The 57,671-nt window shown below is 43.0% G+C and carries 49 protein-coding genes and 2 pseudogenes (2 of these 51 running past the window's edge); 28 read left to right on the top strand and 23 right to left on the bottom strand.

Features of this window, described 5'->3' with window-relative positions; translation table 11 throughout:
* The 3 genes from DXA07_RS00760 to DXA07_RS00750 form a co-directional block, all read right to left on the bottom strand.
* Positions 1-458, bottom strand: partial view of a right-handed parallel beta-helix repeat-containing protein gene (locus DXA07_RS00760; protein WP_118482902.1) — the start only. It extends 1,906 nt beyond the left edge of the window; 458 of the gene's 2,364 nt are visible here — the first part of the coding sequence; its start codon is at positions 456-458; the stop codon falls past the left edge of the window.
* 81 nt (positions 459-539) lie between these two features.
* The gene (locus DXA07_RS00755) at positions 540-3,212 is read right to left on the bottom strand and encodes a right-handed parallel beta-helix repeat-containing protein (protein ID WP_117822460.1); all 2,673 of its coding nucleotides are present in this window, start codon (positions 3,210-3,212) and stop codon (positions 540-542) included.
* A 28-nt stretch (positions 3,213-3,240) separates the two neighbouring features.
* The gene (locus tag DXA07_RS00750) at positions 3,241-4,191 is read right to left on the bottom strand and encodes a glycosyltransferase family 2 protein (RefSeq protein WP_021944319.1); all 951 of its coding nucleotides are present in this window, start codon (positions 4,189-4,191) and stop codon (positions 3,241-3,243) included.
* A gap of 190 nt (positions 4,192-4,381) precedes the next feature.
* On the opposite strand from DXA07_RS00750, the gene DXA07_RS00745 reads away from it, so the two are divergent.
* The gene (locus tag DXA07_RS00745; RefSeq protein WP_021944320.1) at positions 4,382-5,626 is read left to right on the top strand and encodes an acyltransferase; all 1,245 of its coding nucleotides are present in this window, start codon (positions 4,382-4,384) and stop codon (positions 5,624-5,626) included.
* A gap of 79 nt (positions 5,627-5,705) precedes the next feature.
* Here DXA07_RS00745 and DXA07_RS00740 read toward each other — a convergent pair.
* Positions 5,706-8,188 (bottom strand): annotated as a pseudogene (locus DXA07_RS00740) (glycosyl transferase).
* A 288-nt stretch (positions 8,189-8,476) separates the two neighbouring features.
* Here DXA07_RS00740 and DXA07_RS00735 point away from each other — a divergent pair.
* The gene (locus DXA07_RS00735; protein WP_118482900.1) at positions 8,477-9,262 is read left to right on the top strand and encodes a hypothetical protein; all 786 of its coding nucleotides are present in this window, start codon (positions 8,477-8,479) and stop codon (positions 9,260-9,262) included.
* Positions 9,263-9,588: 326 nt separating this feature from the next.
* On the opposite strand, the gene DXA07_RS00730 is transcribed toward DXA07_RS00735, so the two are convergent.
* On the bottom strand, positions 9,589-10,590 hold the full coding sequence (locus tag DXA07_RS00730; RefSeq protein WP_118482898.1) for an aldose 1-epimerase: 1,002 nt from the start codon (positions 10,588-10,590) through the stop codon (positions 9,589-9,591).
* Between the two features lie 336 nt (positions 10,591-10,926).
* On the opposite strand from DXA07_RS00730, the gene DXA07_RS00725 reads away from it, so the two are divergent.
* Together DXA07_RS00725 and DXA07_RS00720 are read left to right on the top strand one after the other, a co-directional pair.
* The gene (locus DXA07_RS00725; protein WP_182427497.1) at positions 10,927-11,943 is read left to right on the top strand and encodes a GDSL-type esterase/lipase family protein; all 1,017 of its coding nucleotides are present in this window, start codon (positions 10,927-10,929) and stop codon (positions 11,941-11,943) included.
* Between the two features lie 69 nt (positions 11,944-12,012).
* Positions 12,013-12,501 carry a DUF4358 domain-containing protein gene (locus DXA07_RS00720; RefSeq protein ID WP_117784610.1) on the top strand — a complete coding sequence of 163 codons (489 nt, stop codon included), beginning with the start codon at positions 12,013-12,015 and terminating at the stop codon, positions 12,499-12,501.
* A gap of 93 nt (positions 12,502-12,594) precedes the next feature.
* Here the strand turns inward: DXA07_RS00720 and DXA07_RS00715 are convergent, their stop codons facing one another.
* Positions 12,595-12,936: a helix-turn-helix domain-containing protein gene (locus tag DXA07_RS00715; protein WP_117807874.1), complete on the bottom strand. Its 342-nt coding sequence runs from the start codon at positions 12,934-12,936 to the stop codon at positions 12,595-12,597.
* A gap of 207 nt (positions 12,937-13,143) precedes the next feature.
* Between DXA07_RS00715 and recJ the strand changes: the two genes are divergently transcribed.
* The 13 genes from recJ (at position 13,144) to DXA07_RS00655 (ending at position 27,956) form a co-directional block, all read left to right on the top strand.
* Positions 13,144-15,018 carry a single-stranded-DNA-specific exonuclease RecJ gene (recJ, locus tag DXA07_RS00710; protein ID WP_118482894.1) on the top strand — a complete coding sequence of 625 codons (1,875 nt, stop codon included), beginning with the start codon at positions 13,144-13,146 and terminating at the stop codon, positions 15,016-15,018.
* A 91-nt stretch (positions 15,019-15,109) separates the two neighbouring features.
* Positions 15,110-15,634, top strand: a complete 525-nt coding sequence (locus DXA07_RS00705) for an adenine phosphoribosyltransferase (RefSeq protein ID WP_117807871.1) — start codon at positions 15,110-15,112, stop codon at positions 15,632-15,634.
* Between the two features lie 191 nt (positions 15,635-15,825).
* Complete coding sequence (locus DXA07_RS00700; protein ID WP_334296762.1) at positions 15,826-18,090, top strand: bifunctional (p)ppGpp synthetase/guanosine-3',5'-bis(diphosphate) 3'-pyrophosphohydrolase; 2,265 nt, start codon at positions 15,826-15,828, stop codon at positions 18,088-18,090.
* Between the two features lie 9 nt (positions 18,091-18,099).
* Positions 18,100-18,732 (top strand): MBL fold metallo-hydrolase, encoded by a 633-nt coding sequence (locus DXA07_RS00695; RefSeq protein WP_117807870.1) that lies wholly within the window; start codon positions 18,100-18,102, stop codon positions 18,730-18,732.
* A gap of 24 nt (positions 18,733-18,756) precedes the next feature.
* Entirely contained in the window at positions 18,757-20,310 is a 1,554-nt protein-coding gene (hemZ, locus tag DXA07_RS00690; protein ID WP_117807868.1) for a coproporphyrinogen dehydrogenase HemZ, read from the top strand.
* Complete coding sequence (locus DXA07_RS13215; RefSeq protein ID WP_243015392.1) at positions 20,307-20,477, top strand: hypothetical protein; 171 nt, start codon at positions 20,307-20,309, stop codon at positions 20,475-20,477. The genes hemZ and DXA07_RS13215 overlap by 4 nt, the downstream gene beginning before the upstream one ends.
* Entirely contained in the window at positions 20,474-20,926 is a 453-nt protein-coding gene (locus tag DXA07_RS00685; protein WP_243015391.1) for an HD domain-containing phosphohydrolase, read from the top strand. Before DXA07_RS13215 ends, DXA07_RS00685 begins: the two co-directional genes overlap by 4 nt.
* Positions 20,927-20,967: 41 nt before the next feature.
* Positions 20,968-22,218: a histidine--tRNA ligase gene (gene hisS, locus DXA07_RS00680; protein WP_117807864.1), complete on the top strand. Its 1,251-nt coding sequence runs from the start codon at positions 20,968-20,970 to the stop codon at positions 22,216-22,218.
* Positions 22,219-22,241: 23 nt separating this feature from the next.
* Positions 22,242-24,047 (top strand): aspartate--tRNA ligase, encoded by a 1,806-nt coding sequence (gene aspS, locus DXA07_RS00675; protein ID WP_117807862.1) that lies wholly within the window; start codon positions 22,242-22,244, stop codon positions 24,045-24,047.
* 188 nt (positions 24,048-24,235) lie between these two features.
* On the top strand, positions 24,236-25,048 hold the full coding sequence (locus DXA07_RS00670) for a hypothetical protein (protein ID WP_117807860.1): 813 nt from the start codon (positions 24,236-24,238) through the stop codon (positions 25,046-25,048).
* 110 nt (positions 25,049-25,158) lie between these two features.
* The gene (locus DXA07_RS00665; RefSeq protein ID WP_117807858.1) at positions 25,159-25,698 is read left to right on the top strand and encodes a DUF4342 domain-containing protein; all 540 of its coding nucleotides are present in this window, start codon (positions 25,159-25,161) and stop codon (positions 25,696-25,698) included.
* 95 nt (positions 25,699-25,793) lie between these two features.
* Positions 25,794-26,477 carry a response regulator transcription factor gene (locus DXA07_RS00660; protein WP_117807856.1) on the top strand — a complete coding sequence of 228 codons (684 nt, stop codon included), beginning with the start codon at positions 25,794-25,796 and terminating at the stop codon, positions 26,475-26,477.
* Positions 26,478-26,588: 111 nt separating this feature from the next.
* Positions 26,589-27,956 carry a HAMP domain-containing sensor histidine kinase gene (locus DXA07_RS00655; protein WP_243015390.1) on the top strand — a complete coding sequence of 456 codons (1,368 nt, stop codon included), beginning with the start codon at positions 26,589-26,591 and terminating at the stop codon, positions 27,954-27,956.
* A 133-nt stretch (positions 27,957-28,089) separates the two neighbouring features.
* On the opposite strand, the gene DXA07_RS13835 is transcribed toward DXA07_RS00655, so the two are convergent.
* The 8 genes and pseudogenes from DXA07_RS13835 to DXA07_RS00620 form a co-directional block, all read right to left on the bottom strand.
* The gene (locus tag DXA07_RS13835) at positions 28,090-28,695 is read right to left on the bottom strand and encodes an MATE family efflux transporter (protein WP_348980711.1); all 606 of its coding nucleotides are present in this window, start codon (positions 28,693-28,695) and stop codon (positions 28,090-28,092) included.
* A gap of 89 nt (positions 28,696-28,784) precedes the next feature.
* A complete protein-coding gene (locus tag DXA07_RS13830) occupies positions 28,785-29,456 on the bottom strand; it encodes an MATE family efflux transporter (protein ID WP_348980710.1) in 672 nt (223 codons plus the stop codon).
* Positions 29,457-29,471: 15 nt separating this feature from the next.
* Positions 29,472-29,948 carry a dihydrofolate reductase gene (locus DXA07_RS00645; RefSeq protein WP_118482892.1) on the bottom strand — a complete coding sequence of 159 codons (477 nt, stop codon included), beginning with the start codon at positions 29,946-29,948 and terminating at the stop codon, positions 29,472-29,474.
* A gap of 60 nt (positions 29,949-30,008) precedes the next feature.
* Entirely contained in the window at positions 30,009-30,455 is a 447-nt protein-coding gene (locus DXA07_RS00640) for a hypothetical protein (protein WP_118482890.1), read from the bottom strand.
* Positions 30,456-30,524: 69 nt separating this feature from the next.
* Positions 30,525-31,076 carry a histidine phosphatase family protein gene (locus DXA07_RS00635; RefSeq protein ID WP_118482889.1) on the bottom strand — a complete coding sequence of 184 codons (552 nt, stop codon included), beginning with the start codon at positions 31,074-31,076 and terminating at the stop codon, positions 30,525-30,527.
* 34 nt (positions 31,077-31,110) lie between these two features.
* A pseudogene (locus DXA07_RS00630) lies at positions 31,111-31,251 on the bottom strand (flavodoxin family protein); the annotation flags it as partial.
* 71 nt (positions 31,252-31,322) lie between these two features.
* Positions 31,323-31,820 (bottom strand): hypothetical protein, encoded by a 498-nt coding sequence (locus DXA07_RS00625; protein WP_118482887.1) that lies wholly within the window; start codon positions 31,818-31,820, stop codon positions 31,323-31,325.
* Positions 31,821-31,827: 7 nt separating this feature from the next.
* Positions 31,828-32,046, bottom strand: coding sequence for a helix-turn-helix domain-containing protein (locus tag DXA07_RS00620; RefSeq protein WP_118482885.1), 219 nt, complete (start codon positions 32,044-32,046; stop codon positions 31,828-31,830).
* 87 nt (positions 32,047-32,133) lie between these two features.
* On the opposite strand from DXA07_RS00620, the gene DXA07_RS12905 reads away from it, so the two are divergent.
* Complete coding sequence (locus DXA07_RS12905) at positions 32,134-32,391, top strand: hypothetical protein (protein WP_147352424.1); 258 nt, start codon at positions 32,134-32,136, stop codon at positions 32,389-32,391.
* On the opposite strand, the gene rlmD is transcribed toward DXA07_RS12905, so the two are convergent.
* The 5 genes from rlmD to DXA07_RS00595 all read right to left on the bottom strand — a co-directional run bounded on the left by rlmD (position 32,355) and on the right by DXA07_RS00595 (position 37,488).
* Positions 32,355-33,806, bottom strand: a complete 1,452-nt coding sequence (rlmD, locus tag DXA07_RS00615; RefSeq protein ID WP_118482883.1) for a 23S rRNA (uracil(1939)-C(5))-methyltransferase RlmD — start codon at positions 33,804-33,806, stop codon at positions 32,355-32,357. The genes DXA07_RS12905 and rlmD overlap by 37 nt on opposite strands.
* Before the next feature lie 19 nt (positions 33,807-33,825).
* A complete protein-coding gene (locus tag DXA07_RS00610) occupies positions 33,826-34,767 on the bottom strand; it encodes an HD domain-containing protein (RefSeq protein ID WP_021944344.1) in 942 nt (313 codons plus the stop codon).
* Between the two features lie 16 nt (positions 34,768-34,783).
* The gene (gene upp / locus DXA07_RS00605) at positions 34,784-35,413 is read right to left on the bottom strand and encodes a uracil phosphoribosyltransferase (RefSeq protein ID WP_118482881.1); all 630 of its coding nucleotides are present in this window, start codon (positions 35,411-35,413) and stop codon (positions 34,784-34,786) included.
* 206 nt (positions 35,414-35,619) lie between these two features.
* Positions 35,620-36,225, bottom strand: coding sequence for a transglutaminase family protein (locus DXA07_RS00600; RefSeq protein WP_008401776.1), 606 nt, complete (start codon positions 36,223-36,225; stop codon positions 35,620-35,622).
* Positions 36,226-36,288: 63 nt separating this feature from the next.
* Positions 36,289-37,488, bottom strand: coding sequence for a class I SAM-dependent rRNA methyltransferase (locus DXA07_RS00595; RefSeq protein ID WP_021944346.1), 1,200 nt, complete (start codon positions 37,486-37,488; stop codon positions 36,289-36,291).
* Positions 37,489-37,709: 221 nt separating this feature from the next.
* Here DXA07_RS00595 and uvrB point away from each other — a divergent pair, with 221 nt between their 5' ends.
* From uvrB to DXA07_RS00580, 3 genes are all read left to right on the top strand, one after another.
* A complete protein-coding gene (gene uvrB / locus DXA07_RS00590) occupies positions 37,710-39,698 on the top strand; it encodes an excinuclease ABC subunit UvrB (protein WP_117807834.1) in 1,989 nt (662 codons plus the stop codon).
* A gap of 318 nt (positions 39,699-40,016) precedes the next feature.
* Positions 40,017-42,854, top strand: coding sequence for an excinuclease ABC subunit UvrA (uvrA, locus tag DXA07_RS00585; RefSeq protein WP_118482879.1), 2,838 nt, complete (start codon positions 40,017-40,019; stop codon positions 42,852-42,854).
* A gap of 86 nt (positions 42,855-42,940) precedes the next feature.
* A complete protein-coding gene (locus tag DXA07_RS00580; RefSeq protein ID WP_118482877.1) occupies positions 42,941-43,369 on the top strand; it encodes a hypothetical protein in 429 nt (142 codons plus the stop codon).
* A gap of 47 nt (positions 43,370-43,416) precedes the next feature.
* Here DXA07_RS00580 and DXA07_RS00575 read toward each other — a convergent pair whose 3' ends face one another.
* Entirely contained in the window at positions 43,417-44,724 is a 1,308-nt protein-coding gene (locus DXA07_RS00575) for an MATE family efflux transporter (RefSeq protein WP_118482875.1), read from the bottom strand.
* A 250-nt stretch (positions 44,725-44,974) separates the two neighbouring features.
* Here DXA07_RS00575 and DXA07_RS00570 point away from each other — a divergent pair, with 250 nt between their 5' ends.
* A complete protein-coding gene (locus DXA07_RS00570) occupies positions 44,975-46,012 on the top strand; it encodes a YeiH family protein (RefSeq protein ID WP_117784623.1) in 1,038 nt (345 codons plus the stop codon).
* A gap of 461 nt (positions 46,013-46,473) precedes the next feature.
* On the opposite strand, the gene fba is transcribed toward DXA07_RS00570, so the two are convergent.
* On the bottom strand, positions 46,474-47,343 hold the full coding sequence (fba, locus tag DXA07_RS00565; protein WP_021944348.1) for a class II fructose-1,6-bisphosphate aldolase: 870 nt from the start codon (positions 47,341-47,343) through the stop codon (positions 46,474-46,476).
* A 305-nt stretch (positions 47,344-47,648) separates the two neighbouring features.
* Here fba and DXA07_RS00560 point away from each other — a divergent pair, with 305 nt between their 5' ends.
* From DXA07_RS00560 to DXA07_RS00540, 6 genes are all read left to right on the top strand, one after another.
* On the top strand, positions 47,649-50,282 hold the full coding sequence (locus DXA07_RS00560) for an ABC transporter ATP-binding protein/permease (protein ID WP_118482873.1): 2,634 nt from the start codon (positions 47,649-47,651) through the stop codon (positions 50,280-50,282).
* 19 nt (positions 50,283-50,301) lie between these two features.
* Positions 50,302-51,006, top strand: a complete 705-nt coding sequence (locus tag DXA07_RS00555; RefSeq protein WP_008401792.1) for an ABC transporter ATP-binding protein — start codon at positions 50,302-50,304, stop codon at positions 51,004-51,006.
* 9 nt (positions 51,007-51,015) lie between these two features.
* Entirely contained in the window at positions 51,016-53,346 is a 2,331-nt protein-coding gene (locus DXA07_RS00550) for an ABC transporter permease (RefSeq protein WP_243015389.1), read from the top strand.
* Entirely contained in the window at positions 53,322-53,570 is a 249-nt protein-coding gene (locus DXA07_RS13210) for an FtsX-like permease family protein (protein ID WP_243015388.1), read from the top strand. The genes DXA07_RS00550 and DXA07_RS13210 overlap by 25 nt, the downstream gene beginning before the upstream one ends.
* A 136-nt stretch (positions 53,571-53,706) precedes the next feature.
* Positions 53,707-54,861: an FprA family A-type flavoprotein gene (locus DXA07_RS00545; protein WP_117807821.1), complete on the top strand. Its 1,155-nt coding sequence runs from the start codon at positions 53,707-53,709 to the stop codon at positions 54,859-54,861.
* A 76-nt stretch (positions 54,862-54,937) separates the two neighbouring features.
* Positions 54,938-55,546, top strand: a complete 609-nt coding sequence (locus DXA07_RS00540; RefSeq protein WP_118482871.1) for a phosphoribosylanthranilate isomerase — start codon at positions 54,938-54,940, stop codon at positions 55,544-55,546.
* 105 nt (positions 55,547-55,651) lie between these two features.
* On the opposite strand, the gene DXA07_RS00535 is transcribed toward DXA07_RS00540, so the two are convergent.
* Positions 55,652-56,380: a LytTR family DNA-binding domain-containing protein gene (locus DXA07_RS00535; protein ID WP_117807817.1), complete on the bottom strand. Its 729-nt coding sequence runs from the start codon at positions 56,378-56,380 to the stop codon at positions 55,652-55,654.
* A 17-nt stretch (positions 56,381-56,397) separates the two neighbouring features.
* Positions 56,398-57,671, bottom strand: the 3' portion of a protein-coding gene (locus tag DXA07_RS00530) for an ATP-binding protein (protein ID WP_118482869.1). It continues 49 nt past the right edge of the window; the window shows 1,274 of its 1,323 coding nt (coding positions 50-1,323); its start codon lies beyond the right edge, outside the window — the gene reads right to left on this strand; its stop codon occupies positions 56,398-56,400.

Below are 57,671 nucleotides of genomic sequence, written 5' to 3'. Positions count from 1 at the left end.
TCATATCCGGTGCAGAGATCACTTTTGTTGTAGTTTGTCTGGTCTTTGTAGGAGCCGGGAGTACCAGATATGATCATGTTGAATTTACCATTGTCTGCACAGGTCAGTGTAACACCTTTCAGATTTAATGTGGTGTTGCTGAAAATACGGGCTGTCGATGACAGGGTATAAGAACCGGAAGGAACGGTTACAGTAATGATACTGTCCGTCTGATCTGCCATATCTCTGGCAGTTTTTAAAGCTGTGTTTAATTCTGTTGTAATGTCAGTTCCGTTTTTAACAGTCAGTGTGATCACACTGTCAGAGATAAGCATGTCGTCATTCGATGCGGCGGCAAAGACCGGCGCTGTTGTAAAACCGGAAGCCGGCATTGCAGCATTTGAGCGAAATGCAGTTCCGAAGATAAGACCGGATGCAAGGACTGCTCCCGCCATACATGAGATAAGATGTTTTTTCATAAAACTTCCCCTTTCAAAAATATCAGATGTTCTGGTTGACTGTTAAAAAAACAGATGCCACTAAGTATCTGCCTGACAGGATCAGGCGGTAAAGTTTCCGCTTGTATAGGAACCATAGATGCTGAGATTTCCAAAGGAACGATAGGCACGAACACGATAGTAGATTGTTTTGCCCTTTGGAAGATCCTGTAAAGCATAGGATGTCTGTCCCTTGCCAAGCTGTTTTGTCGATTTGCCGGAAAAATGATCGGTTGTACTGTATTGTACTTCATAGCCACTGATTCCTTTGACCTTCTTCCATGATAAGGTTGCCTGATTGCGTGCTGTATTCATAGAACAGGTGAGATCCGTTACCGTACCGCATATTTTCTGGTCAGTGTCATTAATCGACAGATCTTTATTTGCTATATCGTTATATATATTATTGCTGATCGCACCGGATACGGATGAGGAAGCAGCAATACCATATTTGAAATCAGTAATATCGTTGTCAGAAATAGCTACATTACATTTGGATAGTTGCATACCATTTAATGATGCAGATCCACATAAGGTATTTTTGACAACTGTCAGCAGGTAATTGCTGTGTGCAGCAATGTTGATTGGGGCATTGCCTTTTGCGGAAATATAGTTATACGAGATAGTTGTATCGTTATTGATGCTCTGGACATTGATGCCGTAATTGCTGCACTCACTGATTGTATTATTGTTGATGCCGCCACAGACCGTTGCTTCTTTTTCCAGAAGGATACCGTTGGTTCCACTTCCATTGATAGAGTTTCCCTCAATGTTCTGACCGATGCTGCTGGCTCCATTTACTGCGATCGCACTTTTGCCAATGGAAGAGAGCACATTTTCACTGACCAGCTCTGCAACCTTGGAATGATTGGCAATAGATACGGCATACAGGGCTACATCCGAGATCGTGTTGTTTTTTACGGAACCTGCAATTTTGGAGGCCTTATCAACCAGAATTCCCATTCCGGAGGAGACGTCCGTTTTTGATGCATAGATCCGGTTGGATGAAATCTCTTTTGCAAAAGAGCGTCCGGTAATCTCAATTGCATTTGCAACGGTTGCTTTTGTTTTATCACCCATGTCACGTACCCGGTTTGTCGAGATCAGCCCGGTACGGCTGTTGCTGTATACTTTGATCGCCGGATTGCCACTGACAGCACCAAAGGCATTTCCTGTTATGTTCGTGACACGGCTGTTGTTCCCAACCAGAATACCGCCGGCTTTGCAGTTTTTTACAATGTTGTTTGCAATATCATAGATACATGCACTGGAGTCTGTCAGAAAGATTCCGGTTCCGGTACAGTTTTTAAAGGTGTTATTTTCAATCGCAGAGGCGGTACTGTTGTCCGTAATATACAGACCATAACGCGGCATGTTCTTGATCTCATTTCCGGTTACGGAGATATTCTTACTGGACTGATCAATACGGATGCCATCTCTGGAAGTTCGTAATTTGTCATCCGGCGAGAAATTATATCCATTGATCGTATTACCGGATACCTCGCAATCTCTTGCATCGGATAAGGTGATACCGTCTCCCGGTGTGATGATCGTATTGTTTCGTATAATAACGGAGCTGATATAGAAATCTTCATCCGGCAGAGGAAATCCATCTCCTCCTGTGATGTTGCTGTTCAGCTTTCTTCCATAAACGAAGATTCCGGCAGTTTTTAATGTTGTCGGATGGTAGGTCAGCTTCAAGGTGTTGCCGCTGACTTCTGTTACTGCATTGTTGATAACAGCGTTGTCGATCTTCTTTGCGCCATTTAAAACCGTTGTGTTCATGGATACTTCGTATTCCTTGGCATTCTGAACCAGAATACCGCCGCCGCAGTTGGTGATCGTGTTGTTCTTTACTTCACAGTTTACATAGTTTAAGCAGACAACACATTCTTCCAGCACATTGATAAATGTGTTATTGTTGATCTTGATATTTTCGTGATATGCACCGCAGAGCATGGTGTGTGTTCCGACACCACGGGCAATATTCTGGAATGTATTGTGTGTGATCTCCACATTCTTCATAGGGGTTCCGTCCGGATAAGTGCCGGGATATACCAGTTCACTGTATGGCATATCGAGCTGTATGGCTTCTTCTTTTTCAAAGTTTTTGGTATCGTCAGCACGTTTGCCGTGGTTTTTAAATGTGCAGTTTCTGACATAAAAGCCGTCGATCGCAGCAACCTCTAGCTGATGTACGCATCCGCCGCCCGTGAAAGTAAGACCGTCAAGGGTAATATTAGTAGCATGAAAGATACGAACGATACAACTCAGATTGGCTTCGGTGCTTTCCCAGATTCCGCCCAGAACCGTGATATTCTTATAGGCATCATAGCCGGAGCAGGCTTCACTGTTGTTGTAATCGTCATAGTCTTTGTAATTTTCTGTTGATGATGGACCGGTGATCAGCATATTGAACCGATGGGAACCGGCAAATGTAAAGTGAACATCCGTGACATCCAGCGTTGTATTGCTGTAAATATGCAGCGCAGCGGAAAGAAGATAACTACCTTTTTGAACCCTGACTGTAACAATCTGCCCGGAGCTTTCGGCAAGATCTCTGGCATTGATCAGCGCTTCGTTCAGCTTTTGGGATATGTCGCTGCCGTCTTCCGCAGTAACCTGTATAACAGTGTCTTCGGAACTGGTTTCTTCCGCAGATACAGAAAAAGAAAATCCGTAGAGGAGCAATGGAAGAATCAGCAGATGCAAAATAATATATGTAAGTTTCTTCATTATATATACGCCTTCTTTGTTTTTATTCCTAATGGATCGGATCTACATGATCCTTATTTGTTTCCGATACGATGTAATGTGGCCGGTTTTTTACTTCCAGATATGTCTTGGCAATGTATTTACCCATAATACCCATGCACAGGAACTGAAGTCCAGCAATAAAGATGATGATACAGGCAAGAGATGGCCAGCCGGCAACCGGATCTCCGAATATTTCTTTTCTTATAATAATGAAAATAACCATAAGAAAGGAAAAGATCGTCAGAAAAATGCCAAGCCCGGATGCAAGGGACATCGGGGTTTCGGAAAAATTGATGATTCCATCGACCGCATATTTGAATAAGCCCCAGAAACTCCATTTTGTTTCTCCGGCAATGCGGTTTACATTTTCATATTCCAGCCATTTGGTCTTAAAACCGATCCAGCCAAAGATACCCTTTGAGAATCGGTTGTATTCGCACATGGCGACGATACTGTCTACCATTTCACGCTTCATCAGACGAAAATCCCTGGCACCATCGACAACATCTGCGTCCGAGATCTTGTTGATAAGCTTATAAAAATTCCTTGCAAAGAAGGAACGGATCTTTGGTTCTCCGATCCTCGATACCCGCCGGGTGGCAACGCTGTCATAATCCTCGGTTTCCAGACAGTGGAGCATATCAGGCAGTAGGGCAGGGGGATCCTGCATATCTGCATCCATGATGGCGGCATAGTCACCATCTGAATTACAGAAGCCGGCATACATGGCAGCTTCTTTTCCAAAGTTTCTTGAAAATGATATGTATTTGTAATGAGAATCCGTATCACAGATTTCTTTCATGACGGAAAGGGTTGTATCTGTAGAACCATCATTGATCAGAAGTATCTCAAATGTATATTGATCCAGAGTCTGGATTACTTTGTTTAGTTCGTCCTTAAATAAAGGAAGTGCTTCCGCTTCATTGTAACAGGGAACGATCAGATTCACTTTTTTCATATAACTTCTCCTTGTGCCGCTGCCATATGAACTGGCAAAACGGTATTCTTTAATTTTAGTTCAGGGAGAATGGAGTGTCAAGGAATCTGCCAGTGCTTTTGAAAATATAAGATTTGCATATGTATGTTGTTAGATGCTATAATAAATCCAAATGAGCAAAAAAAGTTTTATTGCACAGGAGAGAAGGAATATGAAGGTAAAAGCAAAATCATTTGAGGCATGGAAGGTTATCATGATTACCCTTGTCTTTTTATCATATTGTGTGGGGATGATGCCAGGAGAAAAAGCGCAGGCAGTTTATGACAAATATCTGGATAATGGGATATTTGGAATGGCATTTTTCTTTGTTCTGGTAGGATTTGGAATCGGTATTCATTATCATAAGAAGTTTATCAATCTGAACAAGAAGAATTATCTGGAATTTCTTGGAAAGAAGCTGGGGATTCTGTATCCGCTTTATATGATCATGCAGACAGTATTCCTGATCCTCGCATTGTGCAGCCATCCCGGTTCACAGGAAATTAAAACACTGATCGTGAAGTATATCATCAGTATACCGATGCTTCAGGCAATGATACCGAAGGCTGGATATTATATGGCACTGAATCCGGTCAGTTGGTTTGTATCAGCAATCTTTCTGATCTATCTTCTGGCTCCGGTGATCGGTATGCTGGCGGCAAGAATGAAGCGGGATCTGAAAAGAAGCGGATTGGTGATAGTCGGGCTGATCGTTGTATATATAATTGTTGCAGGACCACTTGCTGATGCAATGGTATTGAAGCAGGATATGCCATATCTGTTTCTGATGAATCTTATTTTATTCTGTATTGGTGTCTGGCTTGCAAATTTCAGACTGAATATTCGGATCGAGACAGATCGTTCCGCTGGAAGAAATCTTCTGACCGGAGCAGAGCTGGTAGTGCTTGTGGCAGCGGTTCTCATTTATCTGGGAACAGTTGGGAAATATGGAATTCCTGCAGCACTTCTGAGATTGCTGTTGTATGTGCTGATCGTGATGGTATTTTCTTATGACGGTGGAATGATTTCTCATATATTTACATTATCACCATTTGGAATCTTAAGCTCTATGGTATTTGATTTTTACCTGACCCAGTATTTTGTGATCCGTTATATTGGAACTCCGATCCAGAAGAGATTTGGAGACAGTGGTAAGGATATAGTTATCAGTATCATTCTGGCTTATATCATTAACTGGTGCATCGTATTAGTGATCAAGGTAATTAAAAAGATATATCGAAAGATTCGCTACAGGGTATCTTCCTTTGCCGGAGATCTTGGAACAGATGGGGTTGTAGATGATTATCTGGATGATGGATATGAAGAGATCGATCAGACCAATATCAATACGGAAGCTTATGACCGAAGCCGGTTGGATCCAATGGCAGTTGAGATTACAGAAACGGAAGATGAATAGAAATAAAAATGAGACACATATGATCTGCAATATACAGTCATATGTGTCTCGTTTTTTATATCAATATCTGATATATGGATTACCCCATTACTACTTCTACAGTATGAGTCTTGCCATCACCAAATACTGGAAGAACATTGCTCTCGATAGCATTGCCATCTACAGTAACACTCTTGATACCCTTATTTACATGATTCGGATTTGTAACCTTGATATCATATGTAGCACCACGGAACTGACGTGTAGCATTCAGACCATCCCATGCAGCAGGAATAGATGGATCGATCTTAAGACCATCGAAGTCTGCTGAGATACCTAAGATGTACTGTGAAATAGCGACCATGTTCCAGGCTGCTGTACCTGTAAGCCATGAGTTCTTACCCTGACCAAAGTGGTTACCCGGCTTTCCAATATCGGAACCGGCATCCTTACCACCGATCATCTGACCATATACATATGGTTCAGTCTTGTGAATATCGGATGTCTCCTCAGTGAAAGCAGGAGCGATCTCTGAGTAATATTTGAATGCCTGATCGCCGGCGCCTGCGTAAGCAGCAGCACAGATGATCCATGCATTGTTATGTGTGAAGATACCGGCATTCTCTTTGTATCCGCCTGGGTATGTTGAGATCTCACCATACTGGATGTAATACTTTGTGAATGCAGGATTGTTAAGTACAAGTCCGTACTGTGTATTCAGACGCTCATCAATAGCAGCAAGTGTCTTCTTGTCGCAGCCCTGATCTTTACCAATGTCTGACATAATAGCGAAGCCCTGTGGCTCGATGAAGATCTGTCCTTCTTCACATTCCTTAGATCCCATCTTCTCACCATTTGCATCGTATGCTCTTAAGAACCAGTCACCATCCAAGCGGATTCCATGATGTTAGCTTTCATCTTATCGATCTCAGCCTGAGCAGCTTCTGCTTCAGCGTCCATTCCAAGGTGCTTAAGAATAGCAACATAGTTAGGACCTGCATATGTAAAGAGTGTAGCAACCATAACTGACTCAGCAACCTTTGAGTATCCGCCTTCAGCAGCGAACTTAGGGTTGGTGTATGTCTGGAAGCTTTCACCCGGTGTATCGGAGAAGCATGAAAGGTTGATACAGTCGTTCCAGTCAGCTCTCATTGCAAGTGGAAGTCCGTGTGGTCCAAGGTTGTTTACGATCTTGTAGAAGGAAACCTTTAAGTGGTCAAGCATTGGCTTAGCGATGGACATATCGTTGTCATATGGAACCATCTCATCAAGAATACCCCAGTCGCCTGTCTCCTTGATGTATGCAGATACAGAAAGGATCAGCCATAATGGATCGTCTGAGAAGTCACCACCGATATCTGCATTACCCTTCTTTGTAAGTGGCTGATACTGATGATAGCATCCACCATCCGGGAACTGTGTAGAAGCGATATCAATAATTCTTTCTCTTGCACGATCAGGAATCTGATGAACAAATCCAAGTACATCCTGGTTGGAATCACGGAATCCCATACCACGGCCGATACCGGATTCGAAGTATGATGCTGAACGTGAAAGGTTGAATGTAACCATACACTGATACTGATTCCAGATATTAACCATACGGTTAACCTTATCATCAGGAGTATTAACATTTAAGATGCTTAAGAGGTTGTTCCAGTGCTCTTTGAGTTCTGCAAGACCTGCTGCAACCTTCTCAGGAGTGTTGTATTTCTCCATCATCTCAAGAGCCTTAACCTTGTTGATCGTCTTGCCATCAGCTTCGAACTTCTGGTCAACAGGCATCTCAACATATCCAAGAATAAATACAAGAGTCTTTGCCTCGCCCGGAGCAAGAGTGATCTTCTTGTAGTGTGAAGCGATTGGTGACCATCCATCTGCAAATGAATCATTTGACTTGCCGGCTTCAACAGCCTGTGGGTTGTGGAACCCATTGTAAAGTCCGATGAATGAATCTCTGTCTGTATCGTAACCGTCGATCTCGTCATTTACTGTGTAGAATGCGAAATGATCACGTCTGTCTCTGTACTCTGTCTTGTGGTAGATTGTTGAACCAACAACCTCTACACGACCTGTACTGAAGTTTCTCTGGAAGTTTGTGCAGTCATCCTGTGCATCCCAGAGACACCACTCTTCAAATGAGAAGAATGAGAAAGTCTTCTCTTCTGAGCTTTCATTTGTAAGAACAACCTGCTGAACTTCTCCGGCATAATTCTGAGGTACGAAGAAAGTAACCTCTGCCTTTAAGTTGTTCTTCTTACCGGTGATCACTGTGTAACCCATACCATGACGGCATTCATATTCGTCAAGCTCTGTCTTAACCGGTGACCAGCCCGGATTCCAGATTGTACCATTCTCGTTAATATAGAAATAACGACCACCCATATCGATAGGTACATTGTTATAACGGTATCTTGTAATTCTACGAAGACGAGCATCTTTGTAGAAGCTGTAACCTCCCGCTGTATTTGAAATCAGTGAGAAGAAATCCTGTGTTCCAAGGTAGTTGATCCAAGGATAAGGAGTTCTAGGAGATGTGATGACATACTCCTTGTTGGCATCATCAAAATAACCAAACTTCATGTAATATATACCTTCCTTTCATGTGTATTAAGATAAGTAGTGTCTGCCGTTATCAGGCAGTATCCACTGCTCCATGATCTCTCCCTTACAAAGGACATAACACGCCCTTTATAAAAACAGCCATATAGACATATTATATAATAAAATAGGATATTTGACAACAAAACCCATGATAAAATGTGGAAAAATAATCATTGTAAAAAGAAGCCTCATCTGATACACTCAAAATGTGAGCAGACATAAAATGTTCACATATATATTATTTTTTACGTTTTAGGAGGAGAGATTATGAATTGTCCAAATTGCGGAGCAGAGACAAATGGTTCAGTTTGTCCTGTATGTGGAGCAGAAGTAGGTACAAGTGGTGGGTTTACACTTGCTGGGAATGATCAGCCACAGCAGCCGGAAAATGCAGCATATGGTGCGCAACCACAGCAGGGAATGGGGATGGATCCACAGTATGGTGGATCACAGTATCAGGGAGATCCAATGCAGAATGGTTATGCAGGAAATGCATATGGTACACCGGGATTTGATACTGGCGCAGGTTATCAGCAGCCACCAAAAAAGAAGAAATCCGGTGCAGGAGCAGTTATTGGAATCATTGTTGCACTTGCAGTAATTGCAGCAGCAGTTATATTCCTGTTTTCAGGTTCGCTTGGGGGAGCCAAGAAGAGCAAGAAATTAGTAGATCAGTTTATGACCGGAATTGAAGAAGCAGATACAGATAAGATCGTATCACTTGTTGATGAAGACTGTGTTGCTGACAATGATGTAGAAACATTATCCAGCAGCTTTGAGCTTCTGACCTCTATGGGGGTTGAGTATTCTATTGATTACAAGATCACATCAACAGAGAAGGCAAACAGAGCAACTATCAAGAATATGTGCGAAGGTCTGTATGGTGATACGTCTGTAGCAAGCAAAGTAAGATGTGCTTATATCTGTGATGTTGATTATACCATGACAATAAACTACCTTGGAGAGACAGAGACAGAGGATGACAAGATGTCACTGATCTGTTACAAGAAGGGCGGTAAATGGTATATCGGCGGAACGGTAGAGTCCGAATAAGACCGGGCCTTATATGAAAACATGGCATATGCTATTCCTTACACAGAATACATATGCCGTGTTTTTTAGCTAAGGCCCTGTTTGCATGACGGTCTGACAATAAAAAGAGACATATATCATTCCTTTCGCAGAACACTTTCGTTCTATTTTCATGTAACGGTTCTAAATTCACCGCTTTTGCGGTTCATTAAGTACCGACGTGAAAAGAGGTCTGCTACAGGAATATATATGTCTTTTTTTACTGTCAAACCTGTGTATGATGATAGATATAAAGTTAATGCTTTATTATAAACTATTTTCTTCTGTTATGTAACTTCAGCTATTTTCTACCGGACAAAGATTCGCTCGGTTACGGTTTTGGATTCGCCGGGAGCCAGTTCGGTGTAGCCGGTTACGGCAGGATCACCGGAAAGGTTTGGAGCATCAATGTTCCAGCTCATAGGTTCCGGACAGAAGAATTCTTTCATGCCGTGATCATTCCACATGATCCAGTATTTCATGACATCACATACTTCGTAGCAGATACGGACGCCTGTAACTTTATCGGTTACGATGACGCCATAGAATGGCTTGCCGTCTAATTCATTTATCTCCGCGGTATAGAGGTCGTTGTCGATGTCCTGAAGAACAGGAACCATGTCACCCTCTTTGTACATCATATCATATCTGGTAAGCGGCAGTGTTTTCTCGGTTGGAATACAGGTGTCGCTGAGTTCCCATTTGTCACCGATCGGAACCTGCAGACGCACATTTGCGCCGCTTCCGCCATTTGTAAACGGTGCTTTGAATGCGATATGGTTACATACACCATAAGGCATCTGAACCTTGGAAAGGTTAGTCAGTGTAAAGGAATAATCCAGTCCGTCTGCTGTCAGTGTAAAGACAAATTCTGCCTTGAAGCTGACAGGAAAAGTTTCGAAAAATTCATCATTTTCATCATATACATAAGAAGTCTTTGCAACAGCACTTTCACCCTCTACATACATGTCATCAATTGTATGGTAGCGTTTGTGAAGAAAACCATGCAGATGGTTGCCCAGCGGATCGTTGCAAGGGAAATGATACATGGCATCTGAGGTTTTCAGATCTCCATGAGATAATCTGTTTGGAAGATATAAAGTAGGCATACCGTATACCTCGGCAGCAGCCTTCAGTTCTTCCGGTGAAAGTGACAGATCATTTCTTAAGATATCAATATTAAGAGCTGTGTTTTCCAGCTTCATTACATTACTTCCGTTAAAAGGTGCGATCAATGCACGAAAATCTCCTGCGATAAGTTCGATACAGGTTTCGCCTTTAAAATCATAGTTTTTTGCGCTAAAACTCATAGTAGCCTCCCATATAAAGTGATAAGTATTTGTATTTAAGATACATAAAACGGAAAAAGTCTGCAAGATAATATTATGTATGTGTAAGTGCGAAAACAGACCCATCTCAAAAATCTAATAGAATAGTAACACTTAAGTTAAAAAGTGTCCATAAAAATGAAACAAGATTTGTTAATTTCAACAATCAGAAAAGTCGAAAAACGACTAAAACTGCGAATTATGTAGAAATTTCAAAATCTGTACACTTATGTAAAGTGGTATGTTATAATCGAAGCTAACGGGATAAGACCCTTTCCTTTTATAAAATGTAATGCAAAAAGAGGAATGAACAAGAGAATGGACAATGAGAAAAGATATAGCACCAGGATAAAAAGTGAGCGGTGCGATAAGATAAAGATCAGCAGTGTGGCTGCCGTATTTCTGGTATGTTCAATAGTGATATTTGCGACAAGATACAGACAGGATATATGGAACTTTGACAGAGAAAATGGAAATGACCATCAGATAGAAAATGTTGCGACCGGATCGGATGCATCGGAGGAGGCTTCCGAGGAAAAAACGACGGAGAAGATAACAACGGAAGCAGCGACAACAGAGAAACCGACTACGGAAAAGGTAACAACGGAAGCATCGGAAACGGAAGAAACAACGACTGCCGCATCATCCGAAGAAGGTGGTTCAACAGTAAAATATGTGAATATCAAGGACCCGGATACATCATCTAAGGGAAATGACTGGTACGATAAGAAACTGTATACGCCGGGAAATGTAACGGATGATGCTTATTTTGATACAGCGGTACTGATCGGTGATTCAAGAACCGAGGGACTTAGTCTTTATACCGGAATGTCGAATCTGGACGCGTTCTGCTCCAAGGGGCTGAATATCGAAAAGGTCATGACAGAGCCGATCGTTTCTACAAGTGACGGAATGTTGACGGCACTGGAAGCGCTGAAGCAGAAGGATTATGAGAATATATACATTTCATTTGGTGTTAACGAGCTTGGATGGATCTATGAGGATGTATTCATTGAAGACTATAAAGCATTTATTGATGCAATAAGAGAGATACAGCCAAATGCAACGATCTATGTTGAGAATATTCTTCCGGTATCCAAGGCTTTATCAGATGAAGATGAGATTTATAATAACTCCAACATTAAGGCATTCAACAAGCTGTTGAAACGGATGTGTAAGGATTATGGCGATATCATTTATCTGGATGTTGCAAGCAGTGTGACGGTAGACGGAGTTCTCCCGGCAGATGCCAGTACCGATGGACGACATTGCAATCAGGAATATTGCGAGAAATGGCTGGATTACATCCGACAGAATGTATATATAAAGAAGTAAATGTCCGGATAGAGATATTCGGATCATCATAACAGTATCAGACAGAAGTAACAGGAGAGAATAAACAAGATGAAGAAATTAGTAAAGTTATGTGCAATTTTTAGCCTGGCAGGAATGCTTGCAGGCTGTGGAACAACGGTTGGTGGAGCAGGTGGTTCAAAGGAAGACCTGAATATAAATGTTAAGGACATGGCAAATGAACTGAAGAGCGGGCTGACATTTGAAGATACGCTTTCAGAGCTTGATACAGGCATGGCACTCACATATTACGGAATTGATGCAGACAGCGTAAAAGACAGCGTGATAATCGTATCGACCGGAGCAACTGCTGAGGAGATTGCAGTATTCGAGGCAGCAGATTCAGATGCGGCTGACAAGGTAAAAACAGCCTGTGAAGACAGAAAAGAAAAACAGACAACATCATATGCAGATTACAAGCCATCCGAAACCGGACGTCTTGACAAGGCGATCATAAAAGAGGACGGAAATTATGTTGTATACTGTGTAACAGATGATACGGATAAGGCAAACGAGATCATCAACAAATATTTCAAATAACAGATATAAAAAACGAACCTGTAAGCAAAAGGCTTTCAGATTCGTTTTTTGTTATGATATGGAAATATGCCATTATATCAATAGGAATAGCTGTTAATCAGAATTGGAAATGGAATTGAACATTTCTATGTATTCTATAAATAATTGCTTCCTTTTTTCGTCGTCAGAAGTCATGACCTCGACTACGGTATGTGGAATGCAGGATAAAATTGTATCCGATTTTTTGATCCCGCGGATCAGATAATCAAGATCTACGCCGAAATGATCACAGAAATCAATCATTTTTTCAAGGGACAGACTGGATTTTCCCCGTTCTATGGCGCTGCAATGTTTGACAGAGATATCGAGCATCTCTGCAAGCTGGTACTGCGTAAGGTTATTTGAGCGCCGGATCTGTACGATCCTCTGACCGATCTGTGCGTATAAGTTCTCCATAAAAATACCTCCAAACTACATTATATTTTGAATAAAAAAACAAATAAACAACCTGTGAGGTGTATAAGAACACAACCTGAAAGGTAAATTACGGTATTACAGCAATGCGGCGGAATGTAAGAAGTTGACGGTCGATTTTTTACTGGTGTATAATTCCTTTGCGATCAGGAATAGCGGAAGAATAGATATGGATGGGAGTAAGAGTAAATGGCAACAGAGATAAAACCTCCGATAAAATATGATATGGTGTGGACAATGTATGGAAAGCGGGCTGATTTCTTTGGGATCGCAGAGCGTTTTCATATTGATCCGGTAACTGCAAGGGTGATTCGGAACCGGGATGTGATAACAGATGAAGAGATTGATACCTATCTGAATGGGGGGCTTGACCGGCTGCATGATCCTGCGATGATGAAGAATATGGAGAAGGGCTGCGGCCTTATGCTGGAGGAGATCCGGAGTCGGAACCGGATACGGATCATTTCGGATTATGATGTGGATGGTGTAAGTTCAAACTACATATTGTATAAAGGCTTACAGCGTGTGTGGGAGCATGAAAATGGTTCGCCTGCAGGAGACGGGATCGATTATGATATTCCGCACCGGATCTATGATGGATATGGAATCAATATCCGTATGGTAGATGCGGCGGCAGCCGATCAGGTCAGTATGATCATTACCTGTGATAACGGGATTGCGGCATTTGATGCGGTGAGAAAAGCAAAAGAATATGGGATGCGGGTAATCGTGACGGATCACCATGATATTCCATATGATACAGATGAAAATGATATTCGGGTATACAAAGTACCGGAAGCGGATGCGGTGATCGATCACAAGCAGCCGGGCTGTGAATATCCGTGCAAGGAATTGTGCGGAGCGGGTGTGGCATACAAATTTATCCAGTTGTTATATCGGATGTGCGGGATACCGGAAGCGGAGTGTGAGGCATTTATAGAGATCCTTGGAATTGCAACCGTCTGTGATGTTATGAATCTGGTAGATGAGAACCGTATCATTGTAAGAGAGGCACTTCACCGGTTATCTGACAGTAGTAATTATGGTTTGAAGGCACTGATCACAAACAGCGGCAGGGATGGTAAGAAGCTGTCAGCATTTGATCTGGGATTTATCATTGGACCGTGTATCAATGCAGCGGGCAGACTTGGAGATGCGAAGACCAGCCTGGAATTCCTGCTTGAAACAGACAGCTTTAAGGCAAATGAGCGTGCGATTGAGCTGTTAAATATCAATAATACCCGAAAAGATATGACAGAGCAGGGAACAAAAACGGCAATCGGGCTGATTGAAACTTCGGATCATCTGCTTATGGGGGCAGTTCCGGAGACAGGAGTTGCGGCATTGTCGGACCGGGTACTTGTTATGTATATCCCGAAACTGCATGAAAGTCTGGTCGGGATTATCGCAGGCAGGATCAAGGAACGGTATTATCGTCCGGTGCTGTTATTTACGGACAGCGAAGAAGAAGGAATCATCAAGGGCTCCGGTCGTTCGATCGAAGGCTATAATATGTATGATGAGATCAATAAATGCAGTGATTATTTCACGAAGTTCGGAGGACATGAGATGGCAGCGGGCTTTTCCATGGAGAAACGGAATCTGGCCAGGCTTCGGGAAAAAATGAACGCGAATTGTACGCTTGACGAAAAACTTCTGACACCGAAGCTCCGGATTGATGTGCCGATGCCGCTCGATTATGTAACTATTCCACTGACCGAAGAACTGGAGGTTCTGGAGCCATTTGGAAAAGGCAACGAGAAGCCGGTATTTGCACAGAGTGGTGTGCGTGTAAAAAGCGCAAGGATTATGGGAAAAAGACAGAATGTTCTGCGGGTTTCGTTCCTGATGGAGAACGGCGGTACGATCGAGGGCATAAGTTTTGACCCGGAAGTGTTTATTTCTAACATAAAACAGTGGTTTGGAACAAATGAATGTGATAAAATACTAAAAGGAATGCCCAGTCATGTGGTGTTGGATGTTGTCTATTATCCGGATATCAATGAATTTGCTGGAAGAAGAACTTTGCAGATCCGGTTGCTGGAATATCGGAAACATGAGTAATAAAGGCTTTGCTGATAGTTTGATATCATGTGGGCAGAAAAGGAAAATGTAAATAATTGTAGAATATACATATATATGCAGGAGGAAGATTATGAAAAAGATAGAAGAATACGTTACAAGTATACCGGATTTTCCGGAACCGGGAATTATTTTCAGAGATATTACAAGCGTGATCGGAGATCCGGATGGATTGAAGCTGGCGATTGATTCATTAGATGACCTGCTTGAAGGCGTAGATTATGACGTAGTAGCCGGAGCAGAGTCCAGAGGCTTTATCTTTGGAACACCACTTGCATATAAGAATGGAAAAGGATTTGCATTGGTAAGAAAGAAAGGCAAGTTACCAAGGGAGACGATTGAAGCATCTTATGATCTGGAATATGGCAGTGCAACGATCGAGATGCATAAGGATGCGATCAAACCGGGACAGAAGGTTGTCCTTGTAGATGATCTGATTGCAACCGGAGGAACCATGGAAGCCGCTGCAAGGCTGGTTGAAGAACTTGGCGGTAAAGTGGTAAAGATCATATTCTTGATCGAACTTGCAGGTTTAAAGGGCAGAGAGAGGCTTGCCAAATATGATGTAGCGTCTGTTATCTGCTATGATGGCAAATAAAAATGATCATATGATTTATGCGGAAAAAGAGCCGGTATCTGTATGTGGATGGAATCGGACGGCTACCGTGATGATCGAAGAATAAGACAGAAAAATTCGAATTGGGAAAAGTGGTGAAGATCATGGAAAACGTAAAAGATAAAGCAGGAAGCATGGATGAATTAAAAGAGCTTGCGGCAAAGGCGGGTGCAATGGAGAATAAACCAATGCGGGAAAAACGGGATATCGATCTGTCTACACCTGCGGATTTTACTCCGCCGGAGGATCTGTATAAGGAGCTGATCAAAAAGATCCTGACCTATCATCCATCAACAGATATTTCGATGATTGAGAAGGCATATAAGGTGGCATCCAAGGCACATGAAGGACAGCTTCGTAAGTCGGGAGAGCCATATATCATGCATCCACTCTGTGTTGCTATTATTCTTGCAGAACTGGAGCTGGATAAGGAGACGATCGTTGCCGGAATCCTTCATGATGTAGTAGAAGATACGGTCATGACTTCAGAGGAGATTGCAGCAGAGTTCTCGGAAGAAGTGGCATTTCTGGTGGAAGGTGTTACCAAACTGACCCAGTTGAAGATGACAACGGATAAGATTGAGGTACAGGCAGAAAACCTGAGAAAAATGTTCTTATCGATGGCAAAGGATATTCGCGTTATCCTGATCAAGCTGGCAGACAGACTGCATAACTTAAGAACCTTACAGTATCAGTCTCCTGCGAAACAGGTGGAAAAAGCGCGTGAAACAATGGATATCTATGCACCAATCGCACATCGTCTTGGTATCAGCAAGATCAAGGTAGAACTGGATGACCTGTCCATGAAGTATCTGATGCCGGAGGTATATAAGGATCTGACAGCACAGATCGATGCGAGAATGCATGAAAGGGAAGCCTATATCAAACGTATCGTTGCGGATGTAAAGAAGCATATTGACAATGCGCATCTGGATGCAGAGATCGACGGTCGTGTAAAGCATCTGTTCAGTATTTATAAGAAGATGAAGAACCAGAACAAGACACTGGATCAGATTTATGATATTTTTGCAGTCCGGATTAAAGTGGAGACCGTCCGGGACTGTTATTCGGCACTGGGAATCATCCATGAGATGTACAAGCCGATTCCGGGACGTTTTAAAGATTATATCGCAATGCCAAAGTCCAATATGTATCAGTCCCTTCATACAACACTGATCGGACCGGAGGGACAGCCATTTGAAATACAGATCCGTACATTTGAGATGCACCGGACGGCTGAATATGGTATTGCTGCACACTGGAAATATAAAGAGAACATAACCGGTACGGTTATGCAGAAGGAAGAGGAGAAGTTATCATGGCTTCGTCAGATTCTGGAGTGGCAGAGAGATACTTCAGATAATAAGGAGTTCATGAACTTCGTTAAGACAGACCTGGATCTGTTTGCAGAACAGGTATATTGCTTTACACCGGCAGGTGATGTCAAGAATCTGCCAAGTGGATCGACACCGATCGATTTTGCTTATGCCATTCATACGGCAGTCGGTAATAAGATGGTGGGTGCGCGGATTAACGGAAGACAGGTTCCGATCGATACCAAGTTAAATAATGGTGACCGGGTAGAGATCATAACATCCCAGAATTCGGCAGGACCATCAAGAGACTGGCTGAATATCGTAAAGAGTGCACAGGCAAAGACGAAGATCAATCAGTGGTTCAAGCATCAGTTTAAGGATGAGAACATCAGCCGCGGTAAGGAACTGATCCTTGCATACTGTAAATCAAAGGGACTGGATTACTCCCTGTATTCCAAGCCGGAATATCAGGAACGTGTCTATAAAAAATATAATTTCAATGACTGGGAAGCTACAATGGCGGCTGTTGGTCATGGGGGAATCAAGGAAGGTCAGGTTGTCAACAAGCTGATCGAGGAATACAACAAGGATCATACGGAACAGCCGGATGACAAGGAAATTCTGGAGGCATATGCACTGAAGCGGGCACCGCATTCCTCCCACGGACAGGGTGGAATCATCGTAAAGGGTGCAGATGATGTAGCGGTTCGTTTCTCCAAATGCTGTTCACCGGTACCGGGTGATGAGATCATCGGATTTATCACCAGAGGACGAGGCATCTCGATCCATCGTACAGACTGTGTTAATGTGCTCTGTATGAGCGAGGAAGACAGAAACAGGATCATTGATGCGGAATGGCAGCAGGATGCAGTTGCAGAGAATACTTACCTTACAGAAATCAATATCTATGCGGATGACAGAAGCGGAATCCTCTTTGATATAACGAAAATCTTAAGTGAGGCAAATATCAGTGTAAACAGTATTAACAGCCGTACAAGCAAGCAGGGTAAGGCAACAATCACGATCAGCTTCTCGATCAAATCGGTTGACCAGTTGAATACGATCATTGCAAAGATACGAAATGTGGAGAGCATTATTGATATAGAGAGAACAGTGGGATAGGAGATCCGGATGGCAGAATTAGAAGTGAAATTATATCAGTTGGGTGATTTGGGAACCAATTGTTATATCGTAAGTAATAAAGAAACAAAGGAAGCAATCGTAGTTGATCCGGCAGATAATGCAGATTTTATTTATAGGAGTCTGACAGATGCAGGACTTGCCTGTGTAGGAATCTTCCTGACACATGGACATTATGATCATATCGGAGCATTGGATGATCTGAGAAAACTGACAGGAGTAAAGGCATATGCTTCCGAGGACGAGAAGCAGGTGCTTGAGAGCAGGACAGGAAATCTGTCTGCGGTGTTTGGTCATCCGCTTGAAACATCAGCGGATATTTATCTGCAGGATGGACAGGAGGTTGCAGTTCTAGGAACTGTGGTACGGTGTATCAGTGTGCCGGGACATACGATAGGTGGCATGTGTTATTATTTCGCAGAAGAACATCTGCTGTTTACCGGAGATACATTATTTGCATCGTCAGTTGGCAGATCGGATTTTCCAACCGGAAATGAACAGGCTCTGTTAGAGGCGATCGAGACGAAGCTTCTTGTATTACCGGAGGAAACAGCTGTGTATCCGGGACATAACGGAACTTCAAGGATTGGCAGAGAAAGAAAATGCAATCCATTTTTTTCATAAATAACGATAAGGAACTTGGTTGACATGATTTGTCTGATTCAGAATGTAGAAGATTATAATAATGACCTGAGAGTGATCCTCATGGCGTTTTACATGGGTGTGAAGATCATCACACCGGAGAATATAGAAAAGAAGCCTGAACTTGGGGCAGATGTTGCTGCAACCCTTGTGGCAGAATTTGCAGAAGGTCAGACAAAGATCTGGATGAAGGATGGCGGTCTGGATGTGAAATCAGAAGGAGCTTCTGAGGATAAACAGCAGGACTGGTCTGCGAGAGAAGTCTGTGGAAAACCGGATATCGTGATCGATCAGGATTATCATGACAGAAAGATATTCCGTAATGTTCTGAAGCGTGCCATGTACCGGATGTTGTCAGAGAGAACCGGAAGAGTTCTGCCATGGGGTAGTCTGACCGGCGTACGTCCGGTGAAGATTGCAATGGAAGCGGTAGAACGTGGATGTACAGATGAGGAGATACAAAAGCTGTATCAGGAAACTTATGTGGCAAGCCGGGAAAAGGCAGAAGCCTGTGTGAAGATCGCCAGACGTGAGAAAGCAATTATCGAGACGATCGATGAGCGAAATGAATACTGCCTGTATATCGGCATACCGTTTTGTCCGACGAGATGTCTGTACTGCTCCTTTACCTCTTATCCGATCGGTGTTTATAAGGATAAGGTCGATGCTTATCTGGATACAATGGAAAAGGAAATGGAGTATATTGCGGAAAGTTATACCGAGAAGAAACTGGCATCCATTTATATTGGTGGCGGTACGCCGTCTTCGATCAGTGCAGAGCAGATGGATCGTCTGTGCAGCATGATCGAGAAGCATTTTGATTTGTCGCAGGTTCGGGAATATACGATCGAAGCAGGTCGTCCGGACAGTACGACAGCAGATAAGCTGCAGGTGATGAAAGCGCATGGCGTTGATCGTATCAGTATCAATCCGCAGACGATGAATGGAGAGACACTGAAGCTGATCGGAAGAGCACATACACCGGAGCAGGCAGAAGAAGCATTTATGAGAGCCAGAGAAGCTGGCTTTGACAATATCAATATGGACTTGATCGTAGGTCTTCCGGGTGAAGATGCAGAGATGGTGAAGCGGACACTGGAAAAGGTGAAGAAGCTTGCACCGGAGAGCCTTACGGTTCACACACTTGCGATCAAACGGGCAGCGCATCTGAAACAGGAGATGGACAAATACAGCTTTGCAGGTGATGTGGATGAGCAGTTGTCACTGGTTGGACAGGCCGCAGAAGAACTGGGACTTGCACCATATTATCTGTACAGACAGAAGAATATGGCGGGAAATCTGGAAAATGTCGGATATGCAAGACATGGACTGGAATGTCTCTATAATATTCTGATTATGGAAGAACGGACAGACATTATAGGAATCGGTGCGGGAAGCTCCAGCAAGCTGATCCGCCGGGAGGGAGATCTGGACCCGGTTACAGGAGAGACGATCACAGGAAACCGGATCGACCGTGTGGAAAATTGTAAGAGTGTAGACGATTATATCGCAAGAATTGATGAAATGATTGACAGAAAAAAGCAGGCGTTTGCAAAATGACAGATAAAGTTATAAACTTAGACACAGATAAAGAAACAGAATACTATGAACAGGATCTGGATGATGCCATCCGTCATGGAATGTGTGTCAGCCGGTTGTCTTCGGAGCTTGCCAGAGACTGGGGCTCCCGGAAGAAGAGATTCATAAGATCGCAGTTGCCGGTATGATCCATGATATCGGAAAGCTCCGCATCACACCGTATATATATGGCCGTGGCAATTCCATGAAGATTGAGGAAATGCGGTATGTGAGACTTCATGCGAAGCTTGGGGCAGATATCGCAAGGCAAGAAGGCTACGGGGATGATATTGCAGATATTATTCTGTATCATCACGAGAACTATGATGGTTCCGGTTATCCGTACTGTCTTCAGGGAGAGGAGATCCCGATCGGAGCAAGGATTATTCGTGTGTGTGATGTATTTGTCGCGCTGATCAGTGACCGTGCATACCGGAAAGCATTTGAACCCAAGATCGCATTATTGATGGTGATCGATGAGGTGCGGCATTTTGACATGAAAGTATTTCTCGCATTTCAGAGAATTATAAATACAACTGATATTTTAGATGAGATTCAGTTAATTTTAAAAGGGAGCTATGAATCACGGATCAGTTGATGTATAGTATAAAAATATGAACAATAGATGGAGGATGGAATATGATAACCCAGGCACCAAGAGGAACCAGTGACTGGTTCGGTGACAAGATGAGAACACGTACACAGGTAGAAGCAATGGCGAGAAATCTGTGTGAGAAATTCAATATAAAGGAAGTAATCACACCTGTATTTGAGCATACGGTGCTGTTCCAGCGTGGTGTTGGAGAGACAACCGATGTAGTACAGAAGGAAATGTACACCTTTGTTGATAAAGGTGGAAGAAGTATCACATTGAAGCCGGAAGGTACAGCAGGTGCGATCCGTGCTTATGTTGAGAATAAATTATATGCAGAACCACAGCCAATTAAGATGTTCTATATCACGCCGGCGTTCCGTTATGAGAAGCCGGAAAGCGGAAGACTTCGTCAGCATCACCAGTTTGGCGTTGAGTTTGTCGGATCTCCAAATCCAATGGCAGAAGTAGAGGTTATGACACTGGTATCAACTCTCATCAAACAGATTGGTCTGTCAGATGCAAAACTGCATATCAACAGTATCGGATGTCCAAAATGTAAGAAAGTGTACAATGATGCACTGATTTCTTATCTGAAAGGTCATGAAGAAGGACTCTGCAATACCTGTAAAGAGCGTATGGTTAAGAATCCGCTTCGTGTAATCGACTGTAAAGAGCCGGGTTGTAAGGCGATCGTAAAGGATGCTCCAAGAACAATTGATTATCTGTGTGAAGAATGCGATGCTCATTTCAAGGAGCTTCAGAGACTTCTGACAGAGCTTGAGATTCCATTTGAGGTTGACACCGGAATCGTTCGTGGCCTGGATTACTATACAAAGACAGTATTTGAATTCGTAAATAAAGAGGGCTTCACCTTATGCGGTGGGGGAAGATATGACAATCTGGTATATGAGATTGATGGAAAAGAGGCACAGCCATCTGTTGGATTCGGTATGGGAATTGAAAGAATCTTGTATTTCCTTGAGAAAGAAAATATCAATCTCGCGCCGGAAAAACCGATTGATTTATATGTCGGCATCATGGGTGATTCCGCAAAGGCAAAAGCGTACAAGCTGGTATATGATCTTCGTCTGGCCGGTTATATCGTAGAGACAGATTACATGAATCGAAGCGTAAAGGCGCAGATGAAATATGCAAATAAATTAAATGCGAGATACACGATCATTATTGGTGATAATGAATTAGAGACCAATACCGGTCGTATCAAGAATATGGAAACGGGCGAGCAGACCGAGATTGCGCTGGATCAGCTTGCAAGTGTATTAGAAGAAAGATAAGAACCATAGGAGGATATAGAAAAATGGCAGAATCAATGCAGGGATTGAAGCGTTCCCACAGATGTGCAGAGGTTTCAAACGCTCTTGAAGGACAGAAAGTAACCGTAATGGGCTGGGTTCAGAAGAGCAGAAATAAAGGTGGAATCATATTTGTCGATCTCAGAGACAGAAGCGGTATTCTTCAGATCATATTTGAGGAATCCAAATGCGGAAGCGAGTGCTTTGAGAAAGCAACAAAGCTTAAGAGTGAGTTTGTAGCAGCGATCGAAGGTACCGTCTGCAAGCGTGCCGGTGCAGTAAATGAGAATCTGACAACCGGAGATATTGAAGTTGTGGCAACTTCCCTTCGTATCTTATCAGAGGCCGAGACACCTCCATTCCCGATCGAAGAGAACAGCAAGACAAAAGAAGAATTACGTTTGAAATACAGATATCTGGATCTGAGAAGACCGGATCTTCAGAGAAATCTGGTTATGAAGAGCAAGGTTATGACTATTGCCAGACAGTTCATGGCAAATGAAGGTTTCCTTGAGATTGAGACACCTATGTTATGTAAGTCAACACCGGAGGGCGCAAGAGATTATCTCGTACCAAGCCGTATCCATCCGGGTACATTCTATGCATTACCACAGTCTCCACAGATCTACAAGCAGCTTCTGATGTGCTCCGGTTATGACCGTTATTTCCAGATCGCAAGATGTTTCCGTGATGAGGATCTTCGTGCAGACAGACAGCCGGAGTTCACACAGATGGATATGGAGTTATCCTTCGTAGATGTGGATGACGTTATTGATGTAAATGAAAGACTTCTTGCAAAATTATTCAAGGAGATTCTGGATGTAGATGTAAAACTTCCAATCCGCCGTATGACATGGATCGAAGCAATGAACCGTTTCGGTTCTGATAAGCCGGATCTTCGTTTTGGTATGGAATTAAAGGATATCAGCGAAGTTGTTAAGGGCTGTGGATTCGGCGTATTTACAGGTGCACTTGAAAATGGCGGATCTGTCCGTGGTATCAATGCAAAGGGACAGGGAACAATGCCTCGTAAGAAGATTGATGCTCTGGTTGAATTTGCAAAGACATACGGAGCAAAAGGTCTTGCATATATTGCCATTAATGAAGATGGCACTTACAAGTCATCTTTTGCAAAGTTTATGACTGAAGATGAGATGAACAATATCGTAGCAGCACTTTCCGGTGAACCGGGAGACTTGCTGTTATTTGCAGCAGATAAGAACAAGGTTGTATGGGATACACTTGGAGCACTCCGCTGCCACCTTGCAGACCAGATGGGACTGCTTGACAAGAATGTATTTGAATTCGTATGGATCACAGAATTTCCACTTCTTGAGTGGTCAGATGAACAGAACCGTTTCACAGCTATGCACCACCCATTTACTATGCCGATGGAAGAGGATCTGGCGATCATTGATACAGATCCGGGTAAGGTTCGTGCAAAGGCCTATGATATCGTATTAAATGGTAACGAGATTGGTGGTGGATCTGTCAGAATCCATCAGGATGATATTCAGGAGAAGATGTTTGAATGTCTTGGATTTACAAGGGAACAGGCGTATGAAAGATTTGGTTTCCTGTTAGACGCATTCAAATATGGAGTACCACCTCACGCAGGACTGGCTTATGGTCTGGATCGTCTGGTCATGCTTATGGCAAAACAGGATTCTATCCGTGATGTGATCGCATTTCCTAAGGTAAAGGATGCATCCTGCCTGATGACAAATGCTCCGGACTATGTGGATGAGGCTCAGCTCAAAGAGCTTGGTATTGACATTACAGTTTTAGACGAACAGAAGACGGAAGAATAAAAAATAATGAAACTGCACACTGTATATCCTTATTGTGTGTAAGCAACGAACCAGAACCTGTGTTTGTACCGGGTTATGGTGACTGCCTGGGATATACGGGGTGCGGTTTTGTTTTATAATAGGGCGCATCGGTTAAGGATAAAGCGGATGGGTTCTGGTTTTGAAAGAAATGTGGAGGATAAATGATTATGAAAAGAGGACATTGTATTCTGGCGGCAGGTTTGTGTATTCTGGCAGGGCTTGTATCCGGATGCGGAGATAAAAAGCAGCAGACCTCCGAAGAGATAACAACGGCAGAGGATGGAACGGTTGCAGTAGAAGTGCTGGATAATGATCAGATTGCACTGGTATATAATGGATATGATCCGGAAGTTCATGGAATGATGTTTACGATTACAAATAAATCGGATGATCAGATGGTAAATGTGTATTTCAGTGATGTAGTGGTTGATGGAGAGACGCTTCAGCCAATGTTTGGCCTGGATGTGGAAGCACAGACAAGTGAGGATCAGATTTGTCTGGTGGATTGTGATGCAGCGCCGGCTGCTTTGACTGGTATTGTATGTGTGGATGACATGGAAGGTTATACGATCGGTACATATGAGATCGATGACGTTGCCCTTTCAAATGAAAAAGATGATACAAAGGAATATACCGTAAAAGAGGGAGCTGTAACGATTCTTGATAATGACAAGGTTACAGTATCTTATATTGGAATTGAGAATGACAGTGATGGCGATGACGCAGAACAAGTACTGGCATTTGAGGTTTACAATAAAACGGATAAAAAGATACAGGCAACATTTGACACAGTTCTTGTAAATGGAAAAGAAGAGGAAATTTCTTATGTGGCAGATGCAATGGGGCATACATATGCAACCTTATTCTGTGACGTGTCCGACGTGAAAGCAATGACAACGCTGACTGGTGAATTTGCTGTTTATGATGAAGATGATGAGTTGATCGGAAGCTATTCGATCGAGAAAGCTGCATTGAAATAGAAGGTTAATTTATTAATCTGATTTTAATCTTTCTCCTATTTTAGATTAATTCGTGGCTGGTATAGTAAAACCATCAGCTGAGGAGAGAATAGAGAAAGAAGGAAAAAGATATGGATAATTTAGAAAAAGTAGAAAAGATAAGAGAAAAAACAGGTGTCAGCTATGAAGAAGCCAAGGCAGCTTTGGAAGCAACGAATTATGATGTGCTGGATGCGATCATTTATCTGGAAAAGAACGGTAAGGTGAAAGCACCGGAGGTAACCAGTTACACGACGGAACAGGCACAGCAAACATCAACAGAATTCGAACAGGCACAGCAGGAATATACCAGAGACTGCAATAAAAAGACCTTTGGTCAGATGATGGATCAGTTTTTTTCCTGGTGTGGAAGACTTTTAAAGAAAAGCGTGGATTCCAAGTTCATCATAGAAAGACGCGGCAGCACTATGGTGAATGTACCTGTTCTGGTATTGATACTTGCGATCATCTTCGCATTCTGGATCACGATTCCATTATTAGTGGTCGGTTTATTCTGTGAATGCAGATACCATTTCGCAGGAATCGATAATATCAATGTAGATTTGAACAGTGCCTGTGACAAGGTTGCGGATACGGTAGAAACTATTAAGACAGACATTAACAAGAACTAATGTGAGAGATTAATTTACAATACACAGATTTATTTTAAGGGACATAGGTACTCAAGATACTCCCTTAAAATAAATCGTCACAACAAGGAGTAGAGATGAGCCGGAAGATTTTGATTGTAGAGGATGAAGAAAAGATTGCCAGATTTGTAGAGCTGGAATTGGTTCATGAAGGCTATGAAGTAATAAAGGCATTTGACGGGCGGACAGGTCTGGATCTGGCACTATCAGAACATGCTGACCTGATCGTGCTGGATGTTATGCTTCCAAGGCTAAATGGTCTGGAGGTTCTTCGCCGTATTCGTAAAGAAGGAAATAATGTACCGATCCTGCTGCTTACTGCAAGGGATGCGGTAATGGACAAGGTGTCCGGGCTGGATGCGGGAGCGGATGATTACATTACGAAGCCATTTGCGATCGAAGAACTTCTGGCTCGTATCCGTGTAGCGCTGAAGCGGAAAAGCACAGACCGGCAGGAGACACATAAGCTAGAGATCCATGGAGTCAGCCTGGATACTGACCGGCATGAGGTTATGGTGGCGGGAGAACCGGTGGAGCTTACCAATCGGGAATTTGAACTGCTGCATACGCTGATGGAGAATAAGAATATCGTCATGGATCGGGAAAAGCTGATGAATATTGTCTGTGGTTATGAGTATGTCGGTGAGACAAATATCATAGACGTATATGTCCGTTATCTTCGTACGAAGATTGATGACCGGTTTGGGATCAAGCTGATCACAACTGTCCGTGGGGTTGGATATGTGATCCGAGAATCGTAAGGATACAGACTGGCATAAAGGCTGCAGGATATCGTCGGATGTCTGCTTTGAATACAGTGCGTGGAATTGCCATCTTGATTAGTTCGCAATGCATACATGAAATATTTGTTTTTGAGAGCAGGGCGCGAGCCAGAGCTGTGCATGTATGGATGTAAGAATGTAGAAGAAAAGGTATCACAGATGAATGAAAATAAGAGAGTGACCTCGATTGCGAGAAAAATAAATATCAGCTTCTGGCTGAAGGAAGTGGGCAATGTAATAGGAATCAATATTATCATTGCCCTTCTTATTATGGGAACATGGATGTACTGGTGTACAACAAAGCTTCCGGATCAGGTAACAGGTGAGCATTATTATTTTAATGTCAATCAAGAAAAGCATACACTGGAATATGTGATCGATGGAAGTGACCGGAAATCATATGCATATGATTTTCGGGATGTAAGGGATCTGGCAGCTGTGCCGGGAATCATACTGTTATCGGCAGAGGGATTTGTGTTGTTCTTTGCGTTATTCCGGACTTCTGTTGTCAGAAGAAAGCTGAAGCCGTTAAATGATCTGGCGGTAAAAGCAGAACAGATCAGTAAGATGTCATTTGAGCAAAATGGTATGGAGGATCGGAAGAAGCATTCTGATTCGAAGACGACAGAAACGATCGCTCGGGATCAGATGGCTCATCTGGAACAGGCAATATCACATATTTCTCCGGATGATGCCGAACAGGGAATCCATACCGGTGACAAGGAACTGAAAAGTATCGAGATCGCATTGAATAATCTGCTTCGGAATATGAAAGAAAATGAAAGGCGGCAGGTACGGTTTGTATCGGATGCGTCACATGAGCTTCGGACACCTATTGCTGTGATCCAGGGATATGTGAATATGCTGGATCGATGGGGAAAAGAGGATGAAAAGGTTCTGACAGAATCCATCGAAGCCCTTAAGAATGAGTCCCAGCATATGAAAGAACTGGTAGAACAGCTTCTGTTCCTTGCGCGGGGTGACAGCGGAAGAAATACCTTGAATAAAGTGAAACTGGATCTGAATCAGATGGTCAGTGAGGTCTGGGAGGAATCCCAGATGATCGATGGGAAGCACCGCTATCTGTTCCGTGGAACAGATCCTGCATATATGACAGGTGATATAGCCATGATCAAACAGTCCATCCGGATCTTTGTACAGAATGCGGCAAAGTATTCTTCGGATGATGCGGATATTATATTAGGAGTTATGCTGGAATCCGGTTATGTTAGTTATATGATACAGGATGAGGGAATCGGAATGGAATCGTCAGATGTCGTTCATATCTTTGAACGATTCTACCGGTCGGACGAAGCGAGAAATGGCGAGACCGGCGGTTCCGGCCTTGGTTTGTCTATCGCCAAATGGATCATCGATGCTCATTCCGGCACGATCCAGGTCGTTTCCCGTCCGGAGATCGGCACCCGCTTTATTGTCCGTTTCCCGATGTGTGAGTAAAAAGTAAACTTGCCTGTGTGAACGGTGTCTGGTGATATCATCATATATAAAGACCATTGTGAGTTATAGAACAAAATGTGTTGATAAAAACCGTCTTTAACCCTGATAAAGGGCTGGAGACGGTTTAATCTTTTTAGCGGAAAGATTTGGTGCGGAATTCATTCCAGACCATGAAAATGGCGACCGCTCCGGCAAGTCCATCGGCGATTGGACCAGAATACATAATGCCATCAATGCCCATAAAAAGCGGCAGAATAATTAATAATGGTAGAAGGAACAGGATCTGTCTGGTCAATGACAGGAATGTTCCTTTTTTCGGTTTGCCAATCGATGTAAAGAAGTTCGAAGTGATCGGCTGCATAAAGTTTATAAACGTAAAGAACAGAAAAATACGAAAATAGCTGATCGAAAACTGAAAGTAGCTTTCGGAGCCGTTTCCGAAAATGGATATGATCTGCCTTGGCACAAACTGGAACAGCAGAAATGCAATAAGCGCGATCACAAATCCACAGGTAGAAGCAAACAGATAGGCAGATTTCACCCGTTTGTATTTCCCTGCACCATAGTTATAGCTGGTGATCGGCTGTAAGCCCTGTGATATACCGATGATCAGGGATAGGAATACCTGGTTTACTTTTGTGATGATTCCGGCACAGGCGATAGGGATTGCTTCGCCATAGATAGAAAGGGAGCCATAGTATTTGAGAGATTTGTTCATAATGATCTGTACGATCATCATGGCAAGCTGGTTGCTGCAAGGAGCAGTACCAAGGGATGAGACTCTTGCTATGATCGATCTGCTGATGCGGAGATGTTTTTTTCTTATCGTTACAGTCTTGCAGTGGGATAAAAACCAGATGACAAGACCGGCGGAGATACCTGACCGATAACGGTTGCGATGGCTGCACCTGCCATACCCATCTGAAGAACGGATACAAACAGTGCATCTAAGATCGTATTGATCACGGCTCCGGTGAGGTTACAGATCATGCTGATCTTCGGTCTCCCATCAGCTCGGATCAGATGACCGCTTCCGGTTGTGAGGATCAGAAAAGGAAATCCGATTGCAACAATGCCTGTGTAAGTTTTTGCATAGGAAAGTACATTGTCGGGAGATCCAAAGAAGCGGAGCAGAGGCTCTAAGAACAGCAGGGTGATCGTAGTTAAAATCACACCACAGCCAAAGAGCATAACAGCGGAATTGCCGATATAATAAACAGCTTTTTCCTTTTCTCCTTTTCCCATAGCCAGATTAAAAGCAGATGCGCCGCCGATGCCGAACAGCAGAGCGATCGCGATACAGGATATGGAAAGTGGAAATGAAATATTGGTCGCAGCATTACCAAGTTCGCCGACATTTCGCCCAATGAAAAACTGGTCAACAATGTTATAAAGAGAGCTAACCAGCATGGCTACTATACTTGGAATGGCAAATTGCATTAATAATTTTTTTACGGGCTGAGAGCCGAGAGGATTTTCATTTGTTGTCTGTGTATTCATATGGGTTGTCCTTGTTTACAGTTTCTTGCGGGTGTAGGTCATACGGGTAAATGTAATGTCGTCACCGCCGGATTCAGCGGTTGTAATATCGAATTCATCTGCGTTGAATTCTGGGAAGAAGACATCTCCGTCTTCAACGACAGTATCAACTTCTGTGATATACATGGTATCAACCAGTGGAAGTGCCTCTTTGAACAGACCATATCCACCGGAGATATAGACATTTCCCTCTTTTACAGCATCAAGAGCTTCCTGTAAAGAATGAACGGTAAGCAGGTTTTCGCCGGAGTAATTGGCAGTATTTGATACAACGATATTCATTCGGTTCGGGAGAGGATGTCCGATCTCTTCATATGACTTACGTCCCATAACCACAGTATTCCCTGTTGTCAGTTCTTTAAACTGTTTCTGTTCTCCTTTGATCCGCCATGGGATCTGTCCATTTTTTCCGATTACATTATTTTTTGAACGAGCAACGATTAAACCTATCATAGTCCGGGTTCCTTTCTCAGATGTCATATTTATTTTTCAGCATACCTGATCTTACGAAAATCAGCAAGTGGATTGCTGGTTTAAGCATGCCAGTTGTTGTTTCAGATATTCATATCTTAAATGTTTTTCTTCTTTTGCAAAATGTACTTCACGGAACTGCTCAGGATTGTTCTTATAAGAAAGAGTCTCATCACCAAACTGTTCACTGGTCAGGTCAAATATATGACCGTTGACATCGTTATAGCAATGATAGTTTCCGCCGGGACGCAGGATGCCATATACTTTGCCGCCAAAGATGTCCTGAACCAGAAATGCTGTGATAGAGCACTGCCCCAAGGTTTTATTCTCCGGTGTCCAGCCGTCACGCAGTCTTGGTGCGCAGGTATCAGCACACCAGATATCAGATAATCTGTCGTACAGATCCTGTGGGGTATGGATTCCGTTATATTTGTTTGTTATGGCAGAAACGGTTGCCTGTTCCCAGCCGTAGAAGTTGTAGGTCTTCATTTCAAATATCTCCTCATTTGTTATTGAACGAAATGTGCGTTTTTGTTTGTTTGGATTTTTGAATATTATTTATAGTATACATTTTAGTTTGCAGTTCTCGATTCCTGCGCTCCAGAATTCTGACAGCGGGATCCCTTTGACCTGACAGATGATACTGGAATTCATAGCTCCATGTCCGACGATCAGGACATCCTTTCCCTGATCTAATTGTGGTTTTACAACCTCTTTCAGAAATTCTCCTGTTCTCGCAAATAACTGTTCAAAGCTTTCTCCACCATCCTTTGGAACTTTATAGTTTGCCGGATCAAGAAAGAGATCCTTCATCGGACAGCCGGGAGTATCTATACAGTTGGCGGTTCCCTCATAGATTCCAAAACTCATTTCCTTTAACCGGTCGTCCGTTATGATCGGAATGTTCCGCCCTTTTAATACGATCTCGGCTGTTTCCTTTGCTCGGATAAGAGGAGAGCAGTAGCAGATATCAAAATGGATATCGGCATATTCTGTTCTGGCATGCTCCGCCATCTGCCGTCCTTCTTCATTTAGCGGAATATCGGTTCTTCCCTGCAATCGCCGTGCATTGTTCCAGTCTGTTTTTCCATGTCTCATAATGTATAACATAGTTTATCAGTTCTCCTTCTGGTATGCTATTATTTTATCGAATGAAATGTGTCCATGCATGTTCCTCAGTCTTTGGAAGTCCGAATTGTTCTTTTCCGAGAGCAATGCTTTTCATAAGAAATGCCATATTCCGTGCAAGGACACGCATAGTCTGTTTTCCTTCTTCGTCAAATGCTTTTCGCATTTCTTCTAATGCAATGGTGGTATTTCCATTGATTCTTGGACTTCCGTTTATCATTAATACATTCATGATTTTTCCTCTTTTCTATTTGATAATTCTTTTTTGTACTTAATAAATTCAACAATAAGGATAATGGAATGTAATATTAATTCACCTATTAATATCCAAAAAAATACATAAAATGTAAAATCCGCGTCACCTTTTGGAAAGCACCAGTTATTTGGATTATCCTTATCTACAATAATATTCATTTTGCTGTATATGTAGTATGAGGAATCGCTGGTGAACTTTTTTTCATATTTTTTGTCATTGTATGTATAGTTTATTTTGATATGGTATATGGTCTCGCCGTATGTAGTCGGATTATCATAATCCGGGGAAGATCTAAGGACATATTCTGAGTTGCAATCTTCTACGGTAGCTGCGATTTTGGCACCATTGGCTTTTATCTTTATAACCTGCTGGGCATCTTTATAAAAGACACCACAAAAGAATAGCAGAAGAACGGTAGTGGCGAGCATCAGGATTGCAGTTTCCTGAATGTTTTTCTTTTTATCTGTCATATGAATTCTAATTTTTTACATCCCCTTTTTCTTTTGCAATGTTTTCCATGCGGATATAATAAGCTAAAAGGCGGAGAACATAGTCTGGTGCATTGCGCGTTCCTCTTTCCCATTCCGTAACGGTTCTGTATGGGATATTAAAACATTCACAAAACTCTTTGCGGTTCATTCCGGTAGATTCCCGGAGTTTTTTTATCTCAATCTGACATTCGGTTAGTTGCTCCATTCCGTGCCACCTCCTGTTTGCATTTTTATCATTATAGCACAAAATAAAGATTACACAATGTGTAATATGATGGTGAGATGATCGCATTTGCTTGAAAGAGTAAATGCTACTGGATTTAGTATAACCTTAATGGAGTATATTAAGCAGGATGGAATGGTAATTGGTGTGAGTACTGGAAGCCTTCTTTTCTCAAATAATTTGGTAGGAAATTTAGGGCTCATAAATACAAGATTAGATGTGCATTGTCCGAATGGAGAAGAGAGAGGTAAGGGAGAATATCCGCTAAAGGAGGTTCTGCTCTCACTTCGCTATGCTCGTGACAGCAGAACTACGGACTCAACATGACCGGTGTGGCCAAATTGGTCGACGACAGCGACTTTTTCGAGGTGGTAGCCGGCGGGAGTGAGGATGGCGATGTCACGGGCAAGGGTTGCGGGATCGCAGCTTACATAGACAAGCCGTTTTGGATTCATCCGGATCAGGGTGTCAAGGAGTACCTTGTCACAGCCTTTTCTTGGTGGATCGACAACGACGACATCTGCCTGGGAACCATCGCCGCCTTTTTCGTAAATGGCAGGAACGACTTCCTCCGCTTTTCCGGTAAAGAATTCGACGTTGTGGATATCGTTAAGTTCCGCGTTTTTACGGGCATCCAGAATTGCCTGGGGAACGATCTCCACACCGTATACCTGTTTTGCTTTCTGAGCAAGGAACAGGGAAATGGTTCCGATGCCGCAGTACATATCCCAGACAGTTTCTTCACCGTTCAGATCTGCATATTCCAATGCTTTTTCATAAAGTACCTTAGTCTGCACAGGGTTTACCTGATAGAAGGACAGAGGTGAGATCCGGTATTTTACATTGCCGATATAATCTGTGATGTATGGACTGCCCCACAGTGTTTTGCAGGTTGGCCCAAGAATCTTATTTGTTTTTTCTGTATTGATGTTCAGGCAGATTGAAGTCATTCCGGAAATTTTTGTCAGACGGGAGATGAGTTCATCTGCATGAGGTAGTTTTTTTCCATTTACGATGAGACAGACCATAACTTCGCCGGTTGTAAACCCGACACGGGTCAGAATATGACGTACCAGACCCTGTCCGGTTGTTTCGTTATAAGTGGAAATGTTATATTCCGTGAGAAATGCACGGATGATCGGCAGAATCTGATCGTTTACTTCTGCACCGATCGCACAGGTATCGGAATCGATGATTGAATGGGTTCTGCCGGCATAAAAGCCGATCACGATATTGCCGTTTTTGTCTCTGCCAACCGGAAACTGTGCTTTATTTCGATAGTGGTATGGTTCTTTCATACCATAGATCGGTTCCATCAGAGTATCGGGATTCTCAATCTTGCCGATCCGGCGCAGACATTCTCTTACCTTGTTCCATTTGTATTCCAGCTGTTTCTCATAGGAAATGTGCTGAAGACTGCATCCGCCACAGCTCTTTGCGACCGGGCAGACCGGAGTTACGCGGTAAGGGGATGGTGTGATCAGGCGAACCAGCCGTCCGTAGGCGATCGATTTCTTTGCCTTCATGATTGAGATCTCGGCTACATCACCGATTACCGTATCTTTGACAAATACAGTGATATTCTGCACGTTATTTCCATCTTCGGATGAAGCTTTCGTGGAAATGTCTGTGCCTGTTTTGTTATTTGCTACATCAGAAAGAGAGAGATGGCCGATGCCTTCTCCCTCATTTCCCATGTCCGTTATTTCTATTGTATATATACTGTTCTTTTTAAGTTCCATAAAATAAATATCGTATCCTTTATTTTGTAGATCTGCGGATATTACTTTCTATCATTTTATTGTAACCAAGCCAGCCGGTCTCGTCCTTGCTGTCTAATGCTTCCATGAATGTCTGGATCTTGGCATCTGTATTATCGGCAAATGATAATGCAAGTGCTTCGATCAGGGCAGGCTTCTTTGGAGAGCCGTATTCCAGTTCGCCGTGGTGGGCGAGGATACAGTGCTCCAGTTCGTTTGCTTCCTTTGCAGGAAATTCCGGAACAGAATCACGAATCTTGTCGCGGATCATCATAGTACCCATTACGATGTGACCAAGTAACTGACCGGAATCTGTGTAATCGTTTTCCGGGAATGTTGAAAGCTCATAGACCTTGCCGATGTCATGAAGCATGGCAGCAGTCAGGAGCAGGTCACGATTTAAGATCGGGTAGTATGTAGTGTAGTAGTCACACATGCTGGTAACTGCCAGAGTGTGCTCTAACAGACCACCGACAAATCCATGATGAATGGATTTGGCAGCCGAATGCTTTTTGAATTCTTTTGCAAGAGCTTTGTCCTCTACAAAGAAGCTTTCCAGAAGCTTTTTGTAGTAAGGCTTTTCGATCGTTGCGATAATGCCAAGCAACTTGTCAAACATTTCATCGACATTTTTCTTCGTGCATGGCATATAGTCGTTGATATCGTATTCCCCTTCTTCAGCGATACGGATCTTCTTAATTGTCAACTGGAGAGTGTTGTTAAATGAGGTAACCTGGCCGTCAACCTTAACATAGTTCATGGATTCAAAATGTCCAATTCCGCTGTTTAGTTCCCAGATCTTACCATCCATTGTTCCGCTGGCATCTACCAGCTGCAGAGAATAGTAGGATTTACCTGATTTTGTCTTTCCTGTGATCTTGTTTTTGCAGAGGTAAACCTCTGAAACCATTTCGCCTTCGCGAAGCTCGTGTATATATCTCATAATGTAAGCCTTCCTGTTATTTTGTTCCGAAAATTCTGTCGCCGGCATCACCGAGACCCGGGCAGATGTAAGCATTTTCATTTAAGCATCTGTCAAGCTGACCAACATAGATCTGGATGTCCGGGTGATCCTTCTGAAGTCTTTCCAGACCTTCGGGAGCAGCGATGATACACATGAATTTGATATTCTTGCCGCCGTGCTGTTTGATAAATGAAACAGCTTCGGAACCGGAACCGCCAGTTGCTAACATTGGATCAACAACGAGGATTGTTCTTTGCTCGATTGGATCCGGCAGTTTACAGTAATATTCATGTGGTTCGTGTGTTTCCGGATCTCTGTAGAGCCCGATGTGTCCAACTTTTGCAGATGGAACCAGAGCAAGGATGCCGCTTACCATACCAAGACCGGCACGGAGGATCGGTACAACTGCCATCTTCTTGCCTGCGATCATAGGAGATTTGCAGGTTTCAATCGGAGTCTTGATCTCTACATCTTCTGTAGGCAGATCACGAAGTGCTTCGTAGCCCATAAGCATAGCGATTTCTTCTACAAGTGTACGGAATTCATTTGTTCCGGTGTTCTCGTTTCTTAACATTGATATTTTGTGTTTGATCAAAGGATGATCCATAATTGTGACATTACTCATATCGGTAACCCCTTTTCGTAAAATTTTTAACTGTGTATAATTCTACCATAAGACAACAGGAAATTAAACCCTGCGATACCGGAAAAATCAACGGAAAACATTTCGGATAGACATAAAAAATCATCGACCGCGCCAACAGAACAGTTTTTAGAATGATCAGGAAAAACTGTCGGTCGGCAGGACCGATGATTTTGTAAAATATAATATTAATCGTTGTAGTCCGGCAGATCGTTATAGTACATTTTGATCGCATTTGTGCTCTTTTCCAGAACTGCCATTGTCGATGGAAGAGGAACCGCGATCAGATCGTCGAATTCAAATTCACCAAGCTCCGGTCGGATCTCATATCCAAGATTTCGTTCGTTGATCGAGAAATCAGCTTGAAACTGGTAATTGTTTCCTCTGGCGTCCAAGCGGATCCATTTCTTGACATCCGGTTCAAATACTGCATTCAGTGCATGAAGTGCCAGCTTGTTATCATATGTGAATCGTTTGATCCTCTGGTAGCAGAATCCGGTGTAAATACCGTTTGCACGCATCAGTGCGGCTAACAGATTTGCCTTTGAATAGCTGATGCCGGTTTTCTTTTCCAGAACATCTGACGCAGAGATTGTGATCGTGGAATCTTTGGCGTCCCAGGTGTGATCAATTTCATCTCTGACAAAATAATATATGGTTTCTATTTTTTCGTAAACAGATCTGCAGTTTTTGGTAAGATCCATAGCCTTCTCCATAACCATGGGATTGTCGAAATCGACATATTTATCATACTGTAGATATGCTGCATCCCTATTTCTCTGTATTAGCTTCATGTTTACCTCCCAAAAGTATTACAAGTAAGATAAATGACAGAGGACCAATCTCTGAAACTCCAGCTATTTGTCGCTGGTTACTTGAAATATGTAGAACTTCAGATAGTATGATTCATCTGCAGCCCACAGAATCGGATGATCAGGAGCCTGAGTACGGAATTCAACCTGTCTCAGTCGTTTGTGAGAGTTGGAAGCAGCCTGTCCGATGGTTTTTGTAAAGAGTTCATAGTCCATGAAATGGGAGCATGAACAGGTGGCAAGAAAGCCGCCATCTTTAACGAGCTTCATGGCTCTCAGATTTATTTCCCGATAACCTTTTACAGCGTTTTTAATTGAGTTGCGTGATTTTGTAAATGCAGGTGGATCCAGAATTACAACGTCGAATTTCTCGCCCTGTTCTTCCAGTTCAGGAAGCAGATCAAAGACATCTTTACAGATAAATGTAACCGAATCCTCCAGATGGTTCAGCTTTGCATTTTCCTGTGCCTGTCTGACCGCAAGTGCGGAAGCATCTACACCCAGTACGCTTGCGGCACCGGCAATTCCGGCGTTCAGCGCAAAAGAGCCTGTGTGTGTGAAACAGTCAAGAACTTTTGCATCCTTACAAAGACGCTGGATTGCAAGTCGGTTGTATTTCTGATCAAGAAAGAAGCCGGTCTTCTGACCGTCTTTTACGTCAACAATATAGTGTACGCCATTTTCAACAATTTCCACGTTCGTGTCGAATTCATCCCCAATGAATCCCTTGAATGGCTGCATCCCTTCATTTATTCTAACTTTAGCATCGCTACGCTCATAAACACCTTTGATTATTATACCATCCGATTTAAGGACATTTTTTAAAATATTTATTAACAAATTTTTAACTCTGTCAATTCCAAGTGCAAGTGACTCAACGACCAGCACATCTTCAAATTTGTCAATCACAATACCGGGCAGGAAGTCTGCCTCGCCAAATACGATACGGCAGCTGCTTGTATCTACGGTTTTCTTACGATAATCCCATGCTGCCTGCAGACGCATGCGGAAGAAATCTTCATTGATCTCGGTATCGACGTGACGTGTCAGCATACGGACAGTGATCTTGGAATTCGTATTGATAAATCCCTTTCCCATCGGATATCCGTCAAAGTCTTTTACAATGATGATATCCCCGTTTTCAAAACTCCCCATGATGGTATCTATTTCATTGTCATAAATCCAGGCGCCGCCGGCTTTGATGGTTCTGCCCTCGCCCTTCTTTAATGTTACGATTGCGCTCATGTTACACCTCGTTCATTTTTTTGATAAGACATAGTATACCATGGATGGCATGGTTTTTAAATCCGCTTTGCGGATGACACAGTGGGAAGCGGAAGGTTCTTATAGAATAAAGAACAAATATTCGATTTGCTCTGTACTTTTTTTAAATGGAATGATATATTAGACAGAGAACAATAATAAGAATATTGATTGTATTTAGATAGATATATCAGGAGAATATAATGGATCATTTCAAATTAGTATCAGAATATCAGCCGACCGGTGATCAGCCGCAGGCGATCAAAGAGCTGGTGGATGGATTTAAAGAGGGAAACCAGTTTGAAACCCTGTTAGGTGTAACCGGTTCCGGTAAGACATTTACCATGGCAAATGTAATAGCACAACTGAATAAACCGACGCTGGTGCTTGCGCATAACAAAACGTTGGCGGCACAGTTGTATTCGGAAATGAAGGAATTCTTTCCGGAAAATGCGGTAGAATATTTTGTTTCATATTATGATTATTATCAGCCGGAAGCATATGTGGCATCGACTGATACTTATATAGCGAAGGATTCTGCGATCAACGATGATATTGATAAGATGCGTCACAGCGCAACTGCGGCATTGATAGACAGAAAAGATGTTGTGGTCGTATCCTCGGTATCCTGTATTTACGGTATCGGTGATCCGGATGAATATCGGGAGCAGATGCTGTCGCTCCGTGTCGGAATGATCAAGGATCGGGATATGGTGATTGATGAACTGACGGATATCCAGTATGTCAGAAATGATATGGATTTCCACCGTGGAACATTTCGTGTACACGGGGATGTGCTGGAGATCCTTCCGGTATCGACATTTGAAGATGCTGTGCGGGTTGAATTCTTTGGTGATGAGATTGATCGTATCTGTGAATTCGATCCGTTGACCGGAGAGATCAGGCGCAGCCTGAATTTTACCTGTATCTTTCCTGCTTCTCATTATGTTGTCGGACATGAGAAGCTGGAACGTGCACTTACAAAGATCGAAGCGGAATTGGCTGAACGGGTGCAGTATTTTAAGGAAAATGATAAGCTGATCGAGGCACAGCGAATTGAAGAACGGACAAATTTTGATATAGAGATGATGCGGGAGACAGGCTTTTGTTCCGGTATCGAGAACTATTCAGGGCCATTATCCGGCAGAGAATCCGGGGAGACTCCGAGTACATTGTTGGATTTCTTCGGTGATGATTTCCTGTTGATCATAGATGAGTCGCATATGACGATTCCACAGGTCGGAGGAATGTATGCAGGTGACCGTTCCAGAAAACAGAATCTGGTAGATTATGGATTCCGTCTGCCATCCGCATTGGACAACCGTCCGTTGAATTTTGAAGAATTTGAATCGAAGTTAGATCAGGTGTTATTTGTATCGGCGACACCATCAAAATATGAAGCAGAGCACGAGCTGCTCCGGGCTGAACAGATCATCCGGCCGACCGGATTGCTGGATCCGCCGGTGGATGTCCGTCCGGTAGAAGGACAGATCGACGATCTGATGTCAGAGATATTGAAAGAGACAGAACAGGGACACAAGGTTCTGGTTACAACACTTACAAAACGTATGGCAGAGGATCTGACAGATTTTCTGCGCGAGAATGGTATTAAGGTCAAATATCTTCATTCCGATATTGATACAATGGAGCGTGTAGAGATCGTGCGCGATCTCAGAATGGGTGTATTTGACGTATTAGTTGGTATCAACCTCCTTCGTGAGGGACTTGACATTCCGGAGATCACACTGGTGGCTATCCTGGATGCAGATAAAGAGGGCTTCCTGCGTTCGGAGACTTCATTGATCCAGACGATCGGACGTGCTGCGAGAAATTCAGAAGGTCATGTTATCATGTATGCGGATACCATGACGGATTCCATGAAGCATGCGATCTCGGAGACGAATCGACGCCGGAAGATACAGGATGCATATAATAAAGAACATGGGATCATACCGAAGACGATCCAGAAGAGTATCCGTGATCTTATTACAAATGAAGTCACAGAAGATAAACCGGTTGTGGATGCTGAGAAAGATATTGAATCCATGACCAAGAAAGAGCTGAAAGCAATGATCGATAAGCTGACAAAGAAGATGAACATGGCAGCCGCTGACCTGAACTTTGAAATGGCAGCGATCGTCCGTGATGAGCTGAAGAAGTATAAAGAAGCACTTCGGGACTATGATAAGTAGAAAATACAATACAGATCATGCTGTCGTACTAATTGAAAGTGTATAAACATGTATGATCATAATATTATTTGTTTGAATATTAGTTGTTAAACTAATATGAAAGATATCATTACTATTATGAAGTAAGCCTTATCCGAGGCCGGTACTTAAGTTGCGTTTTTTGCAACTTTATGTACCGCTGCACGAGGATACGAGCGGAAGCGTCTTACGGAATAATATGTAATGTATCTTTCATATTGTATAAAAGTAATAATAAATATAATGATCATACATGTTTATAAGATTCAAATAAAATGAGCAGAAAGAAGGTCAACCGAAATGGGTGATATTAAGTATATTACGATTAAAGGTGCAAAAGAACATAACCTGAAGAATATAGATGTGAAGATTCCGAGAGATAAATTTGTCGTTGTGACAGGTCTGTCCGGTTCGGGCAAATCCTCACTGGCATTTGATACGATCTATGCCGAAGGTCAGCGACGCTATATGGAGTCCTTATCTTCCTATGCAAGACAATTCCTTGGACAGGCAGAGAAGCCGGATGTCGAGAAGATCGAGGGCCTGTCGCCTGCGATATCGATCGATCAGAAATCGACGAATAAGAATCCGAGATCCACAGTCGGAACAGTAACAGAGATCTATGATTATTTCCGTCTGTTATATGCAAGAGCAGGAATCCCACACTGTCCGAAATGTGGAAAAGTGATCAGCAAACAGAGCGTGGATCAGATGGTAGACGATATCATGCAATTGCCGGAACGGACAAAATTCATGGTACTCGCACCGGTTATAAGAGGCAGAAAAGGGGAACATGTGAAGCTGTTGGAGAAGGCGGCAAAGAGCGGTTTTGTCCGTGCGATCATTGATGGCAGCATGTATGAGTTATCCGAGGAGATCAAGCTGGATAAGAATAAGAAGCATAATATTGATATCGTTGTGGATCGTCTGGTCGTTCGTCCTGATATGGAACGAAGACTGACAGATTCTGTAGAGACAACTCTGCGGATGGCAGAAGGTCTGATGAAGATTGAGGTTATAAATGCAGATGGAGAAAATGAGATCTTGAATTTCTCTGACAGCTTTTCCTGTCCGGATTGTGGAATCAGTATTGATGAGATCGAGCCCAGAAGCTTTTCATTTAACAATCCATTTGGCGCATGTCCGTGTTGTGCCGGTCTGGGATTTAAGATGGAATTTGATCCGGATCTGATGATCCCGGATACCAAGCTGTCGATCAATGAAGGAGCAATTGTTGTGCTGGGCTGGCAGTCCTGTAATGATGGAAAGAGTTTTACAAATGCAGTGCTTCGTGCATTGGCAGAGGAATATCATTTCTCACTGGACACACCGTTTCAGGATTACAGTGATGAGATCAAAGATCTGTTATTATATGGCAAGAACAGCCATCCGGTAAAGGTTCACTATAAAGGACAGCGTGGAGAAGGCGTCTATGATATTACATTTGAAGGTCTGATCAAGAACGTCCAGCGAAGGTACCGGGAGACCGGAGGTGAGACGACCAAGGCAGAGTATGAGACTTTTATGACGATCACGCCATGTGAAGAATGTAAGGGAAAACGTCTGAAACCGACAGCACTGGCTGTTACGATCGCCGATAAGAATATTGATGATCTAACCAGAATGTCGATCGAGGATCTTACAGACTTTATGGATACTATTAAGTTGACAGATCGGCAGATGCTGATCGGCGGGGCAGTTTTAAAGGAGATCCGGGCGAGACTGCATTTTCTGATCGATGTAGGCCTTGATTATCTGGCACTTTATCGTTCTACAGGCACATTGTCCGGTGGCGAGGCACAGCGAATCCGTTTGGCGACACAGATCGGTTCCGGGCTTGTGGGCGTTGCTTATATTCTGGATGAACCAAGTATCGGTCTGCATCAGAGAGATAATGATAAGCTGATCGGAGCATTGGAGCATTTGCGTGATCTTGGAAATACTCTGATCGTAGTAGAGCATGATGAAGATACGATGCGTGCTGCGGATTATATTATAGATATCGGTCCGGGAGCCGGTGAAAATGGTGGTTATGTCGTTGCGGAAGGTACGGCAGAGGAGATCATGAAAAATGAGAACTCGATCACCGGTGATTATTTAAGCGGAAGAAAAAAGATTCCGGTACCGGAGGTACGAAGAAAGCCAACGGGCTGGCTGACCGTTCAGAATGCTTATGAGAACAACCTGAAGCATATTGATGTGAATATACCACTGGGTATTATGGTATGCGTGACTGGTGTATCCGGTTCGGGAAAGAGCTCACTTGTAAATGAGATCTTATATAAGAAGCTGGCGAGAAGACTGAACAAGAGCCGTATCAAACCGGGACATCATGATCATATTGTGGGTTACGATGCACTCGATAAGGTGATCAATATCGATCAGTCACCAATCGGAAGAAGCCCGAGATCGAACCCGGCAACCTATACAGGTGTATTTGACATGATCCGTGACCTGTTTGCAAATACAAAGGATGCCAAGGCAAGAGGATATAAGAAGGGAAGATTTTCATTCAATGTATCGGGTGGACGATGCGAAGCCTGCCGTGGTGATGGTATCATCAAGATCGAGATGCATTTCCTGCCGGATGTCTATGTTCCTTGCGAGGTATGCGGCGGCAAACGGTACAATCGTGAGACGCTGGAAGTAAAATATAAAGGTAAGAGCATTTATGATGTTCTGGATATGACTGTGGATGAAGCCTGCGAGTTCTTTGCAAATGTTCCAAGTATCCTGCGCAAGATCGAGACGTTAAAGGATGTTGGTCTGGGCTATATCCGTCTGGGACAGCCATCTACTACATTATCCGGCGGAGAGGCACAGAGAGTGAAGCTTGCGACGGAGCTTGCCAGACGTGGAACCGGAAAGACGATCTACATTCTGGATGAACCGACGACCGGACTTCATTTCGCCGATGTTCATCGTCTGGTGGATATTCTTCGCAGACTTAGTGACAGCGGAAATACCGTAGTTGTTATCGAGCATAATCTGGATGTTATAAAGACTGCCGATTATATCATCGATATGGGACCGGAAGGCGGTGTCCGTGGTGGAACAGTGATCGCACAGGGAACACCGGAGGAGATCGCAGAATGTGAGAATTCATATACCGGACAATATCTGAAGCGGTATTTATAAAGTGTGAAGATAGAGAATACAATTAAGCTCTTATATAGATATCAGTTTTATAGAATGTGTAGAATTGATATAGAGGAATTAGCAACATGAGGAATGATAAGATTATTGGCGCATTGATCGGCCTTGTAGGTGCGGCCGGTAATTCCGGCTGGACAGAGAAAACAGATCAGACGATCGTAAGTGCGTTATTACAGGAAGACAATGATGAGACAATAGAGGAAATACACCGGGAGAAATACCGGCTTTCTCCCGGTTGTTCCACCTGTACGGCTCCATGCGGGAATACATCTGATTATGATATGAGCTGTTTCTGGAATGGCAGCCTGGAAGAACGGAAGCGTAAGCGTGACATAATCAATGAATTACAGCAGGTGGCAGAACAGTATAATAACGGAAAACTTAAGAGATTACCTGAGGTCTGTTTTCGTGCACTTGCATGCTTTTCTTATGGCATGGACGAAGCTGCATACGAGTCTTTAATGAGCGACTTCCATAATATAGCCGAAACTGTTTAAGAGCAGAACTGCAGATAGAGTTACAGTTATATCTTAGCGTTTATGTTCTATATAGATTTGCTTTTCAGGCAGCCAAGGCTGACAAATAACACTACGACTTCAACGATCGGCATAACAAACCACAGGCTGGATGCACCCAGACACAATGGAAATACAAGGATACAGATACTGCTTAAGATGATATTTCGGAGCAGTGAGATGCACAGGGATTGTGCAGATTGCAGTATCGCCTGTAAATAGTAAGAAGTCAGCAGGTTAATGCCAAATGGCAGGAATGCAAAAAAGTAGGTTCGTACACCCAGATTTGCAATATCAGTCAGTGTTGGATTCATTTTAATAAAAATACGACAGACCGCAGTCGGGAATAAGATTCCACTAAGTGAGAAGATGGCACCCATTATAAGGATAGTGGTATATGCCATCTTTTTTATTCCTTTGATTCGGACCCCATTTCCTGCACCATAATTAGTAGAGATAACAGGCTGGATCGACTGACCGACTCCGGTAAACAGGGAGTTGAACAGGATTACACAGTTTGAGATCACGCTGTAGATCGAGAGTGCATTTTCACCGCAGTATTTCAGGATCTGTATATTAAACAGCAGTACGATGAATCCATTTGCAAATTCATTGAAAAAACTTGGGATACCACCGACAATAATATGACGGATACTGGGAATCGTGTGAATCGGTCGGATGAAATGAAGACCGTTTTTGCGTGAGAAAAAGTGTGAGCCACCGACAATTACCTGGATAGTCATACCGAGAACGGAAGCGAATGCGGCACCGCCCATTCCCATATGCATAGGAAATACAAAAATGATATCCAGTGCGATATTTACGACGCCGCCAAGCAGAACTCCCGCCATTGCACGGTTTGGATCATTGTCGGCACGGATAAAGATTGCTACATAATTTGAAAATACAGCAACCGGAAGGAAAATGTTGATATAACGCATGTAGGACATGGCGTATGGGAATAAGGTGTCATTTGCTCCCATCAGATGAAGCAGCTTAGGCATGCAGGTGGCATAGATCAGCCATAAAAGGGCAGTAACAGCCGTAATCAGGAAAAAAGAGATCGTAAAATAACGATTGGATTTCTGATGATTACCACTTCCCCTGTGAACACTCATCTGTACAGAGCCGCCGACACCAAACAGGATTCCGGTTGACATCAGGATGCAGAGAAGTGGTGTTGTAATACTTAGGGCAGCAAGAGCATCTGCGCCGACACCTTTTCCAATGACGATCGCATCTGTCAGTGTATAAATAGACATAACCATGGCACTTCCAAGTGATGGTATCAGAAATTTGAAGTATAATTTTTTCAGATTGTCTTTTAATAAATCCATTATAAGTCCTCCTATGCTGTGCTGTTCACAAAAAAAGAGCCAGATAAGATAATCTTATCTGGCTCATAACATTCATGTCCATCCGGGAATCCTGAATAACATTCAGAACACCTTGCAAGGTATATCATATATACCGTCCGATTCGTGCCTATTATACCAAGTTGATAGAAAATGTCAATCAATTTTATGGCATTTTTAGTATGCGGGTGTTATAATAGCATCCGCAAAAAACACAGTGAGGTAGGAATAAATGAATTTTATTAAGAAAAACTGGATAGGAATTCTGGTGTGTTTTATCATAGCAGTTCCTTCATGGTTAATTGGAAAACGGTTTCCGGTTGTCGGCGGACCGATCATTGCGATATTAGCCGGTATGTTGATCGCACTTGTATGGACGGATAAGGGAAAGGCAGAAGCCGGTATCAAATGGACATCAAAGATTGTTTTGCAGACAGCCGTTGTATTATTAGGATTTGGCATGAATCTCGGAGTAATCCTGCAGACAGGAAAACAGTCGCTTCCGATCATTATCTGTACGATCGGTACATCCTTATTGATCGCATGGATCCTTCGAAAGGTGATGAAGGTTCCGGCAAATACTTCGATTCTTGTCGGTGTTGGATCTTCTATCTGTGGTGGTTCTGCAATCGCAGCAACAGCACCGGTTATAGATGCAGATGACGATGAAGTCGCACAGGCTATTTCTGTTATCTTTTTCTTTAACGTGCTTGCGGCTATCTTCTTCCCAATCATTGGAAAAGTAATAGGATTTGACACGGCATCCGGTGATGCATTTGGAATATTTGCGGGAACAGCCATCAATGATACATCTTCTGTAACAGCGGCGGCATCAACATGGGACAGCATGTGGAATCTTGGAAGTGAGACTCTCAATAAGGCAGTAACGGTAAAACTGACCAGAACACTGGCAATTATACCGATCACATTAGTGCTTGCGGCAGTTCGTGCAAGACAGGCGGCAAAGACAGAGCAGAAGACAAATGGATTCAGCTTGAAAAAAGCATTTCCTATGTTCATTCTGTATTTTGTGATCGCATCTATAATCACAACGATCTGTATCAGTCTGGGCGTAAATGCGGATGTATTTGCACCGTTAAAGGAGCTGTCCAAATTCTTCATTATCATGGCTATGGCGGCGATCGGGTTAAACAGCAATGTTATTAAGCTGATCAAAACCGGTGGCAAGCCAATTCTGTTAGGGGCATGCTGCTGGATCGGCATCACACTGGTCAGCCTGCTTATGCAGCATGTTATGGGAATCTGGTAAAGAGATATAGGAATGCCCGTGGGGCTCAAACAGGCACCCACATTTGCTGATATATGCAGTTCATCACGAAATCCTCGCAATATTTTTCAGGTATTATGCCGGCTGGCAGCTATGCCCGGGGACGTTCCTGAATGAAAATATTTATGTAGCATGAGAGAAAATTCTCCATAGCACAGAATATCATAACATAGTACAAGCCGGATATGGTTTATGAAGCAGAACGAGATTGTAAGGCAGTTGTCAGATGATACATTCACTATTATGAAGCAAGCCTTTTTCAACGTCGGTTCTTAGCGAACTACCACAGGTAGTGAGGTTAGAACCGTTACGTTGAAATAGAGCGAAAGCGCCTTGCGGAATAATATGTGAAATGTATCATCTGGCAACTGTTATACAGAAACTCAATCTGCTACATAAAGCCATATCCGGCTTGTACTATGTTACGATATTTGTATTATAAACTAGTCGTTTGCTTTGCCAACTGATCCGAAAAGTTCCATCTTTTCTTTAACAGTAGCCTTGATAGCTTCGAAACCAGGAGCAAGAAGCTTTCTAGGATCAAATCCCTTACCTTCAAGATCCTTACCAGCCTCGATGTACTTTCTTGTAGCATCTGCGAATGATAACTGGCACTCTGTGTTAACATTGATTTTTGAAACGCCAAGTGAGATAGCTTTCTTGATCATGTCAGCAGGGATACCTGTACCACCGTGAAGAACTAATGGCATAGTACCTGTCTTCTGCTGGATAGCATCAAGTGTTTCGAATGAAAGACCCTTCCAGTTTGCTGGGTACTTACCATGGATGTTACCGATACCGGCAGCAAGCATATCTACGCCAAGATCAGCGATGATCTTACACTCTTCTGGATCTGCGCACTCGCCCATACCAATAACACCGTCTTCTTCACCACCGATTGAACCAACTTCACACTCGATAGAAAGACCAAGCTGATGAGCAACATTAACAAGCTCTGTTGACTTAGCAAGGTTCTCTTCGAATGGATAGTGTGAACCATCGAACATGATAGATGTGAATCCGGCCTTAACACACTTGTAGCATCCTTCATATGTTCCGTGATCAAGGTGAAGAGCTACAGGAACTGTAATTCCTAAAGAATCGTGCATAGCCTTAACCATAGCTGCAACTGTTTCAAATCCAGTCATATACTTTCCAGCGCCTTCTGAAACACCAAGGATTACAGGAGACTGAAGTTCCTGAGCTGTAAGAAGAACAGCCTTTGTCCATTCAAGGTTATTGATGTTAAACTGGCCAACGGCATATTTTCCAGCCTTAGCCTTTTCCAACATTTCTTTTGCTGAAACTAACATTATAAATTCCTCCATTAAAAAAATTATTTTGGGCTTTCATCTGCCCGAATTGTCCACATTTATAATGTAAAAATCCGGTTAGATAACCCTACTCTGTCGCCATTATACATTATTTATTTCCAAAATAAAAGCCATTTACAAAAACTTGATAAAAATAAAAAAATACTGCGCCATAATAACCCTGATATCGCGGCGTAGTATTTTATCATTATGTAAAACATTTATAAAAGAATCCGCCATTTCCTTGAAATGCTAAAACCGGGATGGTAAAATTTTTATAATATAATTCATGGAGGAAACAATATATGCTTCAGTTAAAGAAGATTGTGAAGGACTATCAGACTGGAGATGAAGTGGTAAAGGCGTTAAAAGGCATTTCCATTAATTTCAGAAAGAATGAATTCGTATCGGTACTTGGTCAGTCCGGTTGTGGTAAGACAACGCTTCTTAATATTATAGGCGGACTTGATCAGTATACGAGTGGTGATCTGGTTATCAATGGCAGATCAACAAAAGAATTTAAGGCAAGAGACTGGGATTCATACCGGAATAATTCGATCGGTTTTGTATTCCAGAGTTACAATCTGATTCCGCATCAGACGGTTCTTGCAAATGTCGAGCTAGCGCTGACCTTATCCGGTGTATCCAAATCCGAGCGCAGAAAACGTGCAAAAGAGGTGTTGGAAAAGGTTGGTCTGGGCGATCAGATCTATAAGAAGCCGAATCAGATGTCCGGTGGACAGATGCAGCGGGTAGCGATCGCCAGAGCATTGATCAATGATCCCGATATCCTGCTTGCAGATGAGCCGACCGGAGCCCTGGACTCCGAAACCAGTGTCCAGATTATGGAGCTGTTAAAGGAGATCGCAAAAGAAAAGCTGGTCATCATGGTAACACACAATCCGGAGCTTGCAGACAAATATTCTACAAGAATCGTGAAGCTGTTAGATGGTAAGATCATAGATGATTCCGCACCATTTTCAGATGAAGACGAAGCGAAAGAATCAGAAGAAGCATATGCACCGAGAAAGACATCTATGTCTGTATTTACGGCATTTTCCCTCAGCTTTAATAACCTGCTGACGAAGAAAGGACGAACCCTTTTAACGGCATTTGCCGGAAGTATCGGTATCATCGGTATCGCGCTGATCCTGTCATTATCCAGTGGATTCCAGGGCTATATCAATGATGTGCAGGAGGAAACCCTGTCATCCTATCCGATCGAGATCCAGAAAAAGGCAATGGATTATTCTGACCTGATCTCGGAAATGGCGGGTAATACAAAGGAAGAAGATCTGAGTGATCATGACCCGGATCGTGTATACTCCGGTGATGTCATGGGCGATATGATGGTGTCCATGCTCTCAGAGGTAAAGGAAAACGATCTGGAAACATTTAAGAAATATATTGAAGATGATACAAATGGATTCAAGGATATCGTGAGTGATATCAAGTATACCTATGATACTCCGATGTATGTATTTAACGAAAATGCAGCAGGCGGTACACAGCAGGTAAATCCAAGTATCATGATGCGAGAGATGGGATTTGGCGATATGGAAGAATCCCAGAAATCCCTTTCAGGCTTCATGTCGGCATTCAGTTACGGAAATAATTCCATGGATATGTGGAAGCAGTTAATGAGTAATCGGGAGCTGTTGGAACAGCAGTACGATGTGCTTGCAGGACACTGGCCTCAGAATAAAAATGAAGTTGTACTGGTCGTTGATAAGAATAACGAGATCAGTGATTTTACCTTATATACATTAGGTGTCAGAAATGCTTCTGATCTTGGAGAGATGGTTCCGAAGATCATGGCAGGTAAAGATTACGATGCACCGGAGGAAATGAGCTTCTCCTATGATGATCTTTTAAATCTCAAATTCAAGCTCATTCTGCCGAGTGACATTTACCAAAAAAATGCAGACGGAACATGGGCAGACAAGAGTTCCGATGAAGATTATATGGCAGATGTGATCAGCAAAGGTCTGGATATTCAGGTCTGTGGTATCATCCGTCAGAGCGAATCCTCTTATGCAGCATCGATCGATGCGGGAATGATCGGTTATACCGCTGAACTTGCAGAGTATGTTGTATCCGAAAATGAAAAATCGGAGATCGTAAAACGACAGCTTGACAATCCGGATACCGATGTATTTACAGGACTTCCGTTTTCAAACGGAGAAGATATCGACATGAGTCAGGTGGACATGCAGCAGATCGTTGCATCTATGAACCTGTCAGAGGAACAGCAGGCATATATTTCACAGATGTCTGATGAGCAGTTATTTGAAATGTTAAAGGAACAGGGCTATTTTGCACAGTCTACCGCAACCTATGATGATAATATCGAGAAGCTTGGATTTGCGGATCTGGCAAAGCCGTCCGTTATCAGCCTGTATTGTTCAGAATTCGCGGACAAGGATAAGCTGACAGATCTGATCGACAAATATAATGATTCACATTCAGACAGCGAGATCACTTATACCGATTATATCGGGCTGATGCTATCTTCCGTTACGAAGATCATCGATGCGATCACTTATGTATTGATCGCATTTGTAGCTATCTCGTTGATCGTATCATCGATCATGATCGGAATCATCACCTATATCTCTGTACTGGAGAGAACGAAGGAGATCGGTATTCTTCGAAGTATCGGAGCGTCGAAAAAGGATATTTCCCGTGTGTTTAACGCAGAGACATTTATTATCGGACTGGTATCCGGTGCGATCGGTATTCTGGTTACGGTGCTGTTAAATATCCCGATCAGCAAGGTGATAGAGAAATTTGTAAATGTGCCAAATGTATCTTCACTTCCGGTAAAGGGTGCGGTGATCCTTGTGGTCATTAGTGTTGTGCTTACTCTGATCGGCGGTCTTATCCCATCTAAGATGGCAGCGAAGAAAGACCCTGTAATAGCACTTAGAAGTGAATAACAGAAAGGAGCGAGGCGGCATGAGTGCATATGTTGAGTTTAAGGATGTTAAGAAAATATATAAGACCGGTGAGGTTGAAATCCATGCTCTGCGGGATGTGAACTTTGAGATTGAAAAAGGAGAATTCTGTGTCATCGTTGGAGCGTCAGGAGCGGGAAAGACAACGATTCTGAATATCCTGGGCGGAATGGACACGCTGTCCGGCGGCAGTGTATATCTGGACGGAAAAGAAATCTCCGGGCTGAACAAGCGGCAGCTTACGGCATACAGGAGATATGATGTAGGATTTGTATTTCAGTTCTATAATCTGGTGCAGAATCTGACGGCACTGGAAAATGTAGAGCTTGCGGCACAGATCTGTAAGGACCCGTTAGATGCGGCAACGGTATTAAAGCAGGTAGGGCTTGAGGATCGTATGGCAAATTTCCCTGCACAGTTATCCGGTGGAGAGCAGCAGCGGGTAGCGATCGCCAGAGCACTTGCAAAGAATCCGAAGCTGCTTTTATGTGATGAACCGACCGGTGCGCTGGACTATAATACAGGAAAATCCGTACTCAAATTGCTTCAGGATACCTGTAGGAATACCGGAACTACGGTTATCGTTATCACACATAATCAGGCACTTACAGCAATGGCAGATCGTGTGATCACAGTTAAGAGCGGAACAGTAGAGAAGGTTGTTCTGAATGATAACATTAAAAATGTAGAAGATCTGGAATGGTAGGTATGTCTTATGAAATCAATGATGCGTCGTACGACATTTCGAGAAATTAAAAACAGTTTTGGACGGTTTGCAGCGATTCTCGCAATCATAGCGTTAGGTGTTGGTTTCTTTTCAGGCCTGAAGATGACCAAGCCGGCTATGGTGAAGACGATTACGGATTTCCTCAGTGATTCGGAATTCTATGATCTGCATCTGGTGTCTACTCTTGGCTATACAGATGAGGATGTGGAAGCATTTGCGGGTGAGGATGATGTCCGGTATGCAGAGGGCAGCTATTCATTTGATGTGCTTTATGATGGTATGGGTGATAATGAACGTGCACTCAAAACCCTGTCATTGCCGGAGCATGTGAATGACATCCGCTTGGTGGATGGCAGACTGCCGGAAGAGGATGATGAATGCGTAGTGGATGACAAGCTGACAGATGTGAGAATCGGTGATGTCATTACCGTGGCAGATACGAATGGTGATGCCACTGAGACAAAGCTCCGCTATAGGGAATTTACGGTTACCGGAACCGTACAGTCCTCCCTTTATATTAATTTTGAACGTGGAACGACTACTCTCGGGACCGGTAAATTAAGTGGATTTGTATATATGAAGCCGGAAGCATTCGACTGTGAATGCTACACTGACGTCTATGTCAGGTTTGATCAGGACTATGCGTTATACAATGATGCGTACGATACCTATATGGACGAGAAAAAGGATGAATGGGATGCTATCTGTCATGAGCGTGTTACGAAACGATATCAGGCGCTTTTGATGCAGACCGGGCTTACCGAAGATATGGTTGCCGGCGTAACCATAGATGACGCACCGGATGTCAGTTATTATATTCTTGGCAGGGAGACGAATGTCGGTTATGTCTGTTTTGAGAGTGATTCCGATATCGTGGATGGTGTAGCAAAGGTATTTCCGGTGTTCTTTGTATTGGTTGCTGTGCTTGTCTGTATGACGACGATGAATCGTATGGTCGAGGAACAGCGAACAATGATCGGAATGCTAAAGGCACTTGGATACAGTGAGCATACGATCATGAGCAAATATATGATCTATTCAGGGCTGGCAGCAGTTATCGGATGTATAGGAGGCTTTTTTGCTGGAACGTATGCATTCCCACGGGTAATCTGGAAAGCATATCATATGATGTATCTGAATATTAGCTTAAAATATATTGTAGACTGGAAGCTGGCAGGAATTGCTATGCTGGTATCTCTGGCATGTTCGGTAGGAACGACATGGTTTACCTGCCGGTATGAGCTGTCGGAGACTGCGGCAGGTCTGATGCGGCCGAAGGCACCGAAGGCGGGCAAACGTGTATTTCTTGAGAAAATATCATTTGTATGGAAACGGTTAAAATTCCTGCATAAGGTATCGGTTCGAAATATCTTCCGGTATAAGAAGCGTTTCTTTATGATGGTAATAGGAATCAGCGGATGCACAGCCCTGCTTCTGACCGGATTTGGTATCAATGATTCGATCGCCGGCTTTGCAGATCGTCAGTATGATGAGATCCAGATCTCAGACGGAACGATGACCCTTGCAGAGAGTGTTGATGATGTGAAGAAAACGAATGCAGCTTCTGAGGAAAATCAGAAGGATCAGCAGGAAGCAACGCAGACGGGTTCGGAATCAGCGGCAGCCGGTGATCTGTATGATAAATTAGACAAATATATGCAGGACTATGATTTTGTTGGTGAGACAAGCTGGGATCTGATAGAGTCCGATGGCATTAAGAGCATTAATCTGGTTATTATGAAGGAACCGGAGCATTCGGACAAATACATGGATTTTCACAACAGTAAGAATGAGAAGGTCGCTTATCCGGGCAAGGATGAGGCGATTATCAACAGTGCTCTGGCAACCCGGTATGATCTGTCCGTTGGAGATACCATTACGATCCGGAACAGTGATATGAAAGAGATCAAGGCAAAGATTTCCGGCATCTTTGAAAATTATGTATATAATTATGTATATCTGTCGCCGGAAACATACATGGATCAGATGGGAGAAGCTCCGGTATATCATTCCGTCTATTTCAATCTGAAGCCTGATATGGATGCACATGAAGTGGCTGCCGATCTTATGAAAGGAAATGTAGTTTCTGCAGTAGTCGTGAATGGAGATATGCGCGAACGTATCAGCAATATGATGAAGAGTCTGGACTATATCGTTCTGGTCGTTATCCTGTCGGCGGCAGCACTGGCATTTATCGTGCTGTATAACCTGACAAATATCAATATTACAGAACGAATCCGGGAGATTGCAACCGTAAAGGTGCTGGATTTTTCAGAAATGAAACCTCATCTTATGTGTTCCGTGAAAACTGGGTGCTGACGGCAATCGGAATAGCGGTCGGTCTGGTGCTCGGAGTAGTTCTGCATAGCTTTGTTATGGATCAGATTCGTGTGGATATGGTTTCATTTGACACTTACATTTCACCGCTTAGTTATGTGTACAGCATTATCCTGACGTTTGCTTTTAATGGCTGTGTCAACCTGTTCATGTCGGTGAGACTGGAGCGGATCAATATGGCGGAGTCCTTGAAGTCTGTGGATTAAAGCGGATAAGATAAAAATGCAAAGAACATATTGTATCGGGTTCTGTGTTGATACCATATGTTATAAGAAAACTGCAGGTGTATAGAGTGATTGCAGGCAGAAAATATATAAATGAAATGACAGGAGGAAGAAAAGAATGACAGTTACAAATGATATTAAGTACATCGGTGTGAATGACCATGAGATCGATCTGTTTGAGGGACAGTATATTGTGCCAAATGGCATGGCATATAATTCTTATGTGATCATGGATGAGGAGATTGCCGTTATGGATACGGTGGATCAGAATTTTACAGATGAATGGTTTGCAAAGCTGGAAACGGAGCTTGCAGGCCGGACACCGGATTACATCGTAGTTCAGCATATGGAGCCGGATCATTCGGCGAATCTTGCAAATTTCATGGAGAAATATCCGACAGCAACAGTTGTTGCAACAGCGGCAGCATTTAACATGATGAAGAACTTCTTTGGAAAAGATTATGCTGATAGAAGAATGATGGTGAAAGAGGGAGATACCTTATCACTTGGAAAGCATGAGCTGACATTTGTCATGGCTCCGATGGTACACTGGCCGGAGGTTATGGTGACCTATGACAGCACAGATAAGGTATTATTCTCCGCGGACGGCTTCGGCAAATTCGGAGCCTTGGATGTAGAGGAGGACTGGGCATGTGAGGCTCGCCGTTACTACATCGGAATCGTAGGAAAGTTCGGTGCACAGGTTCAGGCATTGTTGAAGAAGGCAGCAGGACTGGATATCCAGATCATCTGTCCGCTTCATGGACCGGTTCTGACAGAGAATCTCGGATACTACATCGGTTTATATGATACATGGTCATCGTATGGAGTGGAAACGGATGGCGTAGTGATCGCTTACACATCTGTTTATGGACATACAAAAGAAGCAGCAGAGCTTCTTGCAAAGAAGCTGACCGAGAAGGGATGCCCAAAGGTAGCAGTCAATGATCTTGCCCGTTGTGATATGGCAGAGGCAGTAGAGGATGCGTTCCGTTATGGCAAACTGGTGCTTGCAACAACGACCTATAACGGTGACATTTTCCCATTTATGAGAGAGTTCATCAATCACCTGACAGAGCGTAATTTCCAGAACCGCACGATCGGTCTGATCGAGAATGGCGCATGGGCTCCAATGGCTGCAAAGGTTATGAAGGGTATGTTTGAAAACAGCAAGAATCTGACATTTACTGATACAACAGTTCAGATCAAGGCGGCATTAAATGACGCAAGCCTTGCACAGATCGATGCACTGGCAGATGAACTGTGTAAATAATCGATTCTTATATAGAAGTATTGTTCTACCACTATGATAAAGAGGTCGTACATATAAATGACAGAATGGAGAAACTATGAGTCTGGTAAAAATCTGTGGAATCACAGAAGAACAGGAAGTTGAATATGTAAATGAAGCCGGCGTGGATTTTATGGGAATGGTGATGTTCTTTCCGAAAAGCAAGCGGAATATCACAGTAGAAAAAGCATCTTCCCTTATAAAAAAACTGAACCCTGCGGTCACATCCGTAGCGGTAACGGTAGAACCGACGCTCGATCAGATCCGGGAGATCGAAGCTGCCGGAATCCAGATGATCCAGATTCATGGGGATATCAGCCAGGAACTGCTGCAGGAGATCCATATTCCTGTTATCAAAGCATTTAATGTACATGATCTGTCTTCCTATGAGAAATATCATCAGGCTGATATAGTAAAAGGATATATCTTTGATGCACAGACACCGGGCAGTGGGAAGATCTTTGACTGGTCTGTACTTTCCGATATTCCACATGATGAGAAGTTTGCCCTTCTTGCCGGAGGTTTAAATCCTGACAATGTGGCAGAGGCATTTGCCGCAACTCATGTGGATGGTGCAGACACCAGCTCCGGTGTGGAGAACGACACCGGAATCGGCAAAGACTGGGAGAAGATCCTGAGATTTGTGGAGAATGTGAAGAATCAGTAGAAGATGTATTATTTCAGGCACTCTGTGGGCAGTGATACGTTTTTGAGCAGACATTGGTTATTTTCATTGACTGCTTGAAAGGTATCATGCTTATAGGGTGCTGTTTTATTGTGCGATTCGCAGCAATGCTTTTCGTATGTCATCCAGATAATTTCTTCCGACCGTCTGGGTCTGTTTATTTGCAAGATAGATCGTGGAGCCGGATAAGGAAGTGACATGATTTATATTGACAATGCAGGATTTGTGACACCGTATAAATGGTTCGGGCAGATGCTGTTCCATGTTTTTCAGCGAGGTTCGTTCTGTGTATAAGCCGGAAGCTGTTGTGATACAGCAGTCATGCCCCAGCCTGCTTATGGAAATGATATCGTTGAATGGAATCCGTATGATATTATTGTCCTTATGCAGGCAATAGTAGTCTGAAGAATGCAGTGAAATATACTGATCCAGGCAACGTTCGATCGCTTCAGGTGAAACAGGTTTTAATAAATAGTTGATCGCCTGTGCCTGATATCCGTCAAAGACATATTCGCGGAAGGCTGTAAGAAAAATAATATCTCCTTGATATCCGTTTTTCCTTAATTGTGTACAGATATCGATTCCATTTTTGATGTGATCATCGGCAGGTATATTCGTGTCGGCATTTTTCAGTTCAATATCGGAAAACAGCAAATTACAATCTTTCATAAATGCTGATCCTAAAATAGAAGTTTCATCGTGAAACCATTTGACAGAAACAGCATATTCCTTTTTCTCAGCCCAGTTATGTATAACTTCCGCTAATTGTTTATAATGTTTTGGAATGTCTTCCAGTACAGCGATATTTATATTCATCCGATTAGTTCATCCTTTCATTTAAGTGGCAATAATATCCGGATCATAAAGGTATCTGTTGTTGGTTGAATATCTAAGATACCGTTATGATCATTTATAATGCTTTGGATTCTCGACAGCCCTAATCCATGTTCGGGTGTATCCTTTATGGTTTTCGTTGATAGAAAATGATTCTTCTTATCTATTCTGTAATTTCCATTTGTCCGGTTGCTTATGACGATGGAAAGCATATTCTGAAATGGTTTCATCGAAAAATCAATCGAGCGTTGTTCTGTTTCCGGAAGCTGTTCACATGCTTCGATGGCATTGTCAAATAAATTACCAAGTAAGGAACATAATTCAATATCCGATAGCGGAATGCTGTCCGGCAGAAATACCGAGTATTCAACCTGAATCTGTGCAGATTTACATTGGATCAGTTTATTTGTGAGGATGCTGTCTACCGTGGAGTTGCCACTCGCAAGAATGTAGTGGTTGTTATTTACGGTTGCGGTCAGGTCCCGGATAAATGCCTCTGCTTCCGGATATGCATGATTTACCATCAGGGCGTGAAGGGTGTCCAGATGATTGCTGATGTCATGCTTCAGATAGCGAAGCTCTGATATGGAGCTGATGATCTGGTCGTATTGCTTACGCTCCATTTCTGATAGGAGCTGTTGTCTGGACAACTGGATATTTTTCTCACGTTCTATGCCGAGATGGTACAGGTATATTGTCAGGGAGACAAATAAGATCAAGATCAGGAAACAGATGGCAGACAGAAGATCTGCATAGGTTTCCGGGCTTCCGGTATGGATATTTACCTGACCGGCAACGATAAGATTTTCAATCACGATGCATAAGACTGACAACAGAACGAAGGTTATTTTTTCTGTTCGTGAGAGCTTGAAGGCTCTGGATGAGAAACAGAGCAGAATGGATGTCAATACCGTAAGGGTCAGAAGATACAGGATCGTAACCGAGCTTTGTACTGCATGATCCGTCAGCATCCCATCGGCATCTGTGTGCAGCCATTCTACAGGGAATATGGTCGCTGTGAATTTGGAAGCAAGTTCTACTATGCAGAATATAACGACCCAGAACAGATTGCTGATCTGGAACGTAAAGAATATACAGGTATACAGGTAATGTAAGACCAATAGTATAGTCAGGGATTTGATGATAACGGGAGCCTGCATGACATCCAGTAATAAGGCACATTCTGCCAATACGAGAACCGACAGGATCTGTAACAGATAAGAATATTTCAAGTTTCGTCGGTTTAATTTTCCATTTGCAAGTATCAGAAAAA

Origin of the sequence: Clostridium sp. AM54-37XD, assembly GCF_003478225.1 — a bacterium.
Classification (GTDB): Bacteria; Bacillota; Clostridia; order Lachnospirales; family Lachnospiraceae; genus Coprococcus; species Coprococcus ammoniilyticus.
Note: the sequence above shows the minus strand (reverse complement) of the source record. Positions and strands in the feature narration are given on the sequence as shown.

Excerpts from the sequence above, each read along its gene's own strand:
- fba (WP_021944348.1), bottom strand. The coding sequence starts at position 47,343 with ATGTTAGTTTCAGCAAAAGAAATGTTGGAAAAGGCTAAGGCTGGAAAA.
- DXA07_RS00750 (WP_021944319.1), bottom strand. The coding sequence starts at position 4,191 with ATGAAAAAAGTGAATCTGATCGTTCCCTGTTACAATGAAGCGGAAGCA.
- DXA07_RS00700 (WP_334296762.1), top strand. The coding sequence starts at position 15,826 with ATGGAGAATAAACCAATGCGGGAAAAACGGGATATCGATCTGTCTACA.
- DXA07_RS00540 (WP_118482871.1), top strand. The coding sequence starts at position 54,938 with ATGAGTCTGGTAAAAATCTGTGGAATCACAGAAGAACAGGAAGTTGAA.
- DXA07_RS00610 (WP_021944344.1), bottom strand. The coding sequence starts at position 34,767 with ATGAGATATATACACGAGCTTCGCGAAGGCGAAATGGTTTCAGAGGTT.
- upp (WP_118482881.1), bottom strand. The coding sequence starts at position 35,413 with ATGAGTAATGTCACAATTATGGATCATCCTTTGATCAAACACAAAATA.
- DXA07_RS00685 (WP_243015391.1), top strand. The coding sequence starts at position 20,474 with ATGATCCATGATATCGGAAAGCTCCGCATCACACCGTATATATATGGC.
- DXA07_RS00555 (WP_008401792.1), top strand. The coding sequence starts at position 50,302 with ATGAGTGCATATGTTGAGTTTAAGGATGTTAAGAAAATATATAAGACC.
- DXA07_RS00720 (WP_117784610.1), top strand. The coding sequence starts at position 12,013 with ATGAAGAAATTAGTAAAGTTATGTGCAATTTTTAGCCTGGCAGGAATG.
- DXA07_RS00640 (WP_118482890.1), bottom strand. The coding sequence starts at position 30,455 with ATGAAGACCTACAACTTCTACGGCTGGGAACAGGCAACCGTTTCTGCC.
- uvrB (WP_117807834.1), top strand. The coding sequence starts at position 37,710 with ATGGATCATTTCAAATTAGTATCAGAATATCAGCCGACCGGTGATCAG.
- DXA07_RS00535 (WP_117807817.1), bottom strand. The coding sequence starts at position 56,380 with ATGAATATAAATATCGCTGTACTGGAAGACATTCCAAAACATTATAAA.
- DXA07_RS13835 (WP_348980711.1), bottom strand. The coding sequence starts at position 28,695 with ATGATGATCGTACAGATCATTATGAACAAATCTCTCAAATACTATGGC.
- hemZ (WP_117807868.1), top strand. The coding sequence starts at position 18,757 with ATGATTTGTCTGATTCAGAATGTAGAAGATTATAATAATGACCTGAGA.
- DXA07_RS00600 (WP_008401776.1), bottom strand. The coding sequence starts at position 36,225 with ATGAAGCTAATACAGAGAAATAGGGATGCAGCATATCTACAGTATGAT.
- uvrA (WP_118482879.1), top strand. The coding sequence starts at position 40,017 with ATGGGTGATATTAAGTATATTACGATTAAAGGTGCAAAAGAACATAAC.
- DXA07_RS00715 (WP_117807874.1), bottom strand. The coding sequence starts at position 12,936 with ATGGAGAACTTATACGCACAGATCGGTCAGAGGATCGTACAGATCCGG.
- hisS (WP_117807864.1), top strand. The coding sequence starts at position 20,968 with ATGATAACCCAGGCACCAAGAGGAACCAGTGACTGGTTCGGTGACAAG.
- DXA07_RS00745 (WP_021944320.1), top strand. The coding sequence starts at position 4,382 with ATGAAGGTAAAAGCAAAATCATTTGAGGCATGGAAGGTTATCATGATT.
- DXA07_RS00550 (WP_243015389.1), top strand. The coding sequence starts at position 51,016 with ATGAAATCAATGATGCGTCGTACGACATTTCGAGAAATTAAAAACAGT.
- DXA07_RS00660 (WP_117807856.1), top strand. The coding sequence starts at position 25,794 with ATGAGCCGGAAGATTTTGATTGTAGAGGATGAAGAAAAGATTGCCAGA.
- DXA07_RS00580 (WP_118482877.1), top strand. The coding sequence starts at position 42,941 with ATGAGGAATGATAAGATTATTGGCGCATTGATCGGCCTTGTAGGTGCG.
- DXA07_RS00625 (WP_118482887.1), bottom strand. The coding sequence starts at position 31,820 with ATGACAGATAAAAAGAAAAACATTCAGGAAACTGCAATCCTGATGCTC.
- DXA07_RS00735 (WP_118482900.1), top strand. The coding sequence starts at position 8,477 with ATGAATTGTCCAAATTGCGGAGCAGAGACAAATGGTTCAGTTTGTCCT.
- DXA07_RS00670 (WP_117807860.1), top strand. The coding sequence starts at position 24,236 with ATGAAAAGAGGACATTGTATTCTGGCGGCAGGTTTGTGTATTCTGGCA.
- rlmD (WP_118482883.1), bottom strand. The coding sequence starts at position 33,806 with ATGGAACTTAAAAAGAACAGTATATATACAATAGAAATAACGGACATG.
- DXA07_RS00695 (WP_117807870.1), top strand. The coding sequence starts at position 18,100 with ATGGCAGAATTAGAAGTGAAATTATATCAGTTGGGTGATTTGGGAACC.
- DXA07_RS00570 (WP_117784623.1), top strand. The coding sequence starts at position 44,975 with ATGAATTTTATTAAGAAAAACTGGATAGGAATTCTGGTGTGTTTTATC.
- DXA07_RS13215 (WP_243015392.1), top strand. The coding sequence starts at position 20,307 with ATGACAGATAAAGTTATAAACTTAGACACAGATAAAGAAACAGAATAC.
- DXA07_RS00730 (WP_118482898.1), bottom strand. The coding sequence starts at position 10,590 with ATGAGTTTTAGCGCAAAAAACTATGATTTTAAAGGCGAAACCTGTATC.
- DXA07_RS00635 (WP_118482889.1), bottom strand. The coding sequence starts at position 31,076 with ATGTTATACATTATGAGACATGGAAAAACAGACTGGAACAATGCACGG.
- DXA07_RS00560 (WP_118482873.1), top strand. The coding sequence starts at position 47,649 with ATGCTTCAGTTAAAGAAGATTGTGAAGGACTATCAGACTGGAGATGAA.
- DXA07_RS00620 (WP_118482885.1), bottom strand. The coding sequence starts at position 32,046 with ATGGAGCAACTAACCGAATGTCAGATTGAGATAAAAAAACTCCGGGAA.
- DXA07_RS00725 (WP_182427497.1), top strand. The coding sequence starts at position 10,927 with ATGGACAATGAGAAAAGATATAGCACCAGGATAAAAAGTGAGCGGTGC.
- DXA07_RS00575 (WP_118482875.1), bottom strand. The coding sequence starts at position 44,724 with ATGGATTTATTAAAAGACAATCTGAAAAAATTATACTTCAAATTTCTG.
- DXA07_RS00645 (WP_118482892.1), bottom strand. The coding sequence starts at position 29,948 with ATGATAGGTTTAATCGTTGCTCGTTCAAAAAATAATGTAATCGGAAAA.
- DXA07_RS00665 (WP_117807858.1), top strand. The coding sequence starts at position 25,159 with ATGGATAATTTAGAAAAAGTAGAAAAGATAAGAGAAAAAACAGGTGTC.
- aspS (WP_117807862.1), top strand. The coding sequence starts at position 22,242 with ATGGCAGAATCAATGCAGGGATTGAAGCGTTCCCACAGATGTGCAGAG.
- DXA07_RS00755 (WP_117822460.1), bottom strand. The coding sequence starts at position 3,212 with ATGAAGAAACTTACATATATTATTTTGCATCTGCTGATTCTTCCATTG.
- recJ (WP_118482894.1), top strand. The coding sequence starts at position 13,144 with ATGGCAACAGAGATAAAACCTCCGATAAAATATGATATGGTGTGGACA.
- DXA07_RS00545 (WP_117807821.1), top strand. The coding sequence starts at position 53,707 with ATGACAGTTACAAATGATATTAAGTACATCGGTGTGAATGACCATGAG.
- DXA07_RS00595 (WP_021944346.1), bottom strand. The coding sequence starts at position 37,488 with ATGAGCGCAATCGTAACATTAAAGAAGGGCGAGGGCAGAACCATCAAA.
- DXA07_RS13830 (WP_348980710.1), bottom strand. The coding sequence starts at position 29,456 with ATGAATACACAGACAACAAATGAAAATCCTCTCGGCTCTCAGCCCGTA.
- DXA07_RS00705 (WP_117807871.1), top strand. The coding sequence starts at position 15,110 with ATGAAAAAGATAGAAGAATACGTTACAAGTATACCGGATTTTCCGGAA.